Genomic DNA, 57,671 nt, shown 5'->3' on the forward strand with positions numbered 1-57,671 from the left:
ATTGAGTGCGGCACGGTGAGTCAGTATTGGCAGCAAAAGAGGCGGCGAGCTTACCATGGCACCCTGAACTTTTGCCGCGCCAAACCGGCCGTTTGCGCCGATCGTGCTTGCATCTGCCGGCCCCGATCAGTACAAAACGCCCTGAGCCGTGCGGCAACGCTGGATCCATCGACCGCCGGCCAACATGCCTGGACTTGAGGAAGCACGTAATGAAGAAGTGGCAATGTATCGTCTGTGGCTTGATCTACAACGAAGCGGACGGCTGGCCGGATGACGGAATAGCTCCGGGCACGCTGTGGCAAGACGTCCCGGAAGACTGGCTGTGCCCGGACTGCGGCGTGGGCAAAATGGATTTCGAAATGATCGAAATCGGCTAATTCTTAGTTTAAGACACGTACTACAAGGAGAAAGGAATGAACGCACCCGTCGTGATCATCGGCACAGGATTGGCCGGTTACAACGTAGCCCGGGAGTTTCGCAAGCTCGACAGCGAGACCCCATTGCTGCTGATCACCGCGGATGACGGGCGCTCCTACTCCAAGCCCATGCTCTCCACCGGCTTTGGCAAGAACAAGGAAGCCGATGGCCTGAGCATGGCCGAACCCGGCGCCATGGCCGAGCAGCTCAAGGCCGAAGTGCGCACCCATACACGTGTCAGCGGCATCGACGCAGGCCACAAGCGCCTGTGGATCGGCGAGGAAGCGGTGGCCTACCGCGACCTGGTCCTGGCCTGGGGCGCAGAAACCGTGCGCGTACCGGTTGAAGGCGATGGGGCTGAACTGATTTTTCCGATCAACGACCTGGAAGACTACGCGCGCTTCCGCGCCGCGGCTGCCGGCAAACGTCGCGTGTTGTTGCTTGGCGCTGGCCTGATCGGCTGCGAATTTGCCAACGACCTGATCCTCGGCGGCTATGAAATCGACCTGGTCGCACCCTGTGAGCAGGTCATGCCGACCCTGCTGCACCCGGCGGCTGCCGCAGCGGTGCAAGCCGGGCTGGAAGGCATCGGCGCGCGTTTCCACCTGGGCCCGGTGCTCAATCGCCTGCAACGCACGGCTGATGGCCTTGAGGCGCACCTGTCGGACGGTGATGTGATCCACTGTGACCTGGTGGTGTCCGCCATCGGCCTGCGTCCTCGTGTAGACCTGGCCGCCGCCGCCGGCCTGCAAATCAATCGCGGGATCATGGTGGACCGTCACCTCAAGACGTCCCACGCCAACATCTACGCCCTGGGCGACTGCGCCGAGGTCGACGGCTTGAACCTGCTGTACGTGATGCCACTGATGAGCTGCGCCCGTGCCCTGGCGCAAACCTTGGCCGGCAACGCCACGGCGGTGAGCTATGGGCCTATGCCGATCACCGTGAAAACCCCGGTCTGCCCGCTGGTGGTGTCACCTGCGCCACGGGGCACCGAAGGTGTGTGGAGCGTCGAAGGGCAGGGCGCCGACATCAAGGCCCTGTGTCGCGACGCCAGCGGCCGCCTGCTGGGATACGCGCTGACCGGCAGCGCCGTCATGGAAAAACTGGCCCTGAACAAAGAACTTCCGCCATTGCTGGCGTAAATGCCAGCCGTTCTGTCGGAATCAGCACCGTTTCGCCTGTAGAAAGGTCGCCGGGAGACTGGCGGAGCGTGCGAGGGCGTGCCATCCTCACTCCCGTCTGCCGCAGAGTAGAGCCTGCGGCGCCTTGGGCGCTGCTCCACCAGAGAGCAGCACGGACATAACAACAAAAAACCGTCAAAGAGGCTTCATTTATGCGTAAACCAGATCTCGCAGCCGCCATCGCTGAAAAAGCAGACCTCACCAAAGAGCAGGCCAACCGCGTCCTTAACGCCGTACTCGAAGAAATCACCGGCGCCCTGCACCGCAAGGACAGCGTCACCCTGGTGGGTTTCGGCACCTTCCTGCAACGCCACCGCGGCGCCCGCACCGGCAAAAACCCGCAAACCGGTGAGCCTGTGAAGATCAAGGCAAGCAACACCGTCGCGTTCAAACCGGGCAAGTCGCTCAAAGACAGCGTCAACCCGTAAGTTAAGCGGTACCGTCTCGAAGGGAGGCGGGGCGGTAAAGAAAATGGGCACGCCGACTGGGTCGGGTGCCCATTTTTGTTGGGTGCCGATACGTATGCCAGATTAAGCCAGCTCGCCTAATCGCATTTTCAGAGCGTCGATTTGTTCCTCCACGGCGTTGATAACATCGGCGCTGTCGCCCCACATATCAAGAAACCCCCATTCGTCATTGGGCGGGTCAATCAGTTGGGTCAGAATTGAAATAGCCTGCTCGATCAGGGGTTTGAGTTCTGCCAGATACTCGGCTGGCCATATATAGGGGTTGCCTAGGGTTTGTAATAGATAACAGGCAGCCCTAAAGGCGTCATAACGTTCTTCAGCGGGATTAAACTGGCTGATTTCGTTGATCAAGACCGCAAAATTTTGTTGTTTCCAGAATTCCTGAAACCAGTCCGCGGCTTCATCGTTTTCCCAAGGGTTGTAATTCCAGGCGCCCATTTTTGACTCCTTAGCCACATTTTCCGAATCGTGATGGTTTAGATTTTTCTGTTGCGACCCAGTTGGGGTTTTTGAATAGCTCACGTGTACCGGCAGGCGCTCGAAGGTTAGAGGTTTTCCCGCCGTCTACGCTCCTGCCGCCATTTCGCACAATTTCACTGGCTTCGACCTTATAGATTTCCTGGGCGGTGGCCCCGTTCATACTGTGTAACTGTACCGAGCTGATTTTGTCAGCCGGCAGTTTTCCGGAAGCGACATGCTGACTCAGTCTTGAGCCGAAGGTTTGATCAGTAGTGGAACCTACGTAGAGCTTGCCATTTTTGTCAGTAAATCGATAAACACCGACTGATTTTGCATCCGCGCCAAGCGCCTCCAGGAGCGCTGGGTTAAGTCCAAGAGGATCGATCCAAGTCAGCGGGTTCGAGGCATAAGCGTAAAGATTCAAACCACCTGCCAGACCTATAGGGTCAGGTGTCGTAAAACGGCCAATGTCGGGGTCGTAATACCGCAAAGTATTGAAATGCAACCCGGTTTCTCGATCAAGATACTGACCCTGGAATCGCAGGTTCTGCTCCTCGATGAAGTACGCTTCGCGCACCTCTTCAAGAGGGGCGCCCCATACTTTGTAGCGCGCTTGCCAAACTATGAGCCCATCAGTCTCGGTGAGGTACTCTGGCAGTCCGTTCAGGTCATTGTGGTAATACCGCACACACTGGTGTTTCCCCGTACCGTCCACGCGAGCTAGCGGGTCATAGCTGTGATTGTCATATAGATAGAGGCTGGTCTGGCTATGCCGATGTTCCTGTAGAAGACGCAAGCCATCCCAGTCGAAGCGTGTTTCTCCCAGGCAGAGCTCATTGGCATCGTGCTCGGTTTTGCCAATACGCCGCCCAAGGGGGTCGTACACCATCCTCACAATCGTGTTCAGCGCGCCTTTCTGGCTACGCACTTCGATCAAGCGATGCTCGGCATTGTAAGTAAACCGTTGCAACCCCCGCGCCGTGCTGCTTTTCTCGATCATCCGCCCAAGGGCGTCGTACTTGTAACGTTTGTCTTGATAGGTGAGCAGGCGGTTATGCCTTACCAGACCACCTTGGGTCGGGCCGTCGAGCAAATTGGCGGCAGCATCATAGGCGTAGGTTTCGCTGTGTCCTACTTGGTGGTTGACGAGGATGCGTCCCGTACTGTCGTAGCCCAGAAGCTCTTGACGGTCAGTACGACGACGCCCGATCAGGTTATCGCTGGGGTCGTAGCAGTATTCAGTCTCAACCAACGGTGGCAACTGCCACGGTTGGTCAATACTACGGCGCTGTCGCGAGCGAACCCGTCCATTTCGATCATAGGCGGTACTCGTCTTGAGTTGGCCCTGAGTGCGCTGCACTTCGCGGTGCAAACGATCCCGCTCGAAGTCGCTGATGACCTTACCATCGAGATTCAACTGATGCAGGTGGCCACTGCCGTAGTAGAGGCGGTTCAGCCATCGTCCGTCGGGCAACCGGGTCTGAATCAGGTTGCCCAATTCGTCGTAGTGATGCTGCAAGGACCCCGCTGTGCTTTGCTCCTGCAGCAGTTGTCCCAGCGCGTCATAGCTGAAACCCAGTACCTGTTCTGCGCCGTCAAGCGCGGTGAAGGTGACGGCCACCAGTTGATCGTTCAGATCATGCTCATAAACGGTGGTGCCGTCCGCAGTGACTTTGCTGACCAGGCGCCCAATCGGATCTCGCTGAAACTGGTGTGACAACGCAGCTACCGGTTCGCCTTCCATCCCCGGCAGGTAGTCCACGGCTACGACATCATCCAGCGAATCATAGGTGTAGCAGCGCCGACTCTGGTCGAGGTCTTGCTGCTGCACCATACGGTCGGCCGCGTCCCATTCAAAGCGGTAGCTTTCTCCGTTCTCGTTTGTCAGCTTGCGAAGTCGCCCGTAGGCGTCATGATCGAACATGACCGTGCGGTTATGCGCATCCCAGCGTTGCTTGACCAGGCCGCGTACGTCATAGGCATAGCGCGTGGTGCTACCGGCCGGGTCGATATAAACCGTCAGATAACCATTGGTGCTACGTTGAAATTGCTCCACGCGACCGTCGGGAAGCTGGCATTCCAGCAATAGTCCCTGAGGTCCGTATCGGTAGCGCACCGACTCACCTTCGGCATTGGTCTGCACTACCAGATTGCCAAACGCATCGTATTGATAACGAGTCGGATAACCCGAGCAATCCACTTCTTCGACCAGTTGGCTCCACTCGTTCCAATGCAACGTTCTGGTCTTTTCCGTGGCGTCGATGATTTGCACCGGCTGACCGAAACCGTCATAGACGTAACGCGTACGGTTTCCCAAGGGGTCGATTTCTTCGATGCAGTTGCCACGCTGGTCGTAGCGATAATGCCAACTGTTGCCTGCCGGATCGGTTTCCACTTGGGGCAATGCCCAGTGTTCCAGCCACTGCGTGCCGCGGGTTCTGGACAGCGGATCGATGACGGCGCTCAGGTTGCCGGATGCGTCATAGTTGAAACGCCACTGGCCGTTTTGCGGGTCAATCGCGCCGAGCAACTGGCGATCTTCGCTCCATTCAAACTGCCACGTATGGCCCAGGTTATCGACGTAGCGAGTGATCTGGAACTGCGGGTTCCAATGCCGCGTGCTGACCCGCATCAGGCCGTCGGTCACGCGGGTAATGCCGGCGTCCAGATCGTAATCGAAGCGGTATTCATCGCCCGCGTCGGTCCAGTGCCGGCTGACGCGCCATTCCGGGCCGTCTGGCCCTGGTACTTCAGCCCATTGGTAGAAACAGCGCAAACCACTCGGCAATTGGTGCTCGGCCATGCGCCTGCCGCTGTCGTAGGCAAAGCGCCGTAGGGTTGTGCCTTGGGCATCCAATACTTCGGCAAGATCGCCGTTGTTGTCATAGCGATAACTGACAAGTACGTCGCTGCGTGCATCGAAATGGTCCTGGCGCAGGTAACGCCGCTCGATGTGGCTCACACGCCTAGGGTGTTCAGCCGCGTAGTTCAGTTCTACATGCATCAAGTCGTGGGTGTCGCGCAGGCGATACAGTCGGCCCTGACTGTCGTAGTCGAGGAAAATCCGGCCCTCATTACGATCACCCAGCAGATGCAAGCGCATCCGCGAGCTGTTCAGCGGGTCGGGCTCGAACAGGCGATACAGGCCGTCGATGCTTTCGACCAATACCGCGCCGTCGCCACTGCGCCTGACTGCAAGGCCTTGGCCCGGATCGAACGCTCCGCCGGACAACGGGATGTAACCGATCTCCAGGCGGCGTCCTTGTTCGTCGATGTAGACCAGGTTTTCGTCTGCTTCTATCTCGATCGACACCTCATACGCGACGCTCCATCCAGCGCCAAATAGGCCGTCCCGGCGTGTGTCGAGGCTGCTGTAAAAGCGCTGCCAATCTATCGGGAGCAATCCCGGCAACGTGAAGTCCAGTTCCTCGTCCCCGCCCAGGATCTTGGCCCCCGTCGCGCTGTGCACCGGATTGGGCGAGCCATTCATGGCGCCCTTGAGCGCAGAGGTGACCTTGGCGGTCCCATAAGAAATCGCTCCCCCCACCAGCGCACTTCCGATCATGCACGGCAGCTTGGTCCAGAAACACTTCACATTGCCCCGCAACGCCATCACCACGGCAATCGCCAGCCCCACCCCCGGCGTTTTCCCGCTACGAATCTCCTGCACCACAATGGTCTCGCCACCAATGCGCACATCCGGCGAAATCAGACCCTCAGCCGTTCCAATCTTGGCGTCACAGGTACTGCGATCCCCGCTGCGTGCCGCCGGCTGACCATTGATGAATACCGAACTGGAACCCTCGGCAATGAACTGCAGGGGCATGGGCGGGTGCTTGTTGCACGCCACGGTGTCCAGCGGGCAAGGCTCTGTGCCGGGCGCAGGCGAGGCGACCGTCGGGCGCCACATCTGCGAGAAAAACTCTCCGGCCATATCCAGGAAGCTTGGCGCTGGCGGCTCGCTGGGCGCGACGGGCACAGCCGTCATCTTGCCGGCGGCGCGGGCAGCCTTTTTGCCATTGATGAACACGTTGTGCGAGCCGCTGGTGATGAACGCATCGATCACCGGCGGGAACACCCAGTTGGCGGCGGACTCGCACCAACTGGATATCTTCAAGTCGGCGCCAGTGAGCCCAGCGGTGATGCCGACGACCGCGCCCACCACCAAAACCAATGCAACACCGCCTGTGGCAATGGTTGCACCGGTCGCGAGGAACACCGCTCCGGCAACGGCCAGGCAGCCCACAGTAGTGATCGCCGCATAGGCGGCCACTTCCAGCACACCGCCGAGAATATCGGCCATCACCGAGGTGTGCAGCAGTGCGTCGCCTTCGCGGGCAGCCCAAAGATCGTCACTCATCGCTCAGGCTCGACTCAGGGCGTAGCAGTAAAATTGAGCGTGTTTTTCAGCGTTGCCCAATGAGCCGCCTCGGCAGGGCCCAGGGGCTGGGTCTTGACGTAGCTCAGTGCAATCAGTTGGCGGGTGCCGGGTATCTGCATTGCCAGCTGATATTGGTAAATGTTGTCGCTGCCTTTGTTGAAACGGTTCTGTACTTCAAAGGCGTCGATGTCCTGCGTCGGACCGACCTTGACCGCTTGTGCAGGGGAATAGCGCAGATCCTTGACCTGCTGCTCGAGTTTTTTCAGCTGGCCTTCGAAATTGCTTTGCAGGCTCTCGCCGTCCGCCAACGGGCTGCGGCTCACCACTAGGGTGGTGCCCAGCTTGGCGAACTTGAGGATATTGATCGAGGTGTCCTGTACCTCGGCATCGGGCAGGGTGAATTGGGCTTCGTTGATCAGGTAATTCATGGTGAAGAAGTCTCGTTATTGACCAGCGCCGGGCTTGCCGGGGAATTTTGATTCGACGGCGGACTTGATCGTGTCTTGCACGCCCTGGGCGCCGGGCGATGTGCCCTTGTCACTGCCCAGGTTGATGTCCAGTTTGCCCTTTGTCTGGATCTTGCTGCTGCCGGTGGAAAACAGGTTGAACGAGCCGCAGGTCAGGTTGATATCCCCGCCTGCCTTGAGCTCGATCACACTGTCGCCGCACACCAGGCGAATACTCTCGCCGGCCTCGATGGTGTAGTGCGTGGCGGCGCTGTCGGACTTGGCGCCACCCACGATCACCGTGTCGTTGTTGCGCACAACCCGCAGACGATTGCTGCCGATGGTCACCGTCTCGTTATGGCCAATACTCTTGTTGCGGTCATGCCCCACCGAGTGGCTTTCATCCACCTCCACCACGATGTCCTGATTGCGCTCGGCATGGATATACAACTGCTCCAGACCCTTCTTGTCCTCCATGCGGATTTCATTGAAGTTGGCCGGCGTGCCGCCTTTGCTGGAGCGGCTTTTCATGCCGCTCTGGGTGGCGTTTTCCGGTAGGTCGTAAGGCACAGTCTGCTCGGCGTTGTACACCCGCCCGGTGATGATCGGGCGGTCCGGATCGCCTTCAAGGAAGCTGACGATCACTTCCTGGCCGATTCGTGGAATCTGCATCGAGCCCCAGTTCTTGCCGGCCCAGGATTGCGACACACGGATCCAGCACGAGCTGTTCTCGTTGGATTGGTCGTGGCGGTCCCAGTAGAAATGCACCTTCACGCGGCCGTACTGGTCGGTCCAGATTTCCTCGCCTTTGGGGCCCACCACCAATGCAGTCTGCGGGCCTTTGACGATAGGGCGATGGGTGTTGGCCAGTGGGCGGAAACTCTGTTGGGCGTCGATGCAGGTCAGGCTGCTTTCGAATTGCGCCGAACCGGAGCCGCCGCCGCTCTCCAGGCTTTCCTGGACGATGTAGTAGCGACAGCCGACGATCAGGTATTCGCGGTTCTGATCCTGACGACTGAAGCCGGTGAGGCTGAACAGGTGGCCCGACCCCAGGCCACGCGCATTGCCGGCGAACTCGATCTGCTCGTGCAGGGTTTGCAGGGCTTCGATGCGGGTACGTGCGTAGTGTTCGCCGTCGGCGCTTTGCACGTAGGTGCCGGGGTAGTCGTACAGCGGATAGTCGCCGCCGGTGTGTGGGCGCGGCATGGCCGAGCGCACGTCGATGCTCGCGCTGGGGCGTTGGAAGTCGTAGTCGTTGAGCTCCAGCGAACCCGGCTGCACCTCCTGCGCCAAGTGCCAGTTGTGCATATGGTCGCGTTCGCGTTGCTGCTCGTCCTTGGGGTAGTAGGGGATCGACCCGTAGCCCGGCACCGTGGTGTGGGCGCCATAGGCGTCGGCCAGCACCAGTACGTGGCGATCCTGTTCATGGCGAAAGAAGTAGTAGATGCCTTCTTGTTCCATCAGGCGGCTGACGAAATCGAAGCTGGTCTCGCGGTACTGCACGCAGTATTCCCACTCGCGATACGGTCGGCTCAGGGCGTCTTCGAAATCGGAAAAACCCAGGTCGCGGAACACCTGCTTGATGATCTGCGGGATGCTCAGGTTCTGGAAAATCCGGCAATCGGAGGTGCGGCTGAGCAACCACAGCCATGGGCGCAGGGTGACCTGGTAACTGGCGAACTGACCCTGGTCGATGTTCTGGCTGCAACGCGCGACGATGCCGTGAAAGTGCCGCTCGCCACCGTCCGCCAGTTGCAGGCCCACGCTCATGGGCTTGCCGAGCAACTGGTTGAGGTCGATGTTGGCGTCCAGGGACGTCAGTTGCAGCTCATAGTTGAACAGCCTTCCTAACTCTTCACCGCCGCCCATTTCGTTGAGCAACAGCACATCCGGCCCGAGAGGGCTGGTGATCTTGGCCAGGCGTGAGGCTTGGTTGAATAGCATCGGTTAACCCGTAAGTGTCGTAATAACTGAAGAAACCGAATCCAATGTGGGAGCTGGCTTGCCTGCGATAGCAATTGAACATTCAACATTGATGTTGACTGATACACCGCTATCGCAGGCAAGCCAGCTCCCACATTTTGACCGTGTCCCGTCAGGTCAATCTGCGTCGCTGAAGTCGTAGTGCAATTCATTATCCCGGCTGCTGATCCGCACCCCCGCCAGCGCCTTGCCTTCCAACATGCGCGTGAGGAACTCACGGCTCATGTCCGGCAGCAGGCTGTTGGTGAGGATAGTGTCGATCATGCGCCCACCGCTTTCGGTTTCAGTGCAGCGCGAGACGATCAAATCGACCACCGCATCGTCGTAGTCAAAGGCGACTTTGTGGGTGTTCTCCACGCGCTTCTTGATGCGGTTCAGTTGCAGGCGCGTGATCGCCTTGAGCATCTCGTCGCTCAGCGGGTAGTAGGGAATGGTCACCAAACGTCCCAGCAGCGCCGGTGGGAAAATCTCCAGCAACGGCTGGCGCAGGGCCTTGGCGATTTCTTCCGGCTCGGGAATGTTCGCCGGGTCCTTGCAGACGTGGGAGATCAGCTCGGTACCGGCGTTGGTAGTCAGCAGGATCAGGGTATTCTTGAAGTCGATCACTCGGCCTTCGCCGTCTTCCATCACGCCCTTGTCGAACACCTGGAAGAAGATCTCGTGCACGTCCGGGTGAGCTTTTTCCACCTCGTCCAACAGCACCACGCTGTAGGGCTTGCGCCGCACCGCTTCGGTCAGCACGCCGCCTTCGCCGTAGCCGATATAGCCCGGTGGCGCGCCCTTGAGGGTGGACACGGTGTGGGCTTCCTGGAACTCGCTCATGTTGATGGTGATGACGTTCTGCTCGCCGCCGTACATGGCTTCGGCCAGTGCCAGGGCGGTTTCGGTCTTGCCCACACCCGAGGTGCCGGCCAGCATGAACACGCCAATCGGCTTGCTCGGGTTGTCGAGGCCGGCGCGGGAAGTCTGGATGCGCTTGGCGATCATCTGCAGGGCGTGGTCCTGGCCGATGATGCGTTTTTTCAGGTGCTGGTCGAGGTTGAGCACGGTCTCCAGTTCGTTGCGCGCCATGCGGCCCACCGGGATGCCGGTCCAGTCGGCGACCACCGAGGCCACGGCCTGGTAATCCACGGTCGGCAGGATCAGCGGGGTTTCGCCTTGCAGGGCGGTGAGGCGTTGTTGCAGGTCGACCAATTGCGCACGCAACGCATCGTTGCCACTGTCCACCACACCGGCTTTTTCGCGCAGGGTTGCACGGGTAGCCAGCAATTCATCTACCAAGGCTTTTTCTTCACCCCAACGACTTTCCAGCGTGGCCAGACGCTCACGCTCGGCGGTCAGCAGCGCTTCGCTATTGGTTTGACGCGCACCAATGGCAATGCCGATCGCATGCTCACGGGCGATGATTTGCAACTCGGTTTCCAGGGCCTCGATACGGCGACGGCTGTCGTCCACTTCGGCGGGCACCGCGTGCAGGCTGATGGCGACACGGGCGCAGGCAGTGTCCAGCAGGCTAACGGACTTGTCCGGTAACTGGCGCGCCGGGATGTAGCGGTGCGACAGCTTCACCGAGGCTTCCAGGGCTTCATCGAGGATCTGCACCTGGTGGTGTTTTTCCATGGTCGAGGCCACGCCGCGCATCATCAGCAGCGCCTTGTCTTCCGACGGCTCGGCAACCTGTACCACCTGGAAGCGGCGGGTCAGCGCCGGGTCTTTTTCGATGTGCTTCTTGTACTCGGCCCAGGTGGTGGCGGCCACGGTACGCAAGGTGCCACGGGCGAGGGCGGGCTTGAGCAGGTTGGCCGCGTCGCCAGTGCCTGCCGCACCACCGGCACCCACCAGGGTATGGGCTTCGTCGATAAACAGGATGATCGGCTTGGGCGAAGCCTGCACGTCTTCAATGACCTGGCGCAGGCGCTGTTCGAACTCGCCCTTCATGCTGGCGCCGGCTTGCAGCAGGCCCACGTCGAGGCTACGCAGTTCCACGTCTTTCAAGGCGGGCGGCACATCACCGGCGACGATGCGCAGGGCGAAACCTTCGACCACGGCGGTCTTGCCCACCCCGGCCTCACCGGTGAGGATCGGGTTGTTCTGGCGCCGACGCATGAGGATGTCTACCAGTTGGCGAATCTCTTCGTCACGGCCGACGATAGGGTCGAGCTTGCCGCTGCGGGCCTGTTCGGTCAGGTCAACGGTGAAGCGCTTGAGCGCTTCCTGCTTGCCCATCGCACTCGGCGCCATCGCACCGCTGGCTTCACCCGGCACTGCTCCAGCATTGAAACCATCGCTGGCGCTCAAGGCATTTTCCGGCGAGTCGCCGACATACTCGTCAAAGCGCTCGCTCAAGGCTTCGGCCTTGATTTTGTCGAATTCGGCGGACAAGCCCAGCAGCGCGTGGCGCAGGCTCGGCGTTTTCAGAATGCCCAGCACCAGGTAACCGGTGCGCACCTGGCTTTCGCCAAACATCAGGCTGCCGTACACCCAGCCACGTTCCACCGCTTCCTCCACGTGGGAGGACAGGTCGGTGATGGAGGTCGAGCCGCGTGGCAGGCGGTCCAGGGCCTCGGTAAGGTCACGGGCCAGGCGCGCCGGTTCCAGGTTGAACTGGCGGATGATGCGGTGCAGGTCCGAGTCCTGCAATTGCAGCAACTGGTGAAACCAGTGGGCCAGCTCCACATACGGATTGCCCCGCAACTTGCAGAACACGGTGGCGGCTTCGATGGCCTTGTAGGCCACGCTGTTGAGTTTGCCGAACAGTGCGGCGCGACTGATTTCACCCATGCTCTGGATTCCTTGAGGTGGTGGCGTGGTCGGCGTAATGCCGGGCCAGGATTAGGTCGTTGGCGTCATGCGCAGGTTGGCCGAGCCAGGTATTGAAACCCAGGCGGAACTGGCCGTTGAGTTGCAGTGCCGGAACTTCGGGTTGTTGCAAAACCAGGTTCAGGTCCCAGTCCAGTTCATGGCCCAGGTACTCGGCCACCCAGGCCACCAGTTCGTTGAACGGTTGATGACCAGGCAGCATCCCCATGTAGTCGTCCAGCTTGAGTGGGCCCAGGCGAATGCGGAATTTATGCTGGCGGTCCCACACAAAGCGGCCCAGGCAAAAGTCCACGCCCAACTGGTTGGCGCTCACACCGACGCGGCTGCGCTCGGGCAATTCCAGCCATTGGCCGACGTATTCCTCGATCGCTACCGGCAGGCCGAAATACTCGCCGAGGATCGCCTTCAAACCGTCCGGGTAGCGGGTTTGCGCCGACAGGTGGCCGCTGTAGTGCAGCTTGGCGGTATCGGCAATCAACCCCTGATTGAGCAGGCTCGGCATACCCCGCCCACTCAGGGCGGCGAGGCGTGCGGACCAGTAGTCATCGTCCGGCCGGTCGTGGCTGACCGTCGGACGTGCCTCGGCCCAGGCTCGGTAGAACAGCGTCAGCAAGCGATGGTGGAACACATCCAGGAACTGCTTGCTGGTGCTGTCGGCGTTATTGCGCTGACGCTCGCGCACGTACTCGGTGATATGCAGCGGCAGCGGGCCGTTGGGGCCGCCGAGACCGAAGAAGAACTGCTCCAGGCGCGCCGGCTTGCCGTCGCCGCCGGGGTCGACCGACGCCAGCGTGGCCGGCGCGAAGGAGCAATCGGCCTGTTGCCCGAGGCGCAACGGGTCATCCGCCAGGCGCAGGGAATGGCCCAGGCGCGGCAGGTCCGGCGATTCGCACTCGATACGTCGCAGCGCCTGGAAGAAGTCATATTCCCAGGGCTCCTGATGCATCGCATCCAGGGTACTCACAGGGTCGGACGCCGTCCGGGCTTGGCTTTCCATCGCATGATCTCGCCGCGTTCGGTGGTACGGATCACCGTTTCGGTAAAGCTGTTGATCGACACATAACGTGCCAGGAAGCGCTCCAGCACCGCACCGAGTAGAAACACACCGGTGCCGCGAAACGCGTTTTCATCGAATTGCAGGGTGATTTCCAGGCCCCGGCCAAATACGATCGGGCCAGGCATCGGCAGGCGCCGGGTCACCGCCTTGCTGCTGACTTCGCGCAAGCCTTCGATCTGCAATTGCAGGGCGGCGTCGTTGCTGTCGCCGTACAGGCGCAATAACTCACGCAGGGCGCCGGCACCCTGGCCCTGTTCGCTCAAAGACAGGTAATTGAGCGACAGCTGGCTGATCAGGCGCCAGGCCTTGGCATCGTGGGCATGGCTGGCGCGTGGGCGGCTGGGGCCTGCGACGCAACGCACAGAAAGCACCGGGGCGCTGTCGGCCAGGGTGAAATCGGTCTTGCCATTGCCCACGCTCATGAACAGCGGCAAGTCGCGGTTGGTGCACAGCGCCGTGACGCCCAACTGGCGCAAGTCATGGCCGTAGGGCGCCTGGCGGCTGTCCACCAGGCTGACGAAGGTTTCGCTGCCCACGTAGGTGGAGCGCGGACCGTTGCGGCGCTGGTCGCTGGACAGCACGCGTGGCTCGCGGCGCACCGTGTAGTAAGCCTGGTCACGGCCATAACGCGACGGATCACGCACTGCATAGAAGGGTAAAAACGGCTGCTCCGGCCCGGTGCCGTGGCCGGTGATGCCGCTCAACGAGTGAATCTCGAAATCCATCGGCCGCGTGCGGTCGGCGATCACGTGGTGTTCGTTGACCCGGTCAGACAAGTGGATGCGGTCTACACGTTTTGGGAACAGGTTGATCGCGGGGGTGCAGAAGGGCAAAAACTGCGCTGCGCCAACGCTGCCTTCCAGGCTCGGTTCGTGGCGGTCGAACAGCACGATCAGTTCCAGCTCCTGGCCGTCGCAACGCTTGACCGCCCGGCCCAGCTCGGCGAACTCGACGAACAGGAAGCGGTGGGGCAGGGCGAAGTATTCCTGCAACAACCGGTAGCCCTGGAACGCCCGCGCCACTACCGGCATCGCCGCGTCGGCATCGTCAAACCCACGGGAGCGCAACGCGTCTTGGGGCAAACGCTCAACCCAATCGCCGCCGGGTTGGCGTGCAAACACCGCGCAGGCATTGCCCAGCAGTTGTTCGTAGAGGCGGAATGGCTGCTCGTCGGCACCACTGAGGTACAGCGGCAGGTTATCCAGCTCAAGGCTGCTGAACGGCAATTCGGCGCCGGTGCGCAAGGTCAGGCGCAACCCCGCCTTGGCCTTCGGCTCACTGGCGGCCAGGCGACCGAGCACGGCGGCGGGGTTGCCGAAGTATTCGGCGTGACTGACCTGCAAGGGCCACAGCGTCACCGGATGTGCGGTGCGGTACTCGCAGCAGGTCTGGGTTTCGCGGCCCAGGGCGGCGCGCAGTACCGTGTCGCGGGGCAGGGGGAAACCGCTGGCCAGGGAGCCTTCATCCGGGTCGGTCTGCAATTGCACTACGGTCATCGACGGGGTGGGCGCCAGGTAGTGCGGGTAGGCGATTTCCAGCAGGTTGTGGGTGAAGGTCGGGTACTCGGCGTCGAGCTTGAGCTGCACCCGGGCCGTGAGGTAGGCAAAGCCTTCAAGCAAGCGTTCGACGTAGGGGTCGGCGCAGTCCATACCGGACAGGGTCAGCCGACTGGCGATTTTCGGGTATTCCTTGGCGAACTCGGCGGCGCTTTCGCGCACGTGGTGCAGTTCCTGGTTGTACAGCTCCAGCAGGCGCGGATTCATGGGCGTCTCCGCTGGTCGGCATTGACCACGCGTACGTGGCCGGACTCCAGGTCCAGGTCGGTTTGCAGCAGCAGGCGCAACGGCACTGGCTGCGCCCACAGGTCACCTTCGATCTCGAAACTCAGGGCGTTGTGGTTCATCTCGCCATGGCCGACACGGGCTTTGACCCGCAGGGTGTGGCGCAGGATGCGTGGCTCGAAGGTGGCGATGGCCTGGTAGATCAGGGCTTCCAGGGCCTTGATGTCGACGCTGGAAACGCTGTTGCCCGCCAGTGCCGGCAGGCCGTAATTGACCACCGAGGTACCGGCCGGGGTGTGCAGCGTCGCATCGGCATCAAGTAACGAGGTGGTGTTGAGCAGCCACGCCAGGTCACGCAGTACCGAGGCTTTCAATTGGGTCAGGGATAGCACGCGTTTGTCGGCGCTTTCCTTGGGATTGGTCGGGTCGTCGTCGGTCAGCCGGTCCAGCAGGGACGGTTGCAGACGGTCGCGGGAAGCGATTTCAGTTACCACCAAAGCAGCTCCACGGACGGGTTGCGAGAGGGACAAGATGCCTGTGGCCGTGGCGCGGGGTCACGGCCACAGGGGCTATCAGCGCTTGGTGTTGGAACGGATGTTCCAGCCAAACTTGATCGCGCCGCCGTCTTTGGTGCCGTCGGCTTTCTGCGGCTGGTAGTCGACCATCACTTGGGCGAAGTTCAGGGTCACGTTCTCGGTCAGGCGATCATCGGTGCCCGAGCCGCCGGTGCTCAGGGAGGTGACCAGCACTTCTTCCAGGTTGATCACCATGTACTCGACCTGGCTTTCGCCACCGGCCTTGCGCACGGTCAGCTTGACCTTGTCGATGTGCTTGCCGCTGGCGCAGTGCATCATCAGGTTGGGCGAAGCCTTGTCGACGTACTTGGTCAGCGACAGGTCCTGGATATTCACCTTGCCCGCACCGCCGCCACCGCCAACGTGCATGTTGCCGGACTGGGCCATGCCCCAGCTCCAGTTCAATACGTCGATTTCGTCCTTGTGGGCCTTGTCCATGGACTCGCCCTTGATGTCGCCGATCTTGATGAAAATATCAACAGCCATGTTTTCTCCCTGTGTGGTCTCAGCCACGATATTGGGTTACCGCCAATGGGGCAGTGCTTTTCTGGGGGGCTGGCTTGCCTGCGATAGCATCACCGCGGTCTGGCTGGCAGACCGCGTCGCCTGCATCGCGGGCAAGCCCGGCTCCCACAGAAGAACCGGTTCAACAGTTACTTATGCGCTCTTGGCAGAAGGCAGCTTCGATACCAGTCGCAACGACACCGTCAGCCCTTCAAGCTGGTAGTGCGGGCGCAGGTAGAACTTGGAGTTGTAATACCCCGGGTTGCCTTCGACTTCTTCCACGATCACTTCGGCAGCCGCCAATGGGTGCTGGGCCTTGGTGGTTTCGGTGGAGTGCGCAGGGTCGCCGTCGACGTAGTTGAGGATCCAGTCCTGCAACCAGCGCTGCATCTCGTCCTTCTCTTTGAAGGAGCCGACCTTGTCGCGCACGATGCACTTCAAGTAGTGGGCGAAACGGCAGGTGGCGAACAGGTACGGCAGGCGCGCGGCCAGGTTGGCGTTGGCGGTGGCGTCTGGGTCGTCGTATTCGGCCGGTTTCTGCAACGACTGTGCGCCGATGAACGCGGCAAAGTCGGTGTTTTTCTTGTGCAGCAGCGGCATGAAACCGTTCTTCGCCAGTTCCGCTTCACGGCGGTCGCTGATAGCGATTTCGGTCGGGCACTTCATGTCCACACCACCGTCATCGGTAGGGAAGGTGTGGGCCGGCAGGTTTTCCACTTCACCGCCAGACTCGATACCACGGATGCGCGAGCACCAGCCGTAGTGCTTGAACGAACGGTTGATGTTCACCGCCATCGCGTAGGCGGCGTTGGCCCAGGTGTACTTGGAGCTGTCGGCGCCGTCGGTGTTTTCTTCGAAGGCGAAGGCTTCCACTGGGTCGGTCTTGGCGCCATACGGCAGGCGCGCCAGGAAGCGCGGCATGGTCAGGCCGATGTAGCGCGAGTCTTCCGATTCACGCAGCGAGCGCCAGCCGGCGTATTCCGGGGTGGTGAAAATCTTGGTCAGGTCGCGTGGGTTCGACAGTTCCTGCCAGGAGCCCATGCCCATCACGGTTGGCGATGCGGCCGCGATGAACGGCGAGTGCATGGCGGCGCAGACTTTCGACAGCTCGCCCAGCAGTTCCACGTCGGGTGGCGACTGGTCGAAGTAGTAATCGCCCACCAGGCAGCCGTAGGGTTCGCCGCCGAACTGGCCGTATTCTTCTTCGTACATCTTCTTGAAGATCGGGCTCTGGTCCCACGCGGTGCCCTTGAATTTCTTCAGGGTCTTGTGCAGCTCCGGCTTGGAAATGTTGAGCACGCGAATCTTCAGTTGCTCATCGCTCTCGGTGTTGTTGACCAGATAGTGCAGGCCACGCCAGGCGCTTTCCAACTGTTGGAAATCCTGGTGGTGGATGATCTGGTTGACTTGGGCAGTGAGCTTGGCGTCGATGGCGGCGATGATCGATTCGATCGACTTGATCGCATCGTTGGACACCAAGTCGGTTTGCGCCAGGGCTTGTTCAGCCAGGGTGCGCACCGCGGTTTCCACGGCTTCGCGGGCACGCTCGGTCTTGGGTTTGAATTCTTGCAGCAGCAGGTTGGCGAACTCGCTGGCTTCTTCGGTGGCACCCAGGATCTGGCTGCCTTCGCGGGCGGTATTGTCAGTCATGATTACTGCTCCCCTGCAGGCTTGGGCGCGCTGGCAAGTGCCTGAAGCAGTGCCGGGTCCTTGATCGCCTTCATGATGATTTCTTCAGCGCCGGTCTTGCCGTCCATGTAGGTCAGCAGGTTGGCCAACTGAGTGCGGGCTTCGAGCAACTGGTTCAGCGAGTCAACCTTGCGCGCCACGGCGGCCGGGCTGAAGTCGTCCATGCTTTCGAAGGTGATATCCAGGCTCAGGTTGCCTTCGCCGGTCAGCTCGTTGGGTACGTGGAACGCCACGCGTGGCTGCATGGCCTTGAGGCGTGAGTCGAAGTTGTCGACGTCCACTTCAAGGAACTTGCGGTCGGCCACGGGTGCCAGCGGCTCGGCGGGCTTGCCGGCGAGGTCGGCCATCACACCCATTACGAAGGGCAGCTGGACCTTTTTCTCGGCGCCGTAGAGCTCGACGTCGTACTCGATCTGCACTCGAGGCGCACGGTTGCGCGCGATGAATTTCTGAGAACTTTGCTTCGCCACGTTGCTGCTCCTGGTCGCTTGAGCGACGGTGTTGTTACTGCACGGTCCGGCGGCTTACTCGCTGTCCGGGCCGCGCAGGTTTTCAAATTGGGACATGCCGTCGGGAATCAGATTGCGCACGATGGCCGCGAAGTCGGCGTGCACCAGATTTTTCGCTCGGTTCAACAACACCGGCAGCGGGCTCGAAGGCTCGTGTCGGGTGTAGTACGCAAGGATCTTGTCGAGGCTGCGCAACACGTCATCGCGAGTAGCGATGTCGCCCGTCGGGCGAGGGGCTGCGGGCGCAGCGGCGAAATCGACCGAGGGGGCATTGTCTTCACTGACGGCCTCGGGTTCGCTGCTGCTGTCGGTGCCGGGCACCGCTTGATTGAGTATTTGCAGGGCCTGCTTGAGCGGCTGCTTCAAGGCGCTGAGGTCCACGCCCTGGGCGGAACCGACCTGGTCATTGACCTGTTGCTCGATGGCTTCGCAGGCCGTACGCGCTGCGATCAACGCATCGCGGGTGGCTTGCAGCAGCTCGGGGTCGCTGTCGAGGAATGCAGCGTTGAGCTGCTGGTTGCCCAGTTGCTCGTCGGCAAAACTCTGCAGGCCACTGGCGTTGAGCGCGGCGCGCAGGCTCACGGGCCCGAAGGTGCGTGAGCGTGTCAGGATGCTTTCGCGCAACAGGCGAATATTGGTGTCGCAGGTCAGGCCGGTCAGGGCGTTGATGCGCACGGTGGGGTCGTTGTCGTCGTCGGCATCCAGGCGTGGATGCACGTCGGCCCAGTATTCGCGCAGCAAGGCGTTGATCAGGACAAGGACTTCAGCCAGCCCGGCCACGCCCTGCAAGGCGAGGGAACTTTGCAGCAGGAAATGAGTGATGCGCAGGTCTTTGCTGCGCTGCAACAGGTCGAGGCTCTGCTGCTGGATGCTGCGCCACTCCGGCGGCTCGGCGGGCAGGATCGAGTCGCCCATGCTGCGTTCGGGCTGGCCCTTGGCATCACGTTCCAATTGCAGAAATTGCGCGTCATATTCCATGTCTTCGCCACAGGGCGAAGTTGCAGAAACGGCGGTGAGCAGCAACGGCACATCCACTGAGTTCGATCTCCTTATCAGCCCGCTGGAAGGCGGGCAACGCATGCATTAGTTGCGCAATGAACTGTGCATGTTTTCTTGGTCATACAATCAGAGTGCCACTACTGCGCCATCACTGATGTTCAAGAAGTTGTGCATTTTTGGTGTAGTAGTTATGCCTTGTCAAGGTAAGCTATTCGCCCTCTGTGACAGATGTGCGGTGTTTAACAACCTGTGCGACTGGCGGGTCGAAAGGCGCGCCCATGGAGGATTTTTGTCATGCAAGCCAGTTAAGATCAGCGATCATGCTGGTAAAAGCAGATTTTGGCGGTCGTTTTCGCGACCGCGGGCAAATCTTCAGGGAAGCGTGGCCCTTTGGGTAGACCGCGCGCGATGCATCAGCAAGGAGGCAAGATGTCGCTGTGTTTGACTATCACTAGTTATCACAAGATTACCCCAGGGCAATGCGCTGAAAAGTCCATGGATCAGGGCAGGATAGCTATTGGTCGCAGTTCGGATAATGACTGGGTATTGCCTGATCCTGAGCGTCTCGTCTCCTCCCAGCATTGCGTTATTCAATACAAAGATGGCCGTTATTACTTAACCGATAACAGCACCAATGGTGTGGAGTTGGTCAAGGCCGGTATTCGTATGCGCCGGGGTAACAGCGAGCCGCTGCAAGATGGCGAGTTGATCCGCATCGGCGATTACGAAATCCAGGCGCGCATCGACTTCAACGTGCAAGCCGTCGACAGCCAACCGTTTGCCGGTGAGTCGCCAAACAGCTTCGAAGCGCTGATGGGCGCTGTGGCGAGTCCGCCTGCGCCTACGCCGATGATCGCACCGCAATTCCACGGCGCCTCGTCGATGGAAACCCTGCCAGACCTGTTCGACTTCCTCAGCCCCACCGCCGTGCCGCCGCCCACTGTGGCGGACCATGTGCCATCCGAACAACACGATTTCCGCCCGCCGGCTCCGGTTGCTGTACCGGTAGTCGAGAAACCGGTGGTGCAAGGCGCTGTCATTCCTGAAGACTGGGACCTGTTTGGCGACGCGCCTGCGCCCGCGCCGGTCGCCAATGCCGCGCCTGCACCGACGCCGATTGCCCCAGCACCGATTGCTCCGCCGCCTGTGGTCGAGCCGGTTGCACTTGCCGTGGCCGACACTGCGCAACCTAGCGACCTCTTGCAAGCCTTCCTGCGTGGCGCCGGTCTCGACCAGTTGCGGCTGGACCAGGCCGACGCCAGCGCCCAGATGGAAAGCATCGGCCGCAGCTACCGGCTGATGGTCGAGGGCCTGATCGACGTATTGCGCGCCCGGGCCAGCCTCAAGGGCGAGTTCCGTATGCAGCAGACGATGATCCGCCCCGCTGAAAACAACCCGTTGAAATTCGCCCCGAATGCCGACGAAGCGTTACTGCTGCTGCTTCGTCATGGCAACCAGGCGTTTATGGCGCCGGACATCGCGGTACGGGACAGTTTCGATGACCTGCGCGCCCACCAGTTGGCCGTGATGGCTGGCGTGGAAGCGGCGATCAAACACCTGCTCGCGCGCTTTGAACCGGCGCAGTTGGAGGAACGCATGGGCAAGCCCGGTGGCCTTTCGAGCATTTTCAACGGCTCGCGCCAGGCCCAGTACTGGCAGCAGTTTACCGAGCTCTACAGCAACATTTCGCGCGAGGCCCAGGAGGATTTCCAGGACCTGTTCGGTCGCGAATTCAGCCGGGCCTACGAAGAGCACAGCGCACGACAGCGACGCTAAAGCGCGTCGCACTTATGGATAAAACGGATAGCTAAACACGTCATTGAGGACGCAGGATGATTCCCAGGTTTTTACTCGCAGCCGCTACCGCGCTGCTGCTGACCGCGTGTGCAAACGACGCGGCCAAACCCGAAGCGGCTGCCGACACGCAAGCCAACAGCGCCGCCGTCGAGTTGCATTTCCACGCGATCGCCGGGCTCAACCCCGGCGCCAATGGCCAGGCTGCGCCGGTGCGGGTGCGTATTTTCGAACTGAAAAACGCCGCGACCTTTTCCCGCTCCGATTACTTCGCCCTGGCTGACCGTGCGCAATCCACCCTCGGCCTCGACCTGCTGGACCAGGATGAAGTGGTGGTGCAACCCGGCCAGCAACTGAGCATTCAGCGCGACCTCAACCCGGCCACGCGCCAGATCGGCGTGCTGGTGGGCTATCGCGAGTTGGACCGCGCGCAATGGCGCGCCGTGATCAACGTAGCGCCGCGCCAATCCAGCGAATACCAGATCAGCCTCGATGTGCGTGCCGTGCGCGCCGACGTCGTGGTTTCCCCCTCCAGCCCAGCCCAATAACAAGCAATCGGAGCCCCCATGTCCTGGAACAATCGCGTGGTCTGGTCGGAAGGCATGTTCATCGCAACGCAGCACTTCCAGCAGCATGACCGTTACCTGGAAAACCTGATCGACGCGCGCAGCCGTCCGTTGTCGGCAGGGGCCTGGGGTTTTTCCGAGTTGCTGATCGACCAGGGCCTGCTGGCCCAGGGCAAGCTGGCGATCGTATCGGCCCGCGGCCTGTTGCCCGATGGCACGCCCTTCAATATCCCCCAGGATGACCTGGCGCCGAGCCCGTTGAGTATCGACGACAACCTGCGCGACGGCTTGGTGTACCTGGCCCTGCCGCTCAAGCGTGCCGGTGCGCGTGACACGGTTGAGGAAGGCGAAGCCCTGGAAGCTGCGCGTTATGTCAGCCAGGTGCGTGAAGTGCGCGATGACAACGCGCCGTTCGAAAACCGCGCCCCGGTAGCCGTGGGGTCGCGGGCATTGCGCCTGCTGACGGCGCAGGACGGCATCAGCGACTATGCCGCCATTGGCCTGGTACGCATCAAGGAAAAACGCGCCGACCGTGCACTGGTGCTCGACGACACCTACATCCCGCCGGTGCTGAATGTGACCGCAAGCAAACCGCTGACTGCGTTTCGCAGTGAACTGCTCGGCCTGCTGCACCAGCGTGGCGAAGCCCTGGCGGGGCGCGTGGTGGCCTCCGGCGCTGGCGGCGCTTCGGAGATTGCCGACTTCATGCTCCTGCAGCTGGTCAATCGCGCCCAGCCGCTGATCCAGCATTTGAGCCAGTTGAGCCCGCTGCACCCGGAGCGCTTCTTCAGCGAACTGGTGAGCCTGGCCGGTGAGTTTTCGACCTTCTCCACTTCAGGTCGCCGCCCGCAGGAATACCAGCAATACCAGCACGATGACTTGGCGCTGAGCTTCACTCCGGTGATGGCGGCCCTGCGTGAAGCGCTGTCGATGCTGATCGACAGCAAGGCCACGCCGATCCCGATTGTGGAGAAGGCCTACGGTATCCACGTGGCGATGCTGGCCGACAAGACCCTGCTCGACAACGCCAGTTTCATCCTCGTGGTGCGTGCCGATGTGCCCGGCGAAACCCTGCGCGCACGCTTTGGCCAGCAGAGCAAAGTCGGTTCGGTGGAGCACATTCGCGACATGGTCAACCTGCAACTGCCAGGCATTGGCTTGCTGCCGTTACCGGTGGCGCCGCGCCAATTGCCGTACCACGCCGGTAGTACCTACTACGAGCTGGACCGAGGCAGCGAGCACTGGCAGCAGTTGAGCAATTCCGGCGGCTTTGCCTTCCATATCGCCGGGCAGTTCCCGGGTTTGAACCTGGCCTTCTGGGCGATCCGAGGATAATCCGCGATGCACCCCAATGATGATGACCGCACCCAGTTCATGCCGCGCCCGGGTGGCCGAGCGCCGGAGCCTGCACGCGCAGAACCGACGCCGCTGTCGATGCCGGCTGCGCCGATCCTCACCGGCAAAAGCCAGGGCCTCAACCCGCTGGAAAGCGCCGCCGGCCCTTTACTGGCGTTGCTGACGCGGCTGCGCAACACCATCGCCCACCCGGCGCCAGCCAGCCTGCGGGCGCAGTTGTTGGCCTATCTGCGTCAGTTCGAAGAACGCGCCGAAGCGGCTGGTGTGGCGCGCAACGAAGTGCTGCTGGCCCGTTACGCGCTGTGCACCGCCCTGGATGAAGCGGTGTTGAGCACGCCGTGGGGCAGCACCAGTGATTGGGGCAAGCAAAGCCTGCTGATCACCGTGCACAACGAAGCCTGGGGCGGTGAAAAGGTCTTCCAGTTGCTCGACCACTGCCTGCAAAGCCCACGGGAACGCCTGTACCTGTTGGAGCTGTTGTACCTGTGCATGTGCCTGGGTTTCGAAGGCCGCTACCGCGTGATGACCGACGGTCGCAGCCAATTGGAAGCCTTGCGCGAGCGCACCGCCGCAGCGATTCGCAGTGCCCGTGGTGAACACGAGCGTGAGCTGTCGCCGCACTGGCGCGGCGTGACCGTGGCCCGTGATCGCCTGGCGCAGTTCATGCCACCGTGGATCGCCGTGGCGATCGGCGTGGCGCTGCTGCTGGCGTTGCTGTTTGGCCTGCGCATGAAACTGGCCTCGGACGCCGAGCCGGTGTTCAAGAATATCCATGCCCTGGGCGAGATCCCGGTGCAGGCCATCGACCGTCCGATGGCGCAGCCAAAAGTGATCGAGCGGCCGCGCCTGGCCGGCTTCCTGGCCGAAGACATCAAGGCCGGTCGCGTGGCCGTGGAAGACAAGGTTGACCGTTCGGTGGTGACCATTCGTGGCGATGAGCTGTTCGCCTCCGCCAGCTCCAGCATTGTCGATGCTTACCAGCCGCTGATGCTGCGCATCGCTGATGCCATTCGCAAGGTCAAGGGCCAGGTGCGTGTCACCGGCCATAGCGACAACCGCCCGATCGCCACGCTGCGCTTCCCGTCGAACTGGGCGCTGTCCGAAGCCCGGGCCAAGTCGGTGCTGGAGATCCTCGCGGCCAAGACCGGCCAGGCTGATCGCTTCAGCGCCGAAGGCCGTAGCGACACCGAGCCGCTGGCGAGCAACGGGACTGCCGAAGGCCGTGCCCGCAATCGTCGGGTTGAAATCACCGTACTGGCGGAGGGCGTCGAGTGAAGGCGTTTTTCAGTTTCATGATTCGCTGGGTGATCCCCGTTCTGGGCCTGATTGCTCTGAGCCTGATCATCTGGTTTGTCGGGCCGTTGCTCGACGTGTTGATGCCCGAGGGGCGACGCTGGGCGTTGATCATCCTGGTATTTGCGCTGTGGCTTGCCTACCGCGTGTTCCGCATCATCCAGGCCCGCCGCCAGGCTGCCGAAGTGATGCGCAGCCTGGCCGCCGAAACCCCGGCTGATCCCAACAGTGTTGCCACTGCCGAAGAGTTGTCGACCCTGCGCCAGCGCATGGACGAAGCCCTGACGCTGCTGAAAAAAGCCAAGCTGGGCGGTGACGAACGCCGCAACCTTTACGAGCTGCCGTGGTACGTGATCATTGGCCCGCCGGGTTCGGGCAAGACCACCGCACTGGTCAATTCCGGATTGCACTTTCCGCTGGCGGCGCAGTTGGGCGCCGGTGCCGTGCGCGGCGTCGGTGGTACGCGTAACTGCGACTGGTGGTTTACCGATCAGGCCGTTTTGCTTGACACCGCGGGCCGCTACACCACCCAGGACAGCAACTCGACGGTGGATAAAGCCGCGTGGCTGGGCTTTCTTGACCTGCTGAAAAAGCAACGTTCGCGCCGACCCATCGATGGTGCGTTTATCGCCATCAGCCTGTCGGATTTGCTGCTGGGTACAGACGCCGAGCGCGCCGCCCATGCCGCCGCGATTCGCCTGCGTATCCAGGAGCTGTACACCCAGTTGGGCGTGCGTTTCCCCATCTACCTGATGCTGACCAAGCTCGACCTGGTGCCGGGCTTCATGGAGTTCTTCGACAACCTGAGCAAGGAAGAGCGCGCCCAGGTGTGGGGCATGACCTTTGCCCTGGACGACGGCAAAAATAGCGACAGCCCGTTGGCGCACCTGCAAAGCGAATTCGCCGGGCTGGAGCAGCGCCTCAACGAACGCCTGGTCGAGCGTCTGCAACAGGAGCGCGACCCGGCACGCCGCGACCTGATCTACGGTTTCCCGCAGCAGTTCGGCGCGTTGAAGGACTGTCTGCAAAGCTTCCTTGAAGGTGTGTTCAAGCCCAACGCCTTTGAAGAGCGCGTGTTGCTGCGTGGCGTGTATTTCACCAGCGGCACCCAGGAAGGCAGCCCGATTGACCGCCTGATCGGCGCCATGGCCCAGAGCATGAACCTGGACCGCCAGCACCTGGCGCGCCAGAGCGGCACCGGGCGCAGTTACTTCATCGAAAAACTCTTCACCGCAGTGGCTTTCGCCGAGCGTGGCTTGGTGGGGGTGAACCCGAAAATCGAACGGCGCCGCAAGTGGATTGCACGTGGTGTGCTGGCGGCCACCGTAGCGCTGGTCGTGGTGGTCAGCAGCCTGTGGTGGGTGAGTTATCGCGCCAACCAGGCGTATATCGCCCAGGTCGATCAGAAAGTTGCGCCCCTGGGCCAGACCGTGCAGAACCTGAGCCCGGCACAACGAGAAGTGCTCGCGGTGCTACCACTGCTGAACGCGGTGAAGAACCTCGCGGGGGATTCGCCAAGCTGGTCCGAAGGGCTTGGGCTGTATCAAGGCGATATGCTCGAAGCCGAGTCCGCCAGCGTCTACCGCAAGCTGTTGATCGCCGTGTTCGCGCCACGCTTGGTGACGCGCATCGAAGAGCAACTGCACGGCGGCGGTAACTCCGACTTTCTCTACGAGGGCCTCAAGGCCTACCTGATGCTCGCCGACACCGAGCATTACGATCCGGACTTTATCAAGGCCTGGATCGCCCTGGACTGGGACCGCAATCTGCCCCGCGACCTGCCGGCCGATCAGCGTCAGGCGCTGGCCGGGCACCTGCAAGCGCTGTTCGAGCGGCACCCGCCGAGCGCCCGCCTGGACCCGCGCCTGATCGATGACCTGCGACGCCAGTTGCAGCAACTGCCGGTGGCCCAGCGCGTGTATGACCGGGTCAAGCGCCAGAAACTGCCCGAAGGCATCCCGGACTTTCGTCTCAACGAAGCCGCTGGGCGTGACGCCGCGCTGGTGTTCAGCCGCAAAAGCGGCAAGCCGTTGGGTGAGCCGTTGAGTGGTTTCTTCACTGCCAAGGGCTATCGTCAGGCGTTCTTGCTGAGCAGCCTGAACCAGACCGGCACCCTGGCCGAGGAACAATGGGTGCTGGGCCACGAGCAGGCCGATCAGCAGAACGTGGTGAGTCTGGCCGCGGATGTGCGTCGTTTGTACTTCCAGGACTACCAGCGCCAGTGGGATGCGCTGCTCGCCGACATCGACTTTGTGCCGATCACCAGCGTGGCCCAGGCCGCCGACGTGCTGCGGGTGATTTCCGGCCCGACCTCGCCGCTGAAAAAGCTGCTGGTGGCGGTCGCCAGGGAAACCGATCTGCAAGCCGAAGAGCGCCAGTTGGCTGCCAAGGGTGTACCGGTGGAAGGTGGCGTCGACAAGCTCAAGGAGCGCCTTGGCAGCTTGCTTGGCCAGGAGCAACCGACGGCGAATGCCCCGGCGGCGTCGGAGGATCCGGTGACCGCGCACTTTGCCGAACTCAACAGCATCGTCAGCAAAAACGAAGGCGAACCGGCGGCCATCGACGGCCTGCTGTCGGACATGAATGCGCTGTATGTGCAGGTCAGCGCCATGGTCGGTGCCAGCGGCGATGCCTTGCTCGGTGAGGCCAAGAACCAGGCGGCGGCTGCGGCCACGCGGGTCAGCCTGAATGCCGAGCGCCAGCCGCCGCTGGTGCAGGGCATGGTCAAGTCGGTGGTCAATTCCACCACCAACAGCATGATGGGCGGGGTGCGTAACCAGCTGAACGCGGCCTGGGTCAGCGAAGTGGTCAACGTGTATCGCCAGTCGTTGGCCGGTCGCTACCCGATGTCGCCGGGCAGTGCGCGGGACGCCACCCTGGATGACTTCGGCCAGTTCTTCGGCGTGGGCGGGGTAATGGATAACTACTTCCGCAAATACTTGCAGCCCTATGTGGATACATCGGCACAGACCTGGCGCTGGCAACCGGGCGCGGCGCAGAAGCTGGGGATTGCCCCGGGCGTGCTGCAAACCTTCCAGCGGGCGGCGACAATTCGCGATGCGTTCTTCAGGTCCGGGGGCACCCAGCCTATCGTGCGTTTCGAGCTCAAGCCGGTGTCGATGGACCCGACCATCACCCAGTTTCTGCTTGATCTGGATGGCCAGCAGTTGAGCTACGACCACGGCCCGAGCCGCCCGGTAGCGATGCAATGGCCGAACCCTGGCAGCATCGGCGTGGTGCGTATTTCCATCATGCCGCCGTCGGCCAGTGGTCGCTCCGGTATCACGCTGGACGGTCCGTGGGCCTGGTTCCGTCTGCTGGAGCAATCGGATCTCACCGCGGGCAACTCGCCGGACCGCTTCAACCTGCGCCTGCGGGTTGATGGTGCGAGCATCGCCTACGAGCTGCGCGCCAACAGTGCCTTCAACCCGTTCAGAAGCCGCGTGCTCAGCGGTTTCAGCCTGCCGGAGCGGCTATGACGACTGTGGGTTTCTACGGCAAGTTGGCCAGTCGCGGGGACTTTGTCAGCCGCGCCTTGCCCCAGAGTTTTATCGGCCCGTGGGACAGCTGGCTGGCGGCGGGTTTGCTCGCCAGCCAGAACAGCCTGGGCGGTGACTGGCTCAACGTGTATCTGGTCAGCCCGTTGTGGCGCTTCGTACTGGCGCCAGGCGTATGCGGGCCCGATGCCGCGGCGGGCGTGGTGATGCCGAGCATTGATCGGGTCGGGCGGTATTTTCCGCTGGCCGTGGTCACCTTGCTGGATCACGACACCAACCCCGCCTCCCTGGTGGGCGGGCCGGACACCTGGTTCGAGCAGGCCGAAGAGCTGTTGCTCAGCACCCTGGACAGTGGCGCTACCTTCGAAAGTTTCAACGCGGGTCTCGACGCCCTGGGCTTTCCGGCGAGTGAGCCGCGTGCGGTCGACAGCCGTTTCGCCGGCCTGCAGCGCGTGGCCGCTACGGTGCCCCATCAGCGCATGACCGCACTGGCCGAACAGGCGTGCGAGGGCGCGAGCCTGTGGTGGGGCCGTGGTTCGCAACGTATTTCACCTGGTTTATTACGGTGCCAGGGCTTGCCTGCCGCCGATGACTTTGCGCAGTTTTTGCTCGGACAAGAAGGTGTGGTGTAGATGGGCGCGACGTACAAATCCGCGAGCAAAAGCCATGTGGGCATGGTTCGCCAAGTCAACGAAGATGCCTTTCTGGACCTGCCGGAAAACCGCCTGTGGGTGGTGGCCGATGGCATGGGCGGGCACGCCGCGGGGGACTATGTCAGCAGCTTGATCGTCGACAGCCTGCGCCATGTACCGCTGGGCCGCTCCCTCGACGAATACACCGCGGCGCTGCGCAATGATCTGCTGCGCATCAACACCGCTGTACGCGAAGAAACCGCCAACCGTGGCGTGACCATGATGGGCAGTACGGTGGTGGTATTCGCCGCCCGCGGCTTGCGCGGTGTGTGCCTGTGGGCCGGCGACAGTCGCTTGTATCGCCTGCGTGACGGCGTGCTGGAAAGCATCTCCCGCGACCACAGCTACGTGCAGGACCTGCAAGACAGCGGCTTGCTCAGCGAAGCTGACGCCCGCACCCATCCGCGCTCCAATATCGTCACCCGCGCTGTCGGCGTGGAAGCGCAACTGGACGTGGCGTCGGTTGAACTGTTGATCGCTCCCGGCGACAGCTACCTGTTGTGCAGCGACGGCCTGAACAAGACCGTCGAAGACCGCGAAATCCGCGACGTGCTCAGCCATGACGCACCGGACGAAATCGTGCGCAGCCTGGTGCACCTGGGGCTCAATCGCGGCGCACCGGACAACATCACCACCCTCGTCGTGAAGGTCTCGTCATGAACATTGTCATTCCAGGTTATGACATCGAAGGCGAGATCGGCGAAGGCGCCATGGCCAGCGTGTACCTGGCGACCCAGCGGTCGCTGGAGCGCAAGGTAGCGTTGAAGGTGATGGCCGCGGCGCTGGCAGCCGATCCGAGTTTCTGCGAGCGCTTCCTGCGTGAGGGCAAGACCCTGGCGCGCCTTTCGCACCCGCACACGGTGACCATCCATGACATCGGCAACGTCGGTGAGCTGTATTACATGGCCATGGAATACCTGCCCAACGGCACGCTCAAGGAGCGCATCGCTGCCGGCCTGACGCCGGAGCAGGGGGTGACGCTGATCCGCCAGATCGCCTCGGCGCTGGGTTATGCCCATGCCCAGGGGTTGGTGCATCGCGACGTCAAGCCGGCGAATATTCTGTTCCGCGCCGATGGCACTGCAGTACTTTCCGACTTTGGTATCGCCAAGTCGCTGGACGACCGCACCCAATTCACCCAGGCCGGGTTTGCCGTGGGCACGCCAAGCTACATGAGCCCGGAGCAGGCGCGGGGCCAGGAGATCGACGGGCGCGCCGATCTCTACGCACTCGGTGTGGTGCTGTACGAAATCCTCGTCGGCAAGCTGCCCTACAGCGGCACCGATGCGCTTTCCACTGCGCTGGCGCACCTGACTGAGCCGTTGCCGGAATTGCCTGTGCATCACGGGCGTTACCAGGGTGTGCTGCGCAAGTTGTTGGCCAAAGACCCGGCGCAGCGTTATCCGGATGCGGCAGCGTTGTTGTTGGCGCTGGATCAACTACCGGCGGATGAATCGGACGCCACGCTGGTACGGCCGCTGCCGATTCCTCTGAGCTTTGATCTGGCGGGCATGACCCCTGTCACCATCGACATTCCGACTGATAAACCGCAGCCGCAGCCAATAGTGCGCCAACCGGTGGTCACGCCGACCCAGCACAGTGCGCCCTCCGAGCAGCGCCGTGGTCCGGTATTGGCCTTGGCCGCCGTGGCGGTCGCCGTCGCGTTGGCCATTGGTGGCGCCAGCTACTGGTGGTTGAGTGGCAGCGATGAACCGGCTCAGCCGCCAGCCGCCGTGGTGCCCACGGTGATGCCACCGGTGGCTGTCGCTGCAGTGGATGGCGGTCAACGTCCGTTGCTGATGGCGGGCAAGAAGACCCTGTTCCAGCGCGTACTCAGCAAGCCCGGCGCCCAGCTTTCAGCAGACGCGGGCAGCGCGCCGGGTAAAGCGTTGCCGGCGTTTTCCGTGCTCTACGTGTACCAGCGCAAGGAAGTGGATGGCAGCCCGTGGGTACGCGTGGGCGCCGCCACCGATGGACGCAGCGACGGTTGGTTGCCGGCCGCCCAGGTCAGCGACTGGAAACAAAGCCTGGTGCTCAAGTTCACCGAGCGCTCGGGGCGTGCGCCCGTGATGTTCCTGCGCCAATCCGGCGAGGTGGAGAAACTGTTGGCCGATCCTGCCGCCGCGAAAAGCGTGCTGACCAAGGCGCAGAGTAACCCTGAGGACAACCAGCAAGTCCTGGCCCTTGAGCCGGCCGCCAGCGCGGTGCCGCAAAACCAGTTCTACCTGTTGCCGATTTTCGACTCAAAAGAGAGCTTCGATGAAAACGGCCAGCCGGTGCAGTTGCTCAACGTGGCCTCTATCGACCCAGGCCGCAGCGCGGCTGCCACACCGGCGACCCCGACACTCAGCGCCAATGCCGATGCATTCCGCACCGCCGTGGTGCTGGTGGTGGATACCACGGTGTCGATGCAGCCCTACATCGACCAGATCCGCGACGTGGTACACGAGTTGCAAACCCGTATCGCCGAGCGCGGCGAACTGGACAGCGTCAGCTTCGGCCTGGTCGGCTTTCGCAGCAGCATCAAGAAAACCCCTGGCCTTGAGTACGTCGCCAAGACCCTGATCAGCCTCGACCAGGGGCGCGATCCGCAGCGCTTCCTCGATATGGCGCGCCAGGTCAAAGCCTCAACCGTCTCCAGCCATTCCTTCAACGAAGATGCGTTTGCCGGGGTGATGCAGGCGGTGGATGGCATGGACTGGTCGGGCTATGGCGGGCGCATCATCCTGCTGGTCACCGACGCGGGTGCGCTGCGCAAGAACGACCCGTTCGCCGCTACCCAGATGAACGAAGCCGAAGTGCGACAGGCCGCACTCGGCAAGCAGATCAAGATCTACGCACTGCATCTGCGCACCGATGTCGGCAAGAAAACCCACGCCGGTGCCGAGAGCCAGTACCGCATCCTTACCGCCGACGCCAACCCGCAGATCGGTGACCTGTACACGCCAGTGCCGGGAGGCGATGTGCGCAAGCTGGGTGAGCGCGTCGATGAGATCGGTACAGTGTTCGCCGACCTGGTGCATCAGGTGCGCAACAACACGCCGCAACCGGTGCCGCTGCTCGGTTCGGCGCCAAGCCTGGCGGACAAATCCACCGCGGTCGGCTATGCCATGCACATGGACTTCCTCGGGCGCAAAACCGCCAGCCAGGCGCCGCAACTGGTCAGCGCCTGGACCGCCGACCGCGACCTGACCAACCCGGCGCTGCCAGCGTTCCAGGTGTGCGTGATGCTGACCAAGCTGCAACTCAATGACCTGCAACAGTCGCTGAAGTTGATCGTGGATGCGGCGCGCAAAACCCAAAGCTCGCCCAAGGATTTCTTCCAGGAAATCGCCAGCGCCTCGGCCTACATGAGCCGAGACCCCCAAGCCCTGCGCAAGGGCGGTAACCTGGCCGACGGCGGTCTGCTCGGTGAATACCTGGAGGGCCTGCCGTACCGCAGCAAGTCGCTGAACATGACCCAGGATTTGTGGTTGTCGTTGAGCGTGGCCGAGCAGGAAGACTTTATCGACGAGTTGGATTCGAAAATCCGCCTGTATGAAACCTTCCATAACGACGTGGCCAACTGGGTCCGTTTCGGCGATGCTGAACCGGGTGATGCGTTGTACCGCGTGCCGCTGTCGACGCTGCCGTAATGTTGAACCTGAGCGCAGTGCACAAGAGCCGGGGCGTTGGTAGCCAGCGCTACAGCCTGGTGATTCCGGCGTTGCACCTGCAAGCGGGCGAACAACTGGCGATTGTCGGCCCCAGTGGTTGCGGCAAAAGCACGTTGCTGGATCTGCTGGCGCTGGTATTGGCGCCGGATCAGGTCGGGCAGTTTGCGTTCAACCAGCAGGACATCGGCGCGCTGTGGCGTGCCGACCGGCAATCCGCCCTGGCCGCGTTGCGCAGCCAGCACTTGGGCTATGTACCGCAAACCGGTGGGCTGCTGGGGTTTCTGGATGTGCGCGGCAATATCGCTTTGTCCCGGCAATTGCTGGGCTTGAAGGACGACGGCAGCGTGGCGCGTCTGGCCGAGCAGTTGCAGGTCAGCGATCAGTTGGCCAAGCGCCCGGCGGCGTTGTCGGTGGGCCAGCGCCAGCGCGTGAGTTGCGCCCGCGCCCTGGCCCATGCGCCGCAACTGGTGCTGGCGGATGAGCCGACCGCTTCCCTCGACCCGCTCAACGCCGAGCGGGTGATGCAGGCGCTGCTGGCCCGGGCCCGTGAACAGCGGGCGGCCTGTGTGATCGCCACCCATGACGAACCCCTGGCCCGCGCCAGTGGCTTGCAGGTGCGGCGTATCGGTTGCCGTCGCGATGCTGACGGCGGCGTCACCGCAACCCTCGGGGAGGCGTGCTGATGCGCATCGGTCTGCTTGCCTCACTCGCCTGGCAGGACTATCGCAACGACGGTTGGCTGTCAGCCTGTTCGGTGCTGGCGCTGGTAGCGGTTATCGCGCCATTGCTGGTGTTATTCGGCCTGAAATTTGGACTGGTTAGCAGTTTGACCGAACGCTTGGAGACCGATCCGGCTACCCGTGAAATTATCCCGTTGGGCGGTGGCCGATTCAGCGCAGCGTTTATCGAGCAGTTGGGGCAGCGCAGCGATGTGGCGTTTGCTTTGCCGCGCACACGGCAGATTGCAGCAACGGCCCAAGTGGGCGCGCTGACCCTGGAAATGTTGCCAACCGCAGCGGGTGATCCGTTGTTGGCAGGCTTACCGATGCCTCACGGTTTGGATCAGATTGTGCTCAGCCATACCGCTGCCGAAAAGCTTGCGGCAAGGCCCGGTGACTGGCTGGAAACCAGCTTTGCGCGGCAAGTGGCGGGGCGCGTCGAGGCCCAGCGCACGCGGTTGCAAGTGCTGGCGGTGTTGCCGTTGGAAGCCTTTGCCCGTGATGGACTGTTGACTGATTTAGCGTTGCTGGAAGCGGCGGAAGATTATCGCGATGGCCGTGCGGTGCCGGCGTTGCATTGGGACGGCGAGGTGGCGGGCGTGAGCGAACAGCGTATCTATCCGGCGTTTCGCCTGTATGCGCGCAGCCTCAGTGATGTGGAACCGCTGCGCGTGTATTTCGCCGGGCAGAACCTGCTGGTGTCGACCCAGGCGCACACTATCGCCCAAGTGCAGTCGTTGAGCCGCAACCTGTCGATTGTATTCTGGATCATCGCCGGGTTGGCCCTGGCCGGAGCCTTTGCGGCGATATTCGCCGGCGCGTTGGCGGCGGTCGCGCGCAAGCGGCGGGAATTGTCAGTGTTGCGCCTGCTGGGGTTTTCCACCGGCGCGCTGTTGCTGTTTGTGCTGTTGCAGGCGCTGTACAGCGCCGGTTTTGCGGGCTTGCTCAGTGTCGGGCTTTATGGCCTGGCTGAAGCGGGTTTGAATCAACTCTTCGTGCAGGTGCCGGGCGAGTACGCCAGCCATCTGTTGGCGCGTCACTACGGCCTGGCCCTGGCTGCCGTGCTCGGCGTCAGCGCCGTGGCGGCGGCCTGTGGGGGGTGGCGGGTGGCGCGTATCCAGGCTTCTGAAGGAATCAGAGATGTATAAGTTACTGGGCGCCTGCGTGGCGCTGAGCCTGGCCTCGCTGGCCTGGGCGGATGAGGCAAGCGACAAGCTCGACAACCCCAAACCGTTGCCGGATGACGTGAGCTTGCCGCTGCCGTGCGAAGGCAACATGGTGTTCCGCTATGCCTACGTGCTGGCCCAGGGCACCCTGGATGACCGCGAAGTCAGCCTCGGCTACCCCTTTGCCGAAGGCGAGGCCGGTTACCAGCAGTCGTTTATTTCCGGTTATCGCCGCGACTTCATCAACGGCCAGTTCACCCTCAAGGACTTGCCCAAGGCCTGGAACAAGGTCATCGCGCCGCTGATGCCCAAGACCGACGCCAAGACCCCACTCAAGCCCATGCTGTACTTCATCGGCAAGTACGAAGTGACTGCACGCCAATATGCCCAGGTGATGGGCCAGGCGCAGTCCCTGGCCAGCGGTGAACCGGCACCGGCGTGTGACGCGCCCACCGGCATGGCCGGGCGGTTGCCCAAGGTGAAGCTGTCGCGTTTTGAAGCCGAGCGTTTTTCGGCGGTGTACAGCGCCTGGCTGATGAAGTACCACCGCGAGTTGTTGCCGGTGAGCGGGCGCGGTTCGTCAGCCGAAGACGGCGGCCTGGGCTTTGTGCGCCTGCCTACCGAGGTTGAGTGGGAATACGCCGCACGCGGCGGCCAGGCGGTGAGCCGTCAGGACCTGGAAAGCCGCTTGTATCCACGGCGCGCCGAGGGCAGCGAAAGCGATGGCCCGCTGGCTGATTACGCGGTGTTCAACCAGGTCGCCGGCGGCACCGGTCAGGCGGCACGGCTGATGCCCATCGGCACCAAATTGCCCAACCCCATCGGCCTGTTCGACGTGATCGGCAACGCTGCGGAAATGGTCCAGGAATCGTTCCAGCTGGTACATGCCGGCCGACGCCAGGGCACCTATGGCGGCTTTGTGGTCAAGGGCGGCAATTATCTGGAAGGCGAGGGCACCTTGTTTACCGGTATGCGCCGCGAATACCCATTGTTTGCAGCCGATGGCACCGAGCAAAGCAACGAGACCACCGGCTTTCGCGTGGCGATCGGCGCGTTGTCGGCGCCGCGTTCGCGCTACAAGGAGTTGTTTGCCCAATGGCAGAAGGAAGGCCGCCTCGCTGCGCTGACCGACGCCATCGACGACGCCCAGGACCCGACCAAGCGCCTGGACAGCATCATCGCCGCCAGCGTCGACCCCAAGCTGCAGGCCGAGCTGGGTCTTGTCAACGAAGAGCTCAAGCGCAACGTTTCGCTGATCGCCCAGCAGCGCGAAGAGGCCGCGGGCAACCTGATCCAGTCGGCGGCGTTGGTGGCCGAGACCATCAGCAACTACAACATTCGCCTGGCCAACCTGCAGAAGAGTCGCCAGCAGGCCGTCGACAGCAAGGACGAAGCCAGCGCGCAGCTGTTCGCCACCGCCATTGCCAATGGACGCAGCGCCCTCGACGGCGCGGTGGCGATTTATATCGACAACCTGGCCACCGGCACGCGCTACACCGATGCGGTGATCCAGGCGCAGTTTCAACGGGTCAAGGAAGAGTTGGATCGCAAGCCAGTGCTCGGCAAAAGCCTGGTGACGCGCGCGACACTGTTCGTTCGCCATGTCGGCAACTACCGCAAGCAACAGCGGGCCGACCCGGCAACGATCTTGAAGGAATTGCTCGCAGCGAGCGGTCAGCGGTCTTGATCGTTGGCTGTCTAGCGAGCTTGGAAGGGACTCAGGCGGCGGTGGGCCGTGCTGGGCAAGTCAAACTTAACAGAGATCACATCTATGCTTTTTTCCCGTAAGTCGGTTTCCAAGCGTCACCTGCTGCTGATCGCGGCCGGTTTCAGCACCGTGTTGACCGGTTGCGCTACGTCGCCTGCGTCCAAGGTCGCGTCGAGCACCAAGGTCGAGTACTACCCCAACTGCTACGAGCCGGTGCAGCACCTGCGTGCCACCGACTCGAACATGACCAAGTCGGTGGTGACCGGTGCCGCCATCGGCGCGGCCGGCGGTGCGTTGTTGGGCGCGCTGACCGGCGACAAGGAAAAACGTGGCCGTAATGCCGCCATCGGTGCTGCCGGTGGCGCCCTGGCCGGCGGCGCGGCGGGTTACTACACCGAACGTCAGAAGCAGATCGCCGATGACAACCAGCGCATCGCCTCCTATGCCGCTGACGTGAATAAAAGCGTCTCCGACATCGACCGCAGCACCGCCTACGCCAAGGCGTCGCAGCAGTGCTACCAGAGTGCGTTCACCAAGCTTGTGGCCGACCGCAAGGCCAAGACCGTCAACGATACCGAAGGCCGCAAGCGCCTGGCGGAAATCGTCTCGGGCTTGAAGGAATCCAATGACCTGATCGTCGCAGTCAACGGCAAAGCCAGCGAAGACCTGAACAACTACACTCAGGCTTACGAAAAAGATCTGCAGCAAGTCGGCGTGCAGCGTGCCGACGTGGTCACCGTGGCCCAGGCCGATGCGGCGCCTGTCGTGACGCCGACCAAGAAGAAAGGCGCGGGCACCAAGCCACCGAAAAAGCCGGTGCTGCCAACCGTGCCGAAAGAAGCGGTCACCACCGAGAAGACCTTGCAAACGGCCCAGGCCAAGCAAGCTGAAAGCAAGCAGGTAGCCAACGCGGGTGATTCCCAGCTCAAGCTCAACTGCACCAACCCGAACCTGGTTGACTGGGCGCCGGTACCTTGCCCTAACGTCTAAGCACTTGTTGCTATAAGCGTTAAACGCCAGCCGATCTGCGCCTAAAGCGCAAGATCGGTGGCGTTCTATTTGCAAATCGTTACACTGCTGCGGCCACTCCAATAAATACACCGAGGCCGTGTGCATGAAATTTCGTCTTCTTCTGTGGGTGCTTGGCCTGATGATGGGCAAAGCCAGCCGCACCAATCCCGCCTTCCAGCAGCAACTGGGTGACAAAGACCTGGCCTTCCAGCTGCAGACCCTCGACGGCAAGGTTGCCCGTCACTTCATTGTCAAAGACCAGCGCATCACCAGCCGTTCAGGTGTTCACCCTGAGCCTGCCTTTGCGATTGCTTTCAAGGATGCCGCCTACGGTTTTGCCACGATGCAGGCGAAGAACAAGCAACTGGCGTTCATGACGGGGATTCAGGACAAGTCGATTCAGATCAAGGGCAACCCGGCGCTGGTGATCTGGTTTCAAGGGCTGACCAAGTATTTGAAGCCGAAGAAAAAGAAGTAGGGTTTTCAGGTATACCGAGTTGGATTCATCGCAGGCAAGCCCGCTCCCACAGTCTGGCTGCGTTCCAACGCTGGAACTCGGTCAACTGTGGGAGCTGGCTTGCCTGCGATAGCGGTTTATCAGGTGAAAGATTTAGCCCTGGCTGAACTGCGATGCCAACTCGCGCAACAGCACCTCGGCATCCAACACCTTGGCGACCACTTCCTCAGCTTTTTCCCGGCTCAAGCCCAAACGCTCCAGCAACGCATCCGGAATCGCCTCATCTGGCCCCGATCCAATCCCCCGGCTACGCAACAATCGCACCGCCAGACACACCAAGTTCGGATACTCGGCATATTGCCCGTCATAGGTCGGATCGTGCTGAAAGCGCAGGGCTGTGGACAGTTCGTCCGGCATGTCCCAGTAGCGCATCAGCCACGCACCAATCTGTTCGCGGCTGATCCCCAGCAAATGTTGCTCGACATAGCTGTGGCACAGGTGCGGGTTGACCTCCAGGTGTCGGCAGATCAGCGAGAAATGCGGTGGGAACACATGGGCCAGCAGCAGGTAGCCGAAGTTGTGCAACAGCCCGGCCAGGTAGGTCAGGCCGGCTTCCGGGCGCTGGGCACGGGGCATGGCGCGGGTCAGCCCCTCGATCACGGCAGCGGTGTAGATCGACTGATGCCAGTACGGGGTGGACTGATGCGGACGGTCTTTGGGCAGGCTCAGGGTTTTGCCCAGTGCCAGGCCGAGCGCCAGGTTGATCACCAGATCGAAGCCCAGTACGCGCACGATGGCGTCTTCGACTGAACGGATCTTGCCCGGCGAGGCGTAGTAGGGCGACGCGGCCCAACTCACCACCTGGGCGGCCAGCGCCGGGTCGGTTTCTACCACGCCGGTGATGTCATCGATGGTGGCGTTGGGATCTACGCGCAGCTTGATGATCTTTTGCGCCGTGTCGGCCAGCGGTGGAATCTCGATGGTCGCTTCCAGGCGTTGCTGAATGCGGCGGGCGGTGAACGCCTGCATCGCCTGGGTGATTTCCTCGCGGTCATCATTGGGGCGGTCCAGGTTCGGGCGAATGTTGCTCAATGGCTCGCCGAACTGGGCGGCACTGGCCTTGGTGAGCAGGCTCTTGAAGGCGTCACTGGGGATTTCCAGCAACAACCCGGCTTCGCCCGAATGCACCAGCAGGCTCGGCTCGTTGAGCAGGCTGCCTTCATACAGGCAAGGTGAACTAGTGAGCGGCGGCAGCCCAGGCAGCAGGCTCAGGTCATGCTTGCCAAGCATACGCTCGACCCGCTCCGGGGCTACGGCCGTGAGACGGCGACCAGTGAGTTCGGTGAGGCGGTTGAGGTCAAGCAACTGGCTTTGAGGGAACAGCACCATGAGTGCACCGACCGCATCCTCAAGCAACACCGCCTGGACCTTTCGCGCAGGGTTCAGGCCCGCGTGTTCGGCGACTTCCGTGTAGGGGACGGCGAGCTTTGCGAGCAGCGCCCGAATGACCGGCGGGGCGGTCAGTGGGGCTGTGGCGAGGGCAACTTCTGACATGGCCTGATCCAATTTCTTACAGTCATTGGAGTATAACCAGCTTGATACGGGTGATGGTCGGATAAGTGCGTCGGGCGTCACACTTGGCCGTATTGCTGCCCGTGCCGCAGCCAGCGATCCAGCAGCGGGCTGACATGTTCGGGCCAGCGTTCCAACAAGGCTTGCGCGGCGTCGCGCACAGCAGGCAACAAGTCGGCGTCACGCATCAGGTCAGCGACCTTGAATTGCAGCAGACCGGTCTGGCGTGTGCCGAGCATTTCACCCGGGCCGCGCAGTTCGAGGTCTTTTTCGGCGATGACAAACCCGTCGTTGGTTTCGCGCATGATGCCCAGGCGCTGGCGGCCGATCTGCGACAGCGGCGGGTGATACAACAGCACGCAATGGCTGGCAGCGCTGCCCCGGCCGACCCGGCCGCGCAATTGGTGCAGTTGCGCCAGGCCCAGGCGTTCGGGGTTTTCGATGATCATCAGGCTGGCGTTGGGCACGTCCACGCCCACTTCGATCACCGTGGTAGCCACCAGCAATTGCAGGTTGCCGGCCTTGAACTCGGCCATCACTGCGGCTTTCTCTGCCGGTTTCATGCGGCCATGGATCAGCCCGACCTTGAGTTCGCCCAGGGCGCTGGTGAGGTCTTCGTAAGTGGTTTCGGCGGCTTGGCAGGTCAGCTCTTCGGACTCTTCAATCAAGGTACAGACCCAGTACGCCTGCCGGCCTTCGGCGCAGGCGCCGCGCACGCGCTCGATCACCTCCACGCGCCGGGTGTCGGTGACCAGCACGGTGTTGACCGGCGTACGCCCGGGCGGCAATTCATCGAGGATCGAGGTGTCGAGATCGGCGTAGGCGCTCATGGCCAGGGTGCGCGGGATCGGGGTGGCGGTCATGATCAACTGGTGCGGGTTCATGCGCCCGCCCACGCCTTTCTGGCGCAGGGCCAGGCGCTGTTGCACGCCGAAGCGATGCTGCTCGTCGATGATCACCAGCGCGAGGTTCTTGAACTGCACTTCGTCCTGGAACAGCGCATGGGTGCCCACCACCATCGGCGCGCCGGCAGCGATTTGCTCCAGGGCGCTCGCACGGTTCTTGCCTTTGAGCTTGCCGGCCAGCCACGCCACTTCCAGGCCCAGCGGCTCGAGCCAGCGCTTGAAGGTGATGAAGTGTTGTTCGGCGAGAATTTCTGTCGGCGCCATCAGCGCGACTTGGTAACCCGCCTCCAGTGCTTGCAAGGCGGCGAGGGCGGCGACCACGGTTTTGCCTGCGCCCACGTCGCCCTGGATCAGGCGCAGCATGGGTTCTTGCTGGCTGAGGTCGTAGGCGATCTCATTGCCCACGCGCTGCTGTGCTCCGGTCGGCGCAAAGCCGAGGTTGGCCAGGTATTGCGCGGGCAGCCGCGTAGCCTTGGGCATCGCCGGCGCACGCAGGGAACGCATGCTTTCACGCAGGCGCTGCTGGGACAGTTGGTGGGTCAACAGCTCTTCGAAGGCCAGGCGATGCTGGGCCCAGTGATGGCCGAGGGCGAGCTCGTCCACATCGGCATCGGCGGGCGGGTGATGCAGGTAGCGGATCGCATCGGCCAGGGGCGCCAGTTGATAGTCGCGGGCCAGCTCCAGGGGCAGCCAGTCGGGCAGGCTTTGCGGGCCGAGCATGGTCAGGGTTTGCATGCACAGTTGGCGCAGGCGTTGCTGGGTCAGGCCCTCGGTCAGCGGGTAGATCGGCGTGAGGGTGGTGTCCACCGGTGGCGGTTCGTCGCCGGTGATGGCGCGGTATTCCGGGTGGTAGATCTCCAGGCCCGATGCACCGGGACGTGCCTCACCGTAGCAGCGCACACGGGTGCCACGCTTGAGGCCTTCTTTCTGCGCGTTGCTGAAATGGTAGAAGCGCAGGCTCAAGCCGCCAGTACCATCCTGCAGGCGCACCACCAGGCTGCGGCGCTTGCCCATCACCACGTCAGCGCCGCTGACAGTGCCTTCGACCACCGCATCCTGGCCTGGGCGCAAATGGCCGATGGGCACGACGCGGGTGCGGTCCTGATAACGCAGGGGCAAGTGGAACAGCACGTCCTGGAGGTTTTCCAGGCCGACCTTGGCCAACTTCTCGGCCATGGCGTCACCGACACCCTTGAGTGCCGTCACCGACACCTGCGACAGCTCAGTCATACGGTTGCTTAGCTCGCAGCGGGCGGCTTGGCCACCGAACACAGGCGAATCGAGTCGGCGAGGATCTCAATTGCCTTGGGGCGTGGGAAGCTGGCGCGCCAGGCGATCGCCACGGTACGGAACGGCACCGGAGGCGTGAGTGGGCGAACTTCGATCACGCCTTGAGCGTAGTGATGGCTGTCCACCGCTGACAGCGGCAGGATCGAAATACCCAGGCCGGAAGCGACCATATGGCGAATGGTTTCCAGGGAGCTGGATTCCACCGTGGTGTGCTTGGCGCCGTCGTTGCCCTTGGTCAGGGTCGGGCAGGCTTCCAGTACCTGGTCGCGGAAGCAGTGGCCTTCGCCGAGCAGCAGCAGGCTCTTGTCGTTGAGCAGGCCGGCATCGATGGTGTCCTTTTTGGTCCACGGGTGCGAGGCCGGCATCAGCACGTAGAACGGCTCGTCGTAGAGCGGCAGGGTCAGCACGTCCGCCTCGTTGAACGGCAGGGCGATGATGATCGCGTCCAACTCGCCGTTGCGCAGTTTGTCGCGCAGCACGTGAGTGAAGTTTTCTTCGATATACAGCGGCATCTGCGGCGCGACGCGGTGCAGTTGCGGGATCAGGTGCGGGAACAGGTAAGGGCCGACAGTGTAGATCGCGCCGACTTTGAGCGGTGCGGTCAGCTGGTTCTTGCCGGCCTGGGCCAGCTCGCGAATGCTTTGCGCCTGCTCCAGGACCTTCTGGGCCTGGGCAACGATGCCTTCGCCCACTGGGGTGAGGCGCACGGCGCTCTTGCTGCGCTCGAAAATCAGCACACCGAGTTCGTCTTCAAGCTTTTTCACGCCCACCGACAGCGTCGGCTGGCTGACGTGGCAACGCTCGGCGGCATGGCCGAAGTGCTGTTCTTGGGCGAGGGTCACGATGTAGCGTAATTCTGTAAGAGTCATAGCGGGCGTCCATGAAGTTGCGGGCCAAGCATACCGGCTGCAATCGATAGACGCACGTTATCAGAACTTTGCTGGGGATTGAGTGGGGAATGTCGGAAATTGTTGTCGCGGTGAAAGACGATGCGGGAGGGTGCGAGCCCCTCCCACATTGCTCTGCTAGCGGCGACGTTTATCGATGTTGTAAACGAAGGGTGCGACCAGTTCGACACTGCCGTTTTTCAACAAGTCGGCTGGCGGTTTGGGCAAGGGTTGAGCCTTGCGGATCATCTCCAGGGTCGCACGGTCCAGGTCGGCGTTGCCGGAGCGGCCTTCCAGTTCGTAGGACAGTACATTGCCTTCGCCATCGACCACGAAACGCAAGCGGTTCATGCCTTCCTTGCCACGTTGCTGGGCGCCCGGCGGGTACTTCTTGTACTTCTGCAGGTGCGCCAGCAGGGTACTTTGCCAGGATGCCTGGGCAGCAAGCTGCTGTGCCGATGGCCCGGGCGCAGGCTGGGCGGATTTTTGCGCAGGCGCGTTGCTCGGCGGCGTTTCGCTTGGAGGCTCCTCGGAAGGTTTCTCCTTGGGCGGATCGGGCTTCTTCTCCACTGGCTTGGGCGGTTGCGGCTTGGGTTTGGGCTTGACCGGCTTGGGCACCTGGATCGTTGGTTTGGGCGCCTCGGCCAATTTCGGCAGCGGCAGCTCCTCAACTGGCGGCGGCGGTGGCGCCACGACCTTGGGCGGTGCCGGAGGCGGCGGTGGCGCTGGCAGCGGCGCCAGGTCGATGACCATCGCGGCAGGCGGTAACTGGATCACCTGCGGCGCGGACCATTGGAGCGCGATGATGATCGCGACGGCATGCACGCCCAGCACGACGGCGAGGCTGGTGCCGTAACGCGTCAGTTTGTGGCGCGTCGTGATCATTTCTTGGCTGCCGTCTCAAGTCCGACCAGGCCTACCTTGAGGTAGCCGGCTGCCCGCAGGGCATCCATCACACTCATCAGGTCGCCGTAGTCCACGCCCTTGTCGGCCTGGAAGAAGATTGTCGTGTCTTTCTTGCCCTGGGTCTTGGCGTCGAGCACCGGCCCCAGGGTTTCAGCCTTGACTTCTTCTTCGCCCAGGAACAGGCGTTGGTCCGCCTTGACGCTGAGGAAAATCGGCTTCTCCGGCCGCGGCGCCGGCTTGGCGCTGGAGGCGGGCAGGTCAACCTTGATGTCCACGGTGGCCAACGGTGCAGCCACCATGAAGATGATCAGCAGCACCAGCATCACGTCGATAAACGGCGTAACGTTGATTTCGTGGTTCTCGACGAGTTCGTCGTCGCCTTGATTCAAATGCAGGCCCATGGCCGATTACCCCACTTTCACCATGTGCGGTTGCGAGCTGCGCTCGGTAGGCAGGTGATCGAGGTCACGGCTGACCAGCAGCAGGACTTCTGCCGACGCATCCGATACCTGAGCCTTGTAGCCGGCGATCGAACGGGCGAAGACGTTGTAGATCACCACCGCAGGGATCGCGGCAACCAGGCCCAGGGCAGTAGCCAGCAGGGCTTCGGCGATGCCGGGGGCAACGACGGCGAGGTTGGTGGTCTGGGTTTTGGCGATGCCGATGAAGCTGTTCATGATGCCCCATACGGTGCCGAACAGGCCGACAAACGGCGCGGTGGAACCGATGGTGGCGAGTACGCCGGTGCCGCTGCTCATGTTACGGCCGCAGGCGGCAACCAGGCGCTCCAGGCGGAAAGCCACGCGTTCCTTGATGCCTTCTTTTTCGCGGGTGTTGGCCGACAGGCGCATTTCTTCCAGCGCGTCGTGCACCAGGGTGTTGGCCAGGGTGCCCTTTTTGGTTGCGGTTTCGCTCGCTTCCTTGAGGGTAGTGGCTTTTTTCAGGTGGACGATTTCAGCGCGCAGACGACGCTTGGCGCCCAGCAGCTCGAAGCCTTTGGCAATCCAGATGGTCCAGGTGATGATCGAGGCGATGGCCAGGCCGATCATCACAGCCTTCACCACTACGTCGGCATTCTGGTACATGCCCCATGGCGACAGGTCATGGGCCATACCCAGGGTGTTGTCTTCTTCCAGCACAACGCCGGTTTCGTTGGCAGGTGCGGCGTCGCCCGTGGCCTGGGCCGGGTCGGTAGCCACTGGAGCAACGGCAGGTGTCGTCGGGGTCGCAGCATTCTGCTCGGTAGCCGCCGGAGTGGCGGGGGCGGTGGCATCAGCGAATGCGGCGGTCGGTGCCAGCAGGACGCTGAACAGCATCGCAGCAATCGCACGCCAGGCGCGGGATGGGCTGTGAGGCTTGGTTGGCGAAGCGGGGGTTGTATTACATGTCATGCTGGCCGGACCTGAGAGAAAAAATGGGTGATCGTCCTTCCAGACCGAGGGGGGTCGAGGACAAATGGGTGGTTATTATTGCAAGTAATTCTTGTTAACTAAAGTGGCACTGTTACTTTATTTCGCTTTTCACTGGCCGTTGATCCACTCGCGCGGCTAATCTGCGCCTTTGAGAATGGAGTTTTATGATGTCTGCGCCTTCTGTTGTGATTGCCGGTTGCGGTGATGTGGGTAGTCGGCTGGCTAGCCAATTGCTGGCCTCGGAATGGGAGGTCCACGGCCTGCGCCGCGATATTTCACGCCTGCCCGACGGCGTGATCGGCATTGCCGGCGATCTGTTCAAAAAGGATTGCCCGGACACCTGGCCGATCGGCGGGGTGGATTATCTGGTGTACTGCGCCGCTGCCACCGACCACGACGAGGCCGGCTATCGCGCCGCCTACGTGCAAGGGTTGCAGCATGTACTGGAGTGGCTGGACGACTACGGCCAGGCGCCCAAGCATTTGCTGTTTGTCTCCAGCAGCAGTGTGTATGGGCAGCAGAACGGCGAGTGGGTCGACGAAACGTCAGAGACGCAAGCGAAGGGTTATTCCGGGCAGGTGATGCTGGAAGCTGAGCAAGTGGCGCTCAATAGTGGTATTCCGGCCACCATCGTGCGGCTGACTGGGATTTACGGCCCGGGTCGTGAATGGCTGCTGACCCAGGTGCGTCAAGGCTACCGCGTAGCGGTTGATCCGCCGCTGTATGGCAATCGTATCCACGCCGATGACGCCGCGGGCCTGCTCGCCTTCTTGCTGCGGCATGTGGAAAAAGGCGGTTCGCTGGACAAGGTCTACATCGGCGTTGACGATGCGCCGGCACCGCTAGCCGAGGTGGTGGCCTGGTTGCGCGAGTACCTGGGTGTGACCGAATGGGCCGAGGACGCCAGTGTGCGGCGTGCGGGGAGCAAGCAGTGCAGTAATGCGCGTATCAAGGCGTTGGGCTGGGTGCCGACTTACCCGACTTACCGGGAAGGCTATGCGGCGATTCTGAAAGGCTGAAGCGCGGCAAAAAATGTGGGAGCTGGCTTGCCTGCGATAGCGGTATATCAATCACATCTTTGTTGGGTGTAATACCGTCATCGCAGGCAAGCCAGCTCCCACATTTGGATTTGGGCGAGGCTGTTATTACTTTTCAAGCAGCCATTGGCGCGGGCCTGGAGTAAACGAAGGCACTTCATCGGCCTGCGCGGTGTTGATCGCCTGGAAGATTTCCAGCTGCTCACCCTTGCGTACGAAGATCCATGGGTTGCCCTGGCCGTTCAGTTGCAGCCAGATGCTGTCGTAGCCGCCGCTCATGGAGGCGCAATCACCCGCCAGGCACAGTGAGTAACGGTCAACGCCAGGCAGACCGGCGATCTTGCCGTCAGCCTGGAACTGCACTGTGGCGCCGTTGCCGGTGCCGTCGGTTATCTTCCAGTCGCCGCCCATGTAGGCCGCATACAGCGCCCGTTCGAAGTTGGCACCCAGTGGTGCGCCTTCGGGGGCCGGGTCTTTGGCGCGGGCGAACAGCTGCTCTGGCTCATTGTCGTTGGCCACTTGCAGCAATTGTTTGCCTTTGCGCTTGAGTTCGGTAGCGGAGCTGCCGTAGAAGTCCACGCTCCACGCGCCGGGTTTTTCACCCGACAACTTGCCTTCCGCTACTTCAAAACCGTTGTAGTAGCGCGCCTGCAACGCCTTGGTGTTGACCTCCCACTCAAGGTTGGGGCCATAGGATTGCAGGGCTTCACGCAAAGGGCCGCCCTTGGCTGCCGCGTCGATGGCGGCCTGGTTGATCCAGGTACCGCTTACGTCCAGATCGGCCGGGTTGCTGGCACAACCGCCGAGCAACAGTGCGAGCAACGAAGAGGCTACAAGCGCTTTGCGCATTACGAAATCCTTATGAAGCGAAGCCGGCGCAGCCTTTTGGGGCTGCGCCGGGTGTTTTACTCGATGACCAGAATGGCGTCCATCTCAACCTGTGCGCCCTTTGGCAGGGCGGCAACGCCGATGGCGGCGCGGGCTGGGTAGGGTTGTTCGAAGTACTTGCCCATGATCTCGTTGACCTTGGCAAAATGGCTCAGGTCGGTGAGGAAGATGTTCAGCTTGACGATGTCCTTGAACGAACCACCGGCAGCTTCGGCCACGGACTTGAGGTTTTCGAAGACTTGTACGGTCTGGGCTTCGAAGCCTTCAACCAGTTCCATGGTCTTTGGGTCCAGCGGAATCTGGCCGGACATGTAGACGGTGTTGCCCGCCTTGATCGCCTGGGAGTAGGTGCCGATGGCGGCTGGGGCTTTATCGCTGGTGATAACTGTCTTGGTCATGAATGACTCCTTGTAATGGATCGGTTATGCACGCATACGGGTGATGCGGATCACACCGGTCAAGGCGCGCAGTTTCTTGATCACGCGGGCCAGGTGCACGCGGTCGTGCACACTGACCACCAGTTGGACCACGCTGATGCGACCATCACGTTCGTCCATGCTGATTTTCTCGATATTGCCGTCGGCCGCGTTGACGCTGCTGGCCAGCAGGGCGATCAGGCCGCGCTGGTGTTCCAGCTCCACCCGCAGCTCGACGTTGAACTCGCCGGTGACATCCTTGGCCCACGAGAGCTGGATGCATTTTTCCGGGTTGTGGCGGATTTCGGTGATATTGCGGCAGTTGTCCAGGTGCACCACCATGCCCTTGCCTGCGGACAGGTGGCCGACAATCGGGTCGCCCGGAATCGGTGTGCAACATTTTGCGTAACTGAGCACCAGACCCTCGGTGCCGCGAATCGCCAGCGGGCCTTCCGGGCTCGGCAGTTGTTCGCCTTCGCCAAGCAAGCGACGGGCGACCACGTAGGCCATGCGGTTGCCCAGGCCGATATCTTCGAGCAGGTCTTCGACGGTTTCCTGGCGATACTCATGAAGCATCGCCTGCACGCGCTCTTGCGCAATCTTGTCCAGGGCGCTGTCGAAGCCGTTGAGCACCTTGTTCAGCAGGCGCTCGCCCAGGCTGATGGACTCGGAGCGACGCTGCAGTTTCAGGGCGTGGCGAATATGCGTACGGGCCTTGCCGGTGACCACGAAGTTCAGCCATGCCGGGTTGGGGCGAGCGCCCGGAGCACTGACGATCTCGACCGTGGAGCCGCTTTGCAGGGGCTCGGACAGCGGCGCGAGACGACGATTGATCCGACAGGCAATGCAGCTGTTGCCGACGTCGGTGTGCACCGCGTAGGCAAAGTCGACCGCCGTGGAGCCCTTGGGCAGCTCCATGATCCGGCCCTTGGGCGTGAACACGTAGACCTCGTCCGGGAACAGGTCGATCTTCACGCTTTCGATGAATTCCAGTGAGTTGCCGGCACGTTGCTGCATTTCCAGCACGCCCTTGACCCACTGGCGGGCGCGGGCATGGGTGCCTTTGGGCTGCTCGTCGCCACTGGACTTGTACAGCCAATGGGCGGCAATGCCGTTGTTGGCCATCTCTTCCATTTCGCGGGTACGGATCTGAATCTCGATCGGCACGCCATGCATACCGAACAGCGTGGTATGCAGCGACTGATAGCCGTTGGCCTTGGGGATCGCGATGTAGTCCTTGAAGCGGCCCGGCAAGGGTTTGTACAAATTATGTACAGCGCCCAGCACGCGGTAGCAGGTATCGACCTTGTCGACGATGATCCGGAACGCGTACACATCCATGATCTCGTTGAAGGCCCGGCGCTTGCCGCGCATCTTCTTGTATATGCCGTAGATGTGCTTCTGGCGGCCACTGACCTCGCCTTCGATCTCGTCGATCGCCAGGCAATGGCTCAGGGATTCTTCGATCTTGTTGACGATTTCCTTGCGATTGCCCCGGGCGCGTTTGACCGCCTGGTAGATGCGCGCCGAACGCATCGGGTGCATGGCTTTGAAACCAAGGTCTTCGAATTCGATACGAATAGCGTGCATGCCCAGCCGGTTGGCGATGGGCGCGTAGATTTCCAGGGTTTCCTTGGCGATGCGCCGACGCTTTTCGCCGGACAGCACTTCCAGCGTGCGCATGTTGTGCAGCCGGTCGGCCAGCTTGACCAGGATCACCCGAATGTCTCGGGCCATGGCCATGGCCATCTTCTGGAAGTTTTCCGCCTGGGCTTCGGCCTTGGTCTCGAAGTTCATCTGGGTCAGTTTGCTGACCCCGTCGACCAGTTCGGCCACGGTTTCGCCAAATTGCGCGCTGAGCGCTTCCTTGGCAATGCCGGTGTCTTCGATCACGTCATGCAGCATCGCGGCCATCAGGCTCTGATGGTCCATGTGCATGTCGGCCAGGATATTTGCCACCGCAAGGGGATGGGTGACGTACGCCTCACCGCTACGTCGGCGTTGGCCGTCGTGGGCTTGTTCGGCGTAGAAATACGCTCGGCGGACCAGGTTGACCTGGTCGGGGCCGAGGTAGGCCGATAAGCGATCGGCGAGGGCGTCTATGCTCGGCAAAGTGTGAACTCCTGCCGATGACTGTAACCCTGCGCCGTGCTACGTCGACCTGGCATAGGCTTAGACGGCCTCGTTGGACTCGTCCTCGAACGCTGCAAACAGCGGTTCGTCTTCAACGATTTCGGCGTTGGCAATGAACTCGTAGCTCATCAGGCCTTCAGCGATTTCACGCAGGGCTACAACGGTAGGCTTGTCGTTTTCCCACTGGACCAGGGGCTCTTTGCCGCCAGTGGCCAGTTGACGGGCACGCTTGGTAGAGAGCATGACCAGCTCAAAGCGGTTATCCACGTGTTCTAGGCAGTCTTCAACGGTTACGCGGGCCATGGTATTCCTCGGAGCGAATGCAAGATGCGCGCTGCCCGGTTGGGCGAGCGGACTGAGCAGTTTAAAAAATCACCAGCGTTTAGGGAAGCGCTGATTTTTCGCAGGCTCTCGCAAAACCGCTACAAGTGCCAATGTAAGGCCCTTGCAGCGGTTTTGGGAAGAGCCAATCAGCCGAGCAGTTCGGCGAGTAATTTGCCGAAACGCTGCTGTTGACGCTTTTGCTGGAGCTGATTGGCACGGAAAATCGCCTTCAAATCATCCAGGGCGTGGGCAAAATCGTCATTGATGATCAGGTAGTCGTAGTCGACATAGTGGCTCATTTCGCTGACGGCTTCACGCATACGCCCTTCGATGATCTCGTCGCTGTCCTGGCCACGGTTGGTCAGGCGCTGGTGCAAGGCTTCAAGCGACGGCGGCAGGATAAAGATCGAGCGTGCCTTGGGCATCAATTGGCGCACTTGCTCGGCGCCCTGCCAATCGATTTCCAGGATCAGGTCGTGGCCTTCGTCCAGGGTCTGCTGCAGATGACTTTGGGAGGTGCCGTAGAGGTTGCCGAAGACTTCGGCGCGCTCCAGGAAGTCGCCGTGTTCGATCATCTTGACGAATTCGGTACGCTCGACGAAGTGATAGTGCACGCCGTTCACTTCGCCCGGGCGCATGGCGCGAGTGGTGTGCGACACCGAAATGCGGATCTGCTCGTCAGCGTCGGTCAAGGCTTTGACCAGGCTGCTTTTGCCCGCGCCCGAAGGGGCGGAAATGATGTAAAGGGTGCCGGTGCTGTGGGTCATGGAGGTTGCCTTACTCAATATTCTGTACTTGTTCGCGCATTTGCTCGATCAACACTTTGAGGTTGACCGCCGCCGTGGTGCTGCGCGGATCGAACGCCTTGGAGCCCAGTGTATTGGCTTCGCGGTTGAGTTCCTGCATCAGGAAGTCCAGGCGCCGACCGGCGGCGCCACCGGACTTGAGCACGCGGCGTACTTCAAGAATGTGGGTGCTCAGGCGGTCGAGCTCTTCAGCCACGTCGCTTTTCTGGGCAAGCAGGACCATTTCCTGTTCCAGGCGCGTCGGGTCAAGGTCGGCTTTCATGTCGGTGAAGCGGTCGAGGATCTTCTGGCGTTGGGTGGCAAGCATCTGCGGCACCAGTTCGCGCAGGGTGACCACATCGGCTTCGATCGATGTCAGACGCTCGTTGATCAGGCGCGCCAGTTCAGCGCCTTCGCGCTCACGGCCGGCCTTGAGCTCCTTCAGGCCCTGGTTGAACAGCGCGAGGGCTTCGGCGTTCAGGGCCTGCGGGTCGGTTGCGTCGCCCACCAGTACGCCGGGCCAGGCCAGGACTTCCAGAGGGTTCAGCGCGGCCGGTTGCTTGATCAGGCCGGCGATGGTTTCGGCGGCGGCAACCAGTTGTGCGGCGCGGTCGCGGTCCAGCTGCAGCGGTTTGCCGGTGGTTTCTTCGGTAAAACGCAGGGTGCATTCCAGCTTGCCACGGGAAATGCCCTGGCGCAGCGCTTCACGAACGGCGCCTTCGAGGTCGCGGAACGACTCAGGCAGGCGCAGGTGTGGCTCCAGGTAACGGCTGTTGACCGAGCGCAATTCCCAGCTGAGGGTGCCTTGAACCCCGGCTTTTTCGACACGGGCGAAGGCGGTCATGCTGTGCACCATGGAGGTACCTCGTGTTGGATAGATAGAGATTGGCTAGGCCGACCTGTAGGAGCGAGCAAGCTCGCTCCTACAGTCGAGAGGCGCAGGATTGTAGCGCAGTGCGCAGGAGGCGCCCAAACATGCGCATTCGTAACCGAATTTTTAGAAGTGCCCCGAATCGGCTCGCGGCTCTATAATGCTCGGCAGTTTTTCGTCCTCAGTACAGGTATCCCCTATGAAACGTCCAAGTGGTCGCGCTGCCGATCAGCTCCGCTCGATCCGCATCACCCGCAACTACACCAAACACGCCGAGGGATCCGTACTGGTCGAGTTTGGCGATACCAAGGTGATTTGCACCGTCAGCGTCGAAAACGGCGTGCCGCGCTTCCTCAAGGGCCAGGGCCAGGGCTGGTTGACCGCAGAGTACGGCATGTTGCCGCGCGCCACCGGTGAGCGTAACCAGCGTGAAGCCAGCCGTGGCAAGCAAGGCGGGCGTACCCTGGAAATCCAGCGCCTGATCGGCCGTTCCCTGCGTGCCGCGCTGGACATGTCCAAATTGGGCGACGTGACCCTTTACGTCGACTGCGACGTGATCCAGGCTGATGGCGGTACCCGTACTGCATCCATCACTGGCGCCATGGTAGCCCTGGTCGACGCATTGAAAGTGATCAAGAAGCGCGGCGGCCTCAAGGCGGGTGACCCGCTCAAGCAGATGATCGCAGCTGTGTCGGTCGGCATGTACCAGGGCGAGCCTGTGCTGGACCTGGATTACCTGGAAGACTCGGCCGCCGAGACCGATCTGAACGTGGTCATGACCAGCACCGGTGGTTTCATCGAAGTGCAGGGCACCGCCGAAGGCGCGCCATTCCAGCCGGCTGAGCTGAACGCGATGCTGGCCCTGGCCCAGAAGGGCATGACCGAAATCTTTGCACTGCAAACCGCTGCACTCGCTGACTAAGCCCGCCCCAAGGAGAAGCGCCATGAATGACAGCCAATTGCCGGTTCCGGCACCGTCCAAGGAAGTACGCCAGTTGGCAATGCTGTGTCATTTCGCGGCGTTTGCAGGGTTGGTGTTCCCCTTCGGCAGCGTGTTGGGGCCGCTGATCCTGTGGCAGTTCAAGAAGGATGTGGACCCGCTTATCGATGATCAGGGCAAGGAAGCCCTGAATTTTCAGATCACCGTGGCCATCGCCTGGTTGGTGTGTCTGGTGCTGGGCTTTGTGGTGGTCGGCTTTTTGCTGATGACCGTACTGGTGATAGGGGCGTTGATACTGACGATCATTGCCGGGATCAAGGCCAACAAGGGCATTGCCTATCGCTATCCGTGGACTTGGCGTCTGGTCAAGTAACCGAGCGGCCACAAAAAAACCGACATTGCTGTCGGTTTTTTTTGTGCCTGGAAAAAGACCTCAGATGGTCAAGGTCCAGTCGTAGTCCACGATCAGCGGCGCGTGCTGCGAGAAGCGCGGCTGGCGTGGCAGGCGAGCGCTGCGTACGAACCGGCGCAGGCCCGGGGTCAGCAGCTGATAGTCGAAACGCCAGCCCAGGTTGAGCATCTCGGCCTGTTCGTTATCCGGCCACCAGCTGTACTGATCGCCTTCGCGGCTGACTTCGCGCAGGGCATCAACATAGCCCATGTTGCCGACAATCTCGTCCATCCAGGCCCGTTCCGGCGCCAGGAAGCCCGGTGATTGCTGGCTGTCGCGCCAGTTCTTGATATCCAGCTTCTGTTGCGCCACGTACAGCGAGCCACAATAAATGTACTCGCGACGTTTGCGTCGCTGTTTATCCAGGTAACGGGCGAAGTCGTCCATTAGCTTGAACTTCTGGTTCAAGTCTTCATCGCCGTTCTGCCCCGAAGGAAGCAGCAAGGTCGCGATGCTGACCTTGTCGAAATCGGCTTGCAGGTAGCGCCCGTAGCGGTCGGCTGTCTCGAAGCCGAGGCCGCTGATGACCGCCTTGGGTTGCAACCGCGAGTACAAAGCCACGCCACCTTGGGTGGGCACTTCGGCATCGCAGGCATAAAGGAAGTAGCCATCCAGTTGGAAGGCTGGGTCGTCCAGTTCAAAGGCGGAGGCGCGGGTGTCCTGCAGGCAGATGACGTCGGCATTCTGGGCTTGCAGCCAACTGAGCAAACCACGCTCGACTGCAGCCTGAATACCATTAACGTTCACACTGATGATCCGCATAAATGGCCCCAAAAATCGCGTGCGTGTATGATACACGCCGTCCACCTAATTAGCTAAATCCGTGGTATCTGAGGCTTTTTTCATGCAGGCGTATCAACGCGATTTCATTCGTTTTGCCATCGATCGCGGCGTTTTACGCTTCGGTGAGTTCACTCTCAAGTCCGGGCGCACCAGCCCGTACTTCTTCAATGCAGGCTTGTTCAACTCGGGTTCGGCCCTGGCTCAGCTGGGTCGTTTCTACGCGGCAGCCATCGTTGAAAGCGGTATTTCCTTTGATGTGCTTTTTGGTCCGGCCTACAAGGGTATTCCCTTGGCTGCGGCTACAGCGGTGGCCCTGGCGGAACATCATGGGCAGGATCTGCCGTGGTGCTTCAACCGTAAGGAAGCCAAGGCCCACGGTGAAGGCGGCAGCCTGGTAGGGGCTCCGTTGACCGGCGATGTGCTGATCATCGATGACGTGATCACCGCCGGCACCGCCATTCGTGAGGTGATGCAAATCATCGCTTCCCAGGACGGCGCCAAGGCCGCCGGCGTGCTGATCGCCTTGAACCGCCAGGAGCGTGGCAACGGTGAGTTGTCGGCGATCCAGGAGGTGGAGCGTGATTTCGGCATTCCCGTGGTAAGTATCGTGTCGTTGAACCAGGTGTTGCAGTTCCTGGAGGATGATCCGCAGCTCAAGCAGCATTTGCCGGCTGTGCGTGCATACCGCGAGCAGTTCGGCGTCTGACACTGACCCCTGTGGGAGCGGGCTTGCCCGCGATAGCGGTGTGTCAGTCGGTGCATTTTTGAATGTACTGCCGTCATCGCAGGCAAGCCAGCTCCCACATTTGAACGGTGTACAAACAAAAGGCCCCGCTCAATTCAATTGAGCGGGGCCTTTTTATTTGCAGCGGTTAAGGACGCTTGCGGTTACTGATCAGCGTGCCCACACCGGTATCAGTGAAGATTTCCAGCAGGATTGCATTCGGCACGCGGCCATCCAGGATCAGCGAGCTGCCTACACCACCTTGCACTGCTTCCAGCGCGCAACGGATCTTCGGCAACATGCCGCCGTAGATGGTGCCGTCGGCGATCAGTTCGTCTACCTGCTGGGTGGTCAGGCCAGTCAGTACCTTGCCTTCCTTGTCCATCAAACCGGCGATATTGGTCAGTAGCATCAGCTTTTCAGCCTTCAGTGCTTCCGCCACCTTACCGGCTACCAGATCGGCGTTGATGTTATAGGACTCGCCATTGGCACCCACGCCGATCGGCGCAATCACCGGGATGAAGTCGCCCTTGACCAGCAGGTTGAGCAAATCGGTGTTGATGCCGATCACTTCGCCCACCTGGCCGATGTCGATGATTTCCGGCTGGGTCATCTCCGGCGTCTTGCGGGTCACGGTAAGTTTCTTGGCGCGGATCAGCTCTGCATCCTTGCCGGTCAGGCCGATGGCGCTGCCGCCGTGGCGGTTGATCAGGTTGACGATGTCTTTGTTGACCTGGCCGCCGAGGACCATCTCCACCACGTCCATGGTCTGCGCGTCAGTGACACGCATACCATCGATGAAGTGACTCTCGATCGACAGACGCTTGAGCAGGTCGCCGATTTGCGGGCCGCCACCGTGGACGACCACCGGGTTTATCCCCACGGCTTTCATCAGCACGATGTCGCGGGCAAAGCCGGTTTTCAGCTCGTCGCTTTCCATGGCATTGCCGCCGTACTTGATCACCAGCGTCTTGCCGACGTAGCGTCGAATATAAGGCAACGCTTCGGACAGGACCTTGGCGGTGTTGGCAGCGGCTTCGCGTTCGAGGGTCATTCAGGGCTCCGGGCAAAAAATCAGAACGGTAATTGGAGATCAGGGGCAACACGTTTCAACTGGGCGTGGAACACGTCCTTGATGCGCTGCAACTCGGCCTCGGTATCCGCCTCGAAACGCAGGACCAGCACCGGTGTGGTGTTGGACGCGCGAACCAGGCCCCAGCCTTTGGCGTAATCGACTCGCACACCATCAATGGAGGTCAGGTTGGCGCCTTCACCCCATTGCGCATCGTGCAATGCGTCAATGATGCTGAATTTGCTCTCCTCGGTCACATGGATATTGATCTCTGGCGTAGAAATATCATTCGGGAAGGTCTGAAACAGTTCTTCGGCGGTGGATTTTTCCTTGCTGAGGATCTCCAGCAGACGAGCGGCGCTGTAAATGCCGTCGTCAAACCCGAACCAGCGCTCCTTGAAGAACACGTGGCCGCTCATTTCGCCGGCCAACAGTGCGCCGGTTTCCTTCATTTTCTTTTTGATCAACGAATGACCGGTCTTCCACATTAGCGGGCGACCGCCGTATTCCTTGATCAGTGGCGTCAGGCGGCGGGTGCATTTCACGTCGAAGATGATCTCGGCGTTGGGGTTGCGCGCCACGACGTCACGGGCAAACAGCATCAGCAGGCGGTCGGGGAATACGATCTCGCCGGTTTCGGTCACCACGCCTACGCGGTCACCGTCGCCATCGAAGGCCAGGCCGACGTCGGCGCCCACTTCCTTGACCTTGGCGATCAGGTCCACCAGGTTTTCCGGCTTGCCCGGGTCCGGGTGGTGGTTGGGGAAGTTGCCGTCGACGTCGCAGAACAGCGGGATTACTTCGCAGTTCAGCGCTTCGAGCAATTGCGGGGCTATCACGCCAGCCGCGCCGTTTCCGCAATCCACCACGACTTTGAGGCGGCGCGCGAGTTTGACGTCGCGGGTGATTTCATCGGAGTAGCGCTGCAGGATGTCGACCTTGGTGATGGTGCCGGTGCCGCTGGTCAGGTCGTTGGTTTTCAGGCGGGTGTGCAGGGCCTGGATCTGTTCATTGGCCAGCGTATCGCCAGCGATGACGATCTTGAAGCCGTTGTAGTCCGAAGGGTTATGGCTGCCGGTGAGCATCACCCCGGATTTACCGGCCAGTACGTTGGCCGCGTAGTACAACGCGGGTGTCGGCACCAGGCCGACGTCGCTGACGTGGCAACCGCTGTCGGCCAGCCCCTGGATCAGTTGCTCGACCAGCTCGGGGCCGGACAAACGGCCGTCACGACCCACCGAGACGTTGGGTTCGCCCTGGGCAAGGCTCTGCGAACCGATGGCGCGGCCGATCCAGTAGGCGGTTTCGGCGGTCAGGGTCTTGGGTACTACGCCACGAATGTCATAGGCGCGAAAAATGCTGTCGGGAAAGGTCGGGGCTACGCGGGCTGCGGTACTCATCGCGGGGGAAACTCCATCTGAAAGGGGGCAAGGCGGGCCTGATGTGGCTGGCCGGCAGGCTCAAACTGAAGGGTATGACGGCGTTTTCGGCAGAGAGTTCGTGGTGTAAAAATGCCATCGGCGCATTGGCGCTAGCATTATTTTTACGTAGTCCTTTGATTTCATTGGAGAAATCTCGATGATTATTTCCGCGCATTCTTCATCCTGAAAAGCCGGGCGGTGGCGCGTGGCCGGACGATTGCATCCGGCCACGTTCAGCTTAGTCAGTGACTGCCGGAATGCCCAAAACCGCCTGCGCCGCGCTGGGTTTCGTCGAATTCCTGCACCAATTCAAAATGCGCCTGCACCACCGGCACCAGGACCAGTTGGGCGATGCGCTCGCCGACGGCGATGTTGAAAGCAGTCTGGCCACGGTTCCAGCACGACACCATCAGCTCGCCCTGATAGTCGGAGTCGATCAGGCCGACCAGGTTACCGAGCACGATGCCGTGTTTGTGGCCCAGGCCGGAGCGCGGCAGGATCAGCGCCGCCAGGCCCGGGTCGCCGACATAGATCGACAGGCCGGTCGGGATCAGGATGGTCTGGCCTGGCTCAAGAACGGTGTCTTCCTTGAGCATGGCGCGCAGGTCCAGGCCGGCGGAGCCTGGTGTGGCGTAGGCCGGCAGGGGGAATTCGTTGCCGATGCGGGGGTCGAGGATCTTGGCTTGCAAAGCGTGCATGAAAATTAAACCTGGTTCAGCCGTTGGGCGATAAAAGAGATCAGTTGGCGGGCAATCTTGCCCTTGCTGGTCTGGGCGAAAAGGGTGGCGTGCAGCTCGCGGTCGATCACGCTGCAGGCATTTTCCTCGCTGTTGAAGCCGATGCTCGGGTTGGCGACATCATTGGCAACGATCAAGTCGAGGTTTTTGTCTTTCAGTTTGCGCGCGGCGTAGTCCAGAAGGTGCTCGGTCTCGGCAGCGAAACCGACACTGAACGGACGGTCCGGACGGGTGGCGATGGTGGCCAGGATGTCCGGGTTGCGCACCATTTGCAGGAGCAGGCCGTCGCCGCTTGTAGGGTCTTTCTTGAGCTTTTGCGGGGCTACGACTTCCGGGCGGTAATCCGCAACCGCTGCCGAGGCGATGAACAGGTCACAGGGAATGGCGGCTTCACAGGCCGCCAGCATGTCCCGGGCGCTGACTACGTCGATTCGCGTGACGCGATCAGGGGTCGGCAAATGCACGGGGCCTGTGATCAGGGTCACCCGTGCGCCTGCCTCGACCGCAGCTTCTGCCAACGCAAAGCCCATTTTTCCTGAGCTATGGTTGGTGATGTAGCGCACCGGGTCGATGTTTTCCTGGGTCGGGCCTGCGGTGATCAGCACGTGCTTGCCGGTCAGGGCCAGGTGCTGGAAGCACTCGGCGGCGCATAGCGCAAGGTCGGTGGCTTCGAGCATCCGGCCCATGCCGACGTCGCCACAGGCCTGGCTGCCGGAGGCGGGGCCAAACACCTTGAGGCCGCGGCTTTGCAGGAGTTGGGTATTGGCTTGGGTGGCCGGGTCGCGCCACATGGCCTGGTTCATGGCCGGGGCGATCGCGACGGTGGCGTCGGTGGCCAATACCAGGGTGGTCAGCAGGTCATCGGCGATGCCCTGGGCCAGGCGGGCGATCAGGTCGGCGGTGGCCGGGGCGATCAGCACCAGGTCGGCCC

General features: G+C 61.7%; 49 protein-coding genes and 1 pseudogene (2 of these 50 cut by a window edge). 20 read left to right on the plus strand and 30 right to left on the minus strand.

The window, feature by feature from the left end; genetic code table 11:
- Positions 1-14: the beginning of a chorismate--pyruvate lyase family protein gene (locus JH25_RS12390; RefSeq protein WP_032878685.1), read on the minus strand. Its footprint begins 550 nt before the window's first position; 14 of the gene's 564 nt are visible here — the first part of the coding sequence; the start codon lies at positions 12-14; its stop codon lies off the left edge, out of view.
- A gap of 195 nt (positions 15-209) precedes the next feature.
- Between JH25_RS12390 and JH25_RS12385 the strand changes: the two genes are divergently transcribed.
- The 3 genes from JH25_RS12385 (at position 210) to JH25_RS12375 (ending at position 2,029) form a co-directional block, all read left to right on the plus strand.
- On the plus strand, positions 210-377 hold the full coding sequence (locus JH25_RS12385; protein ID WP_002555879.1) for a rubredoxin: 168 nt from the start codon (positions 210-212) through the stop codon (positions 375-377).
- Positions 378-413: 36 nt separating this feature from the next.
- Positions 414-1,562, plus strand: coding sequence for an NAD(P)/FAD-dependent oxidoreductase (locus JH25_RS12380; RefSeq protein WP_032878686.1), 1,149 nt, complete (start codon positions 414-416; stop codon positions 1,560-1,562).
- A gap of 191 nt (positions 1,563-1,753) precedes the next feature.
- Entirely contained in the window at positions 1,754-2,029 is a 276-nt protein-coding gene (locus JH25_RS12375; protein WP_003195589.1) for an HU family DNA-binding protein, read from the plus strand.
- 102 nt (positions 2,030-2,131) lie between these two features.
- Here the strand turns inward: JH25_RS12375 and JH25_RS12370 are convergent, their stop codons facing one another.
- From JH25_RS12370 to tssA, 12 genes are all read right to left on the minus strand, one after another.
- Entirely contained in the window at positions 2,132-2,506 is a 375-nt protein-coding gene (locus JH25_RS12370; protein ID WP_032878687.1) for a DUF4259 domain-containing protein, read from the minus strand.
- Between the two features lie 10 nt (positions 2,507-2,516).
- On the minus strand, positions 2,517-6,887 hold the full coding sequence (locus JH25_RS0127200; RefSeq protein ID WP_081883318.1) for an RHS repeat-associated core domain-containing protein: 4,371 nt from the start codon (positions 6,885-6,887) through the stop codon (positions 2,517-2,519).
- Between the two features lie 14 nt (positions 6,888-6,901).
- Entirely contained in the window at positions 6,902-7,336 is a 435-nt protein-coding gene (locus tag JH25_RS12365; protein WP_032878688.1) for a DcrB-related protein, read from the minus strand.
- A 15-nt stretch (positions 7,337-7,351) separates the two neighbouring features.
- Positions 7,352-9,298: a type VI secretion system Vgr family protein gene (locus tag JH25_RS12360; protein ID WP_032878689.1), complete on the minus strand. Its 1,947-nt coding sequence runs from the start codon at positions 9,296-9,298 to the stop codon at positions 7,352-7,354.
- A 156-nt stretch (positions 9,299-9,454) separates the two neighbouring features.
- Positions 9,455-12,118, minus strand: coding sequence for a type VI secretion system ATPase TssH (gene tssH / locus JH25_RS12355; RefSeq protein WP_032878690.1), 2,664 nt, complete (start codon positions 12,116-12,118; stop codon positions 9,455-9,457).
- Positions 12,111-13,154, minus strand: coding sequence for a type VI secretion system baseplate subunit TssG (gene tssG / locus JH25_RS12350; protein ID WP_032878691.1), 1,044 nt, complete (start codon positions 13,152-13,154; stop codon positions 12,111-12,113). The genes tssH and tssG overlap by 8 nt, the downstream gene beginning before the upstream one ends.
- Positions 13,118-14,977: a type VI secretion system baseplate subunit TssF gene (gene tssF, locus JH25_RS12345; RefSeq protein ID WP_032878692.1), complete on the minus strand. Its 1,860-nt coding sequence runs from the start codon at positions 14,975-14,977 to the stop codon at positions 13,118-13,120. Before tssF ends, tssG begins: the two co-directional genes overlap by 37 nt.
- Complete coding sequence (gene tssE / locus JH25_RS12340) at positions 14,974-15,489, minus strand: type VI secretion system baseplate subunit TssE (RefSeq protein WP_005792513.1); 516 nt, start codon at positions 15,487-15,489, stop codon at positions 14,974-14,976. Before tssE ends, tssF begins: the two co-directional genes overlap by 4 nt.
- A 78-nt stretch (positions 15,490-15,567) precedes the next feature.
- Positions 15,568-16,056 carry an Hcp family type VI secretion system effector gene (locus JH25_RS12335; RefSeq protein WP_005792512.1) on the minus strand — a complete coding sequence of 163 codons (489 nt, stop codon included), beginning with the start codon at positions 16,054-16,056 and terminating at the stop codon, positions 15,568-15,570.
- A gap of 171 nt (positions 16,057-16,227) precedes the next feature.
- A complete protein-coding gene (gene tssC / locus JH25_RS12330) occupies positions 16,228-17,724 on the minus strand; it encodes a type VI secretion system contractile sheath large subunit (RefSeq protein WP_005792511.1) in 1,497 nt (498 codons plus the stop codon).
- A 2-nt stretch (positions 17,725-17,726) separates the two neighbouring features.
- Positions 17,727-18,233: a type VI secretion system contractile sheath small subunit gene (tssB, locus tag JH25_RS12325; RefSeq protein WP_003195557.1), complete on the minus strand. Its 507-nt coding sequence runs from the start codon at positions 18,231-18,233 to the stop codon at positions 17,727-17,729.
- 54 nt (positions 18,234-18,287) lie between these two features.
- Positions 18,288-19,307, minus strand: coding sequence for a type VI secretion system protein TssA (gene tssA / locus JH25_RS12320; protein WP_032878693.1), 1,020 nt, complete (start codon positions 19,305-19,307; stop codon positions 18,288-18,290).
- Between the two features lie 393 nt (positions 19,308-19,700).
- On the opposite strand from tssA, the gene tagH reads away from it, so the two are divergent.
- The 13 genes from tagH (at position 19,701) to JH25_RS12255 (ending at position 37,207) form a co-directional block, all read left to right on the plus strand.
- The gene (gene tagH / locus JH25_RS12315) at positions 19,701-21,047 is read left to right on the plus strand and encodes a type VI secretion system-associated FHA domain protein TagH (protein ID WP_032878694.1); all 1,347 of its coding nucleotides are present in this window, start codon (positions 19,701-19,703) and stop codon (positions 21,045-21,047) included.
- A gap of 56 nt (positions 21,048-21,103) precedes the next feature.
- Positions 21,104-21,613: a type VI secretion system lipoprotein TssJ gene (gene tssJ / locus JH25_RS12310; RefSeq protein ID WP_005792508.1), complete on the plus strand. Its 510-nt coding sequence runs from the start codon at positions 21,104-21,106 to the stop codon at positions 21,611-21,613.
- Positions 21,614-21,631: 18 nt separating this feature from the next.
- The gene (gene tssK, locus JH25_RS12305; RefSeq protein WP_032878696.1) at positions 21,632-22,966 is read left to right on the plus strand and encodes a type VI secretion system baseplate subunit TssK; all 1,335 of its coding nucleotides are present in this window, start codon (positions 21,632-21,634) and stop codon (positions 22,964-22,966) included.
- Between the two features lie 6 nt (positions 22,967-22,972).
- Positions 22,973-24,262, plus strand: a complete 1,290-nt coding sequence (locus JH25_RS12300; RefSeq protein ID WP_032878697.1) for a DotU family type VI secretion system protein — start codon at positions 22,973-22,975, stop codon at positions 24,260-24,262.
- Positions 24,259-27,759: a type VI secretion system membrane subunit TssM gene (tssM, locus tag JH25_RS12295; protein WP_032878700.1), complete on the plus strand. Its 3,501-nt coding sequence runs from the start codon at positions 24,259-24,261 to the stop codon at positions 27,757-27,759. Before JH25_RS12300 ends, tssM begins: the two co-directional genes overlap by 4 nt.
- A complete protein-coding gene (tagF, locus tag JH25_RS12290) occupies positions 27,756-28,409 on the plus strand; it encodes a type VI secretion system-associated protein TagF (protein WP_032878702.1) in 654 nt (217 codons plus the stop codon). Before tssM ends, tagF begins: the two co-directional genes overlap by 4 nt.
- Positions 28,410-29,129: a PP2C family protein-serine/threonine phosphatase gene (locus JH25_RS12285; protein ID WP_005792503.1), complete on the plus strand. Its 720-nt coding sequence runs from the start codon at positions 28,410-28,412 to the stop codon at positions 29,127-29,129.
- A complete protein-coding gene (locus tag JH25_RS12280; protein WP_032878704.1) occupies positions 29,126-32,104 on the plus strand; it encodes a serine/threonine-protein kinase in 2,979 nt (992 codons plus the stop codon). The genes JH25_RS12285 and JH25_RS12280 overlap by 4 nt, the downstream gene beginning before the upstream one ends.
- Positions 32,104-32,808 carry an ABC transporter ATP-binding protein gene (locus tag JH25_RS12275; protein WP_032878706.1) on the plus strand — a complete coding sequence of 235 codons (705 nt, stop codon included), beginning with the start codon at positions 32,104-32,106 and terminating at the stop codon, positions 32,806-32,808. Before JH25_RS12280 ends, JH25_RS12275 begins: the two co-directional genes overlap by 1 nt.
- Entirely contained in the window at positions 32,808-33,992 is a 1,185-nt protein-coding gene (locus tag JH25_RS12270) for a hypothetical protein (protein WP_005792500.1), read from the plus strand. Before JH25_RS12275 ends, JH25_RS12270 begins: the two co-directional genes overlap by 1 nt.
- The gene (locus JH25_RS12265; protein ID WP_032878707.1) at positions 33,985-35,697 is read left to right on the plus strand and encodes a formylglycine-generating enzyme family protein; all 1,713 of its coding nucleotides are present in this window, start codon (positions 33,985-33,987) and stop codon (positions 35,695-35,697) included. Before JH25_RS12270 ends, JH25_RS12265 begins: the two co-directional genes overlap by 8 nt.
- Before the next feature lie 84 nt (positions 35,698-35,781).
- Positions 35,782-36,708 carry a type VI secretion system-associated lipoprotein TagQ gene (gene tagQ, locus JH25_RS12260; RefSeq protein WP_032878708.1) on the plus strand — a complete coding sequence of 309 codons (927 nt, stop codon included), beginning with the start codon at positions 35,782-35,784 and terminating at the stop codon, positions 36,706-36,708.
- 124 nt (positions 36,709-36,832) lie between these two features.
- The gene (locus tag JH25_RS12255; RefSeq protein WP_032803751.1) at positions 36,833-37,207 is read left to right on the plus strand and encodes a hypothetical protein; all 375 of its coding nucleotides are present in this window, start codon (positions 36,833-36,835) and stop codon (positions 37,205-37,207) included.
- 132 nt (positions 37,208-37,339) lie between these two features.
- Here JH25_RS12255 and JH25_RS12250 read toward each other — a convergent pair whose 3' ends face one another.
- The 6 genes from JH25_RS12250 to exbB all read right to left on the minus strand — a co-directional run bounded on the left by JH25_RS12250 (position 37,340) and on the right by exbB (position 44,137).
- Positions 37,340-38,740 carry an aminoacyl-tRNA deacylase and HDOD domain-containing protein gene (locus JH25_RS12250; RefSeq protein ID WP_005792496.1) on the minus strand — a complete coding sequence of 467 codons (1,401 nt, stop codon included), beginning with the start codon at positions 38,738-38,740 and terminating at the stop codon, positions 37,340-37,342.
- Between the two features lie 77 nt (positions 38,741-38,817).
- Positions 38,818-40,893, minus strand: coding sequence for an ATP-dependent DNA helicase RecG (gene recG / locus JH25_RS12245; RefSeq protein ID WP_032881178.1), 2,076 nt, complete (start codon positions 40,891-40,893; stop codon positions 38,818-38,820).
- 8 nt (positions 40,894-40,901) lie between these two features.
- Complete coding sequence (locus tag JH25_RS12240) at positions 40,902-41,822, minus strand: hydrogen peroxide-inducible genes activator (protein ID WP_032878710.1); 921 nt, start codon at positions 41,820-41,822, stop codon at positions 40,902-40,904.
- 156 nt (positions 41,823-41,978) lie between these two features.
- Positions 41,979-42,725, minus strand: a complete 747-nt coding sequence (locus tag JH25_RS12235) for an energy transducer TonB family protein (RefSeq protein ID WP_005792493.1) — start codon at positions 42,723-42,725, stop codon at positions 41,979-41,981.
- A complete protein-coding gene (gene exbD / locus JH25_RS12230) occupies positions 42,722-43,147 on the minus strand; it encodes a TonB system transport protein ExbD (RefSeq protein WP_003195519.1) in 426 nt (141 codons plus the stop codon). Before exbD ends, JH25_RS12235 begins: the two co-directional genes overlap by 4 nt.
- 6 nt (positions 43,148-43,153) lie before the next feature.
- On the minus strand, positions 43,154-44,137 hold the full coding sequence (exbB, locus tag JH25_RS12225) for a tonB-system energizer ExbB (protein WP_032878712.1): 984 nt from the start codon (positions 44,135-44,137) through the stop codon (positions 43,154-43,156).
- 188 nt (positions 44,138-44,325) lie between these two features.
- Here exbB and JH25_RS12220 point away from each other — a divergent pair, with 188 nt between their 5' ends.
- Complete coding sequence (locus JH25_RS12220; protein ID WP_032878713.1) at positions 44,326-45,177, plus strand: SDR family oxidoreductase; 852 nt, start codon at positions 44,326-44,328, stop codon at positions 45,175-45,177.
- Positions 45,178-45,303: 126 nt separating this feature from the next.
- Here the strand turns inward: JH25_RS12220 and JH25_RS12215 are convergent, their stop codons facing one another.
- The 6 genes from JH25_RS12215 to JH25_RS12190 all read right to left on the minus strand — a co-directional run bounded on the left by JH25_RS12215 (position 45,304) and on the right by JH25_RS12190 (position 50,597).
- A complete protein-coding gene (locus tag JH25_RS12215; protein ID WP_032878714.1) occupies positions 45,304-46,044 on the minus strand; it encodes a hypothetical protein in 741 nt (246 codons plus the stop codon).
- Between the two features lie 56 nt (positions 46,045-46,100).
- Positions 46,101-46,481, minus strand: a complete 381-nt coding sequence (locus JH25_RS12210) for a RidA family protein (RefSeq protein WP_003176922.1) — start codon at positions 46,479-46,481, stop codon at positions 46,101-46,103.
- A 24-nt stretch (positions 46,482-46,505) separates the two neighbouring features.
- The gene (gene spoT, locus JH25_RS12205; RefSeq protein WP_032878715.1) at positions 46,506-48,611 is read right to left on the minus strand and encodes a bifunctional GTP diphosphokinase/guanosine-3',5'-bis pyrophosphate 3'-pyrophosphohydrolase; all 2,106 of its coding nucleotides are present in this window, start codon (positions 48,609-48,611) and stop codon (positions 46,506-46,508) included.
- Between the two features lie 60 nt (positions 48,612-48,671).
- Positions 48,672-48,935 (minus strand): DNA-directed RNA polymerase subunit omega, encoded by a 264-nt coding sequence (rpoZ, locus tag JH25_RS12200; protein ID WP_003176920.1) that lies wholly within the window; start codon positions 48,933-48,935, stop codon positions 48,672-48,674.
- A 167-nt stretch (positions 48,936-49,102) separates the two neighbouring features.
- Positions 49,103-49,723 (minus strand): guanylate kinase, encoded by a 621-nt coding sequence (gene gmk, locus JH25_RS12195; RefSeq protein WP_003213284.1) that lies wholly within the window; start codon positions 49,721-49,723, stop codon positions 49,103-49,105.
- A 10-nt stretch (positions 49,724-49,733) separates the two neighbouring features.
- Positions 49,734-50,597: a YicC/YloC family endoribonuclease gene (locus tag JH25_RS12190; RefSeq protein ID WP_005792488.1), complete on the minus strand. Its 864-nt coding sequence runs from the start codon at positions 50,595-50,597 to the stop codon at positions 49,734-49,736.
- A 214-nt stretch (positions 50,598-50,811) separates the two neighbouring features.
- Here JH25_RS12190 and rph point away from each other — a divergent pair, with 214 nt between their 5' ends.
- Positions 50,812-51,534, plus strand: a complete 723-nt coding sequence (gene rph, locus JH25_RS12185) for a ribonuclease PH (protein WP_005792487.1) — start codon at positions 50,812-50,814, stop codon at positions 51,532-51,534.
- Between the two features lie 22 nt (positions 51,535-51,556).
- On the plus strand, positions 51,557-51,925 hold the full coding sequence (locus JH25_RS12180) for a DUF4870 domain-containing protein (RefSeq protein WP_005792486.1): 369 nt from the start codon (positions 51,557-51,559) through the stop codon (positions 51,923-51,925).
- Positions 51,926-51,985: 60 nt separating this feature from the next.
- Here JH25_RS12180 and JH25_RS12175 read toward each other — a convergent pair whose 3' ends face one another.
- On the minus strand, positions 51,986-52,765 hold the full coding sequence (locus tag JH25_RS12175; RefSeq protein WP_003195493.1) for an exodeoxyribonuclease III: 780 nt from the start codon (positions 52,763-52,765) through the stop codon (positions 51,986-51,988).
- A gap of 82 nt (positions 52,766-52,847) precedes the next feature.
- On the opposite strand from JH25_RS12175, the gene pyrE reads away from it, so the two are divergent.
- Entirely contained in the window at positions 52,848-53,492 is a 645-nt protein-coding gene (gene pyrE / locus JH25_RS12170; RefSeq protein ID WP_003195489.1) for an orotate phosphoribosyltransferase, read from the plus strand.
- A gap of 166 nt (positions 53,493-53,658) precedes the next feature.
- On the opposite strand, the gene argB is transcribed toward pyrE, so the two are convergent.
- The 4 genes and pseudogenes from argB to coaBC all read right to left on the minus strand — a co-directional run.
- Positions 53,659-54,564 (minus strand): acetylglutamate kinase, encoded by a 906-nt coding sequence (gene argB / locus JH25_RS12165; RefSeq protein WP_032878717.1) that lies wholly within the window; start codon positions 54,562-54,564, stop codon positions 53,659-53,661.
- Between the two features lie 20 nt (positions 54,565-54,584).
- A pseudogene (locus tag JH25_RS12160) lies at positions 54,585-55,991 on the minus strand (phosphomannomutase/phosphoglucomutase); the annotation flags it as partial.
- A gap of 254 nt (positions 55,992-56,245) precedes the next feature.
- Positions 56,246-56,701 carry a dUTP diphosphatase gene (gene dut, locus JH25_RS12155; RefSeq protein WP_016975923.1) on the minus strand — a complete coding sequence of 152 codons (456 nt, stop codon included), beginning with the start codon at positions 56,699-56,701 and terminating at the stop codon, positions 56,246-56,248.
- 5 nt (positions 56,702-56,706) lie between these two features.
- Positions 56,707-57,671: the 3' portion of a bifunctional phosphopantothenoylcysteine decarboxylase/phosphopantothenate--cysteine ligase CoaBC gene (gene coaBC / locus JH25_RS12150; protein ID WP_015886530.1), read on the minus strand. The gene runs 244 nt beyond the window's last position; only the last 965 of its 1,209 coding nucleotides appear in the window; the start codon falls outside the window, past its right edge — the gene reads right to left on this strand; its stop codon occupies positions 56,707-56,709.

The sequence above is a fragment of the Pseudomonas sp. BRG-100 genome (assembly GCF_000737955.1).
GTDB lineage: Bacteria > Pseudomonadota > Gammaproteobacteria > Pseudomonadales > Pseudomonadaceae > Aquipseudomonas > Aquipseudomonas synxantha_A.

Coding starts and splice junctions, on each gene's coding strand:
- JH25_RS12385 (WP_002555879.1), top strand. CDS start 210: ATGAAGAAGTGGCAATGTATCGTCTGTGGCTTGATCTACAACGAAGCG.
- JH25_RS12380 (WP_032878686.1), top strand. CDS start 414: ATGAACGCACCCGTCGTGATCATCGGCACAGGATTGGCCGGTTACAAC.
- JH25_RS12375 (WP_003195589.1), top strand. CDS start 1,754: ATGCGTAAACCAGATCTCGCAGCCGCCATCGCTGAAAAAGCAGACCTC.
- JH25_RS12370 (WP_032878687.1), bottom strand. CDS start 2,506: ATGGGCGCCTGGAATTACAACCCTTGGGAAAACGATGAAGCCGCGGAC.
- JH25_RS0127200 (WP_081883318.1), bottom strand. CDS start 6,887: ATGAGTGACGATCTTTGGGCTGCCCGCGAAGGCGACGCACTGCTGCAC.
- JH25_RS12365 (WP_032878688.1), bottom strand. CDS start 7,336: ATGAATTACCTGATCAACGAAGCCCAATTCACCCTGCCCGATGCCGAG.
- JH25_RS12360 (WP_032878689.1), bottom strand. CDS start 9,298: ATGCTATTCAACCAAGCCTCACGCCTGGCCAAGATCACCAGCCCTCTC.
- tssH (WP_032878690.1), bottom strand. CDS start 12,118: ATGGGTGAAATCAGTCGCGCCGCACTGTTCGGCAAACTCAACAGCGTG.
- tssG (WP_032878691.1), bottom strand. CDS start 13,154: ATGGAAAGCCAAGCCCGGACGGCGTCCGACCCTGTGAGTACCCTGGAT.
- tssF (WP_032878692.1), bottom strand. CDS start 14,977: ATGAATCCGCGCCTGCTGGAGCTGTACAACCAGGAACTGCACCACGTG.
- JH25_RS12335 (WP_005792512.1), bottom strand. CDS start 16,056: ATGGCTGTTGATATTTTCATCAAGATCGGCGACATCAAGGGCGAGTCC.
- tssC (WP_005792511.1), bottom strand. CDS start 17,724: ATGACTGACAATACCGCCCGCGAAGGCAGCCAGATCCTGGGTGCCACC.
- tagH (WP_032878694.1), top strand. CDS start 19,701: ATGTCGCTGTGTTTGACTATCACTAGTTATCACAAGATTACCCCAGGG.
- tssJ (WP_005792508.1), top strand. CDS start 21,104: ATGATTCCCAGGTTTTTACTCGCAGCCGCTACCGCGCTGCTGCTGACC.
- tssK (WP_032878696.1), top strand. CDS start 21,632: ATGTCCTGGAACAATCGCGTGGTCTGGTCGGAAGGCATGTTCATCGCA.
- JH25_RS12300 (WP_032878697.1), top strand. CDS start 22,973: ATGCACCCCAATGATGATGACCGCACCCAGTTCATGCCGCGCCCGGGT.
- tagF (WP_032878702.1), top strand. CDS start 27,756: ATGACGACTGTGGGTTTCTACGGCAAGTTGGCCAGTCGCGGGGACTTT.
- JH25_RS12285 (WP_005792503.1), top strand. CDS start 28,410: ATGGGCGCGACGTACAAATCCGCGAGCAAAAGCCATGTGGGCATGGTT.
- JH25_RS12280 (WP_032878704.1), top strand. CDS start 29,126: ATGAACATTGTCATTCCAGGTTATGACATCGAAGGCGAGATCGGCGAA.
- JH25_RS12275 (WP_032878706.1), top strand. CDS start 32,104: ATGTTGAACCTGAGCGCAGTGCACAAGAGCCGGGGCGTTGGTAGCCAG.
- JH25_RS12270 (WP_005792500.1), top strand. CDS start 32,808: ATGCGCATCGGTCTGCTTGCCTCACTCGCCTGGCAGGACTATCGCAAC.
- JH25_RS12265 (WP_032878707.1), top strand. CDS start 33,985: ATGTATAAGTTACTGGGCGCCTGCGTGGCGCTGAGCCTGGCCTCGCTG.
- tagQ (WP_032878708.1), top strand. CDS start 35,782: ATGCTTTTTTCCCGTAAGTCGGTTTCCAAGCGTCACCTGCTGCTGATC.
- JH25_RS12255 (WP_032803751.1), top strand. CDS start 36,833: ATGAAATTTCGTCTTCTTCTGTGGGTGCTTGGCCTGATGATGGGCAAA.
- JH25_RS12250 (WP_005792496.1), bottom strand. CDS start 38,740: ATGTCAGAAGTTGCCCTCGCCACAGCCCCACTGACCGCCCCGCCGGTC.
- recG (WP_032881178.1), bottom strand. CDS start 40,893: ATGACTGAGCTGTCGCAGGTGTCGGTGACGGCACTCAAGGGTGTCGGT.
- JH25_RS12240 (WP_032878710.1), bottom strand. CDS start 41,822: ATGACTCTTACAGAATTACGCTACATCGTGACCCTCGCCCAAGAACAG.
- JH25_RS12235 (WP_005792493.1), bottom strand. CDS start 42,725: ATGATCACGACGCGCCACAAACTGACGCGTTACGGCACCAGCCTCGCC.
- exbD (WP_003195519.1), bottom strand. CDS start 43,147: ATGGGCCTGCATTTGAATCAAGGCGACGACGAACTCGTCGAGAACCAC.
- exbB (WP_032878712.1), bottom strand. CDS start 44,137: ATGACATGTAATACAACCCCCGCTTCGCCAACCAAGCCTCACAGCCCA.
- JH25_RS12220 (WP_032878713.1), top strand. CDS start 44,326: ATGTCTGCGCCTTCTGTTGTGATTGCCGGTTGCGGTGATGTGGGTAGT.
- JH25_RS12215 (WP_032878714.1), bottom strand. CDS start 46,044: ATGCGCAAAGCGCTTGTAGCCTCTTCGTTGCTCGCACTGTTGCTCGGC.
- JH25_RS12210 (WP_003176922.1), bottom strand. CDS start 46,481: ATGACCAAGACAGTTATCACCAGCGATAAAGCCCCAGCCGCCATCGGC.
- rpoZ (WP_003176920.1), bottom strand. CDS start 48,935: ATGGCCCGCGTAACCGTTGAAGACTGCCTAGAACACGTGGATAACCGC.
- gmk (WP_003213284.1), bottom strand. CDS start 49,723: ATGACCCACAGCACCGGCACCCTTTACATCATTTCCGCCCCTTCGGGC.
- JH25_RS12190 (WP_005792488.1), bottom strand. CDS start 50,597: ATGGTGCACAGCATGACCGCCTTCGCCCGTGTCGAAAAAGCCGGGGTT.
- rph (WP_005792487.1), top strand. CDS start 50,812: ATGAAACGTCCAAGTGGTCGCGCTGCCGATCAGCTCCGCTCGATCCGC.
- JH25_RS12180 (WP_005792486.1), top strand. CDS start 51,557: ATGAATGACAGCCAATTGCCGGTTCCGGCACCGTCCAAGGAAGTACGC.
- JH25_RS12175 (WP_003195493.1), bottom strand. CDS start 52,765: ATGCGGATCATCAGTGTGAACGTTAATGGTATTCAGGCTGCAGTCGAG.
- pyrE (WP_003195489.1), top strand. CDS start 52,848: ATGCAGGCGTATCAACGCGATTTCATTCGTTTTGCCATCGATCGCGGC.
- argB (WP_032878717.1), bottom strand. CDS start 54,564: ATGACCCTCGAACGCGAAGCCGCTGCCAACACCGCCAAGGTCCTGTCC.
- dut (WP_016975923.1), bottom strand. CDS start 56,701: ATGCACGCTTTGCAAGCCAAGATCCTCGACCCCCGCATCGGCAACGAA.